Source organism: Plasticicumulans lactativorans, from assembly GCF_004341245.1.
GTDB classification, from domain to species: Bacteria; Pseudomonadota; Gammaproteobacteria; order Competibacterales; family Competibacteraceae; genus Plasticicumulans_A; species Plasticicumulans_A lactativorans.
The window spans coordinates 170950-228315 of sequence record NZ_SLWY01000006.1 but is presented as its reverse complement, the minus strand read 5'-3'; the positions used below and the strand labels follow the sequence as shown (position 1 = coordinate 228315).

The 57366-nt window shown below is 71.3% G+C and carries 48 protein-coding genes, 2 tRNA genes and 1 pseudogene (1 of these 51 only partly in view); 36 read left to right on the top strand and 15 right to left on the bottom strand.

The annotated features are described in order from the left end of the window. Positions 1–12: 12 nt before the first annotated feature. Entirely contained in the window at positions 13–555 is a 543-nt protein-coding gene (locus EV699_RS06790) for a Smr/MutS family protein (RefSeq protein ID WP_132540466.1), read from the bottom strand. Between the two features lie 106 nt (positions 556–661). Here EV699_RS06790 and surE point away from each other — a divergent pair, with 106 nt between their 5' ends. The 4 genes from surE to rpoS all read left to right on the top strand — a co-directional run bounded on the left by surE (position 662) and on the right by rpoS (position 3995). Continuing rightward, the gene (gene surE / locus EV699_RS06785; protein ID WP_132540463.1) at positions 662–1408 is read left to right on the top strand and encodes a 5'/3'-nucleotidase SurE; all 747 of its coding nucleotides are present in this window, start codon (positions 662–664) and stop codon (positions 1406–1408) included. 26 nt (positions 1409–1434) lie between these two features. Next, positions 1435–2073, top strand: coding sequence for a protein-L-isoaspartate(D-aspartate) O-methyltransferase (locus EV699_RS06780; RefSeq protein WP_132540547.1), 639 nt, complete (start codon positions 1435–1437; stop codon positions 2071–2073). Continuing rightward, positions 2070–2837, top strand: coding sequence for a peptidoglycan DD-metalloendopeptidase family protein (locus tag EV699_RS06775; protein ID WP_132540460.1), 768 nt, complete (start codon positions 2070–2072; stop codon positions 2835–2837). Before EV699_RS06780 ends, EV699_RS06775 begins: the two co-directional genes overlap by 4 nt. 117 nt (positions 2838–2954) lie before the next feature. After that, positions 2955–3995, top strand: coding sequence for an RNA polymerase sigma factor RpoS (gene rpoS / locus EV699_RS06770; protein ID WP_132540457.1), 1041 nt, complete (start codon positions 2955–2957; stop codon positions 3993–3995). 18 nt (positions 3996–4013) lie between these two features. Here rpoS and EV699_RS06765 read toward each other — a convergent pair whose 3' ends face one another. Next, positions 4014–4388, bottom strand: a complete 375-nt coding sequence (locus tag EV699_RS06765; protein WP_132540454.1) for an Mth938-like domain-containing protein — start codon at positions 4386–4388, stop codon at positions 4014–4016. A gap of 146 nt (positions 4389–4534) precedes the next feature. Between EV699_RS06765 and alaC the strand changes: the two genes are divergently transcribed. From alaC to EV699_RS06710, 11 genes are all read left to right on the top strand, one after another. Then, complete coding sequence (gene alaC / locus EV699_RS06760) at positions 4535–5722, top strand: alanine transaminase (protein ID WP_243662583.1); 1188 nt, start codon at positions 4535–4537, stop codon at positions 5720–5722. Positions 5723–5742: 20 nt separating this feature from the next. Continuing rightward, positions 5743–7056, top strand: coding sequence for a homoserine dehydrogenase (locus EV699_RS06755; protein ID WP_132540448.1), 1314 nt, complete (start codon positions 5743–5745; stop codon positions 7054–7056). A 68-nt stretch (positions 7057–7124) separates the two neighbouring features. Then, positions 7125–8138 (top strand): hypothetical protein, encoded by a 1014-nt coding sequence (locus EV699_RS06750; protein ID WP_132540445.1) that lies wholly within the window; start codon positions 7125–7127, stop codon positions 8136–8138. Between the two features lie 6 nt (positions 8139–8144). Further along, a complete protein-coding gene (recJ, locus tag EV699_RS06745) occupies positions 8145–9866 on the top strand; it encodes a single-stranded-DNA-specific exonuclease RecJ (RefSeq protein ID WP_243662582.1) in 1722 nt (573 codons plus the stop codon). Between the two features lie 82 nt (positions 9867–9948). Then, the gene (gene pepN, locus EV699_RS06740; protein WP_424450024.1) at positions 9949–12609 is read left to right on the top strand and encodes an aminopeptidase N; all 2661 of its coding nucleotides are present in this window, start codon (positions 9949–9951) and stop codon (positions 12607–12609) included. 215 nt (positions 12610–12824) lie between these two features. Further along, on the top strand, positions 12825–13256 hold the full coding sequence (locus EV699_RS06735; protein WP_132540442.1) for a phasin family protein: 432 nt from the start codon (positions 12825–12827) through the stop codon (positions 13254–13256). A gap of 190 nt (positions 13257–13446) precedes the next feature. Beyond that, a complete protein-coding gene (locus EV699_RS06730) occupies positions 13447–15252 on the top strand; it encodes a PHA/PHB synthase family protein (protein WP_132540439.1) in 1806 nt (601 codons plus the stop codon). Between the two features lie 191 nt (positions 15253–15443). Continuing rightward, entirely contained in the window at positions 15444–16193 is a 750-nt protein-coding gene (locus EV699_RS06725) for a HesA/MoeB/ThiF family protein (RefSeq protein ID WP_132540436.1), read from the top strand. Positions 16194–16221: 28 nt separating this feature from the next. Further along, on the top strand, positions 16222–17052 hold the full coding sequence (locus EV699_RS06720; RefSeq protein WP_132540433.1) for a carbohydrate deacetylase: 831 nt from the start codon (positions 16222–16224) through the stop codon (positions 17050–17052). Between the two features lie 7 nt (positions 17053–17059). Further along, positions 17060–18061: a glycosyltransferase family 2 protein gene (locus tag EV699_RS06715; protein ID WP_132540430.1), complete on the top strand. Its 1002-nt coding sequence runs from the start codon at positions 17060–17062 to the stop codon at positions 18059–18061. A gap of 7 nt (positions 18062–18068) precedes the next feature. Further along, complete coding sequence (locus tag EV699_RS06710; protein ID WP_132540427.1) at positions 18069–19034, top strand: DUF6635 family protein; 966 nt, start codon at positions 18069–18071, stop codon at positions 19032–19034. Positions 19035–19102: 68 nt separating this feature from the next. Here EV699_RS06710 and folE2 read toward each other — a convergent pair whose 3' ends face one another. The 5 genes from folE2 to EV699_RS06685 form a co-directional block, all read right to left on the bottom strand. Continuing rightward, positions 19103–19930, bottom strand: coding sequence for a GTP cyclohydrolase FolE2 (gene folE2, locus EV699_RS06705; protein WP_132540424.1), 828 nt, complete (start codon positions 19928–19930; stop codon positions 19103–19105). A 255-nt stretch (positions 19931–20185) separates the two neighbouring features. Next, positions 20186–22042 carry a 1-deoxy-D-xylulose-5-phosphate synthase gene (gene dxs, locus EV699_RS06700; RefSeq protein WP_132540422.1) on the bottom strand — a complete coding sequence of 619 codons (1857 nt, stop codon included), beginning with the start codon at positions 22040–22042 and terminating at the stop codon, positions 20186–20188. A 74-nt stretch (positions 22043–22116) separates the two neighbouring features. Beyond that, a complete protein-coding gene (gene ispA / locus EV699_RS06695; RefSeq protein WP_132540419.1) occupies positions 22117–23004 on the bottom strand; it encodes a (2E,6E)-farnesyl diphosphate synthase in 888 nt (295 codons plus the stop codon). A 5-nt stretch (positions 23005–23009) separates the two neighbouring features. Beyond that, positions 23010–23255 (bottom strand): exodeoxyribonuclease VII small subunit, encoded by a 246-nt coding sequence (locus EV699_RS06690; RefSeq protein ID WP_132540416.1) that lies wholly within the window; start codon positions 23253–23255, stop codon positions 23010–23012. 55 nt (positions 23256–23310) lie between these two features. Next, entirely contained in the window at positions 23311–24492 is a 1182-nt protein-coding gene (locus tag EV699_RS06685) for a phospholipase D-like domain-containing protein (protein WP_132540413.1), read from the bottom strand. A gap of 94 nt (positions 24493–24586) precedes the next feature. On the opposite strand from EV699_RS06685, the gene parE reads away from it, so the two are divergent. Further along, positions 24587–26473, top strand: a complete 1887-nt coding sequence (gene parE, locus EV699_RS06680) for a DNA topoisomerase IV subunit B (protein ID WP_132540410.1) — start codon at positions 24587–24589, stop codon at positions 26471–26473. Between the two features lie 70 nt (positions 26474–26543). Continuing rightward, positions 26544–28808 (top strand): DNA topoisomerase IV subunit A, encoded by a 2265-nt coding sequence (gene parC, locus EV699_RS06675; RefSeq protein ID WP_132540407.1) that lies wholly within the window; start codon positions 26544–26546, stop codon positions 28806–28808. Positions 28809–29020: 212 nt separating this feature from the next. Here parC and EV699_RS06670 read toward each other — a convergent pair. Beyond that, positions 29021–29096, bottom strand: a tRNA-Glu gene (locus EV699_RS06670). A 78-nt stretch (positions 29097–29174) separates the two neighbouring features. On the opposite strand from EV699_RS06670, the gene pcnB reads away from it, so the two are divergent. The 10 genes and pseudogenes from pcnB to EV699_RS06625 all read left to right on the top strand — a co-directional run. Beyond that, a complete protein-coding gene (pcnB, locus tag EV699_RS06665) occupies positions 29175–30512 on the top strand; it encodes a polynucleotide adenylyltransferase PcnB (RefSeq protein ID WP_132540404.1) in 1338 nt (445 codons plus the stop codon). A 6-nt stretch (positions 30513–30518) separates the two neighbouring features. Then, positions 30519–31016 (top strand): 2-amino-4-hydroxy-6-hydroxymethyldihydropteridine diphosphokinase, encoded by a 498-nt coding sequence (gene folK, locus EV699_RS06660; RefSeq protein ID WP_132540401.1) that lies wholly within the window; start codon positions 30519–30521, stop codon positions 31014–31016. 5 nt (positions 31017–31021) lie between these two features. After that, complete coding sequence (locus EV699_RS19885) at positions 31022–31192, top strand: hypothetical protein (RefSeq protein WP_165904059.1); 171 nt, start codon at positions 31022–31024, stop codon at positions 31190–31192. Between the two features lie 13 nt (positions 31193–31205). After that, a complete protein-coding gene (gene panB / locus EV699_RS06655; RefSeq protein WP_207922997.1) occupies positions 31206–32024 on the top strand; it encodes a 3-methyl-2-oxobutanoate hydroxymethyltransferase in 819 nt (272 codons plus the stop codon). A 46-nt stretch (positions 32025–32070) separates the two neighbouring features. After that, positions 32071–32925, top strand: a complete 855-nt coding sequence (panC, locus tag EV699_RS06650) for a pantoate--beta-alanine ligase (RefSeq protein ID WP_132540398.1) — start codon at positions 32071–32073, stop codon at positions 32923–32925. A 94-nt stretch (positions 32926–33019) separates the two neighbouring features. Next, positions 33020–34111: an iron-sulfur cluster carrier protein ApbC gene (gene apbC, locus EV699_RS06645; RefSeq protein ID WP_132540395.1), complete on the top strand. Its 1092-nt coding sequence runs from the start codon at positions 33020–33022 to the stop codon at positions 34109–34111. Positions 34112–34120: 9 nt separating this feature from the next. Beyond that, entirely contained in the window at positions 34121–34687 is a 567-nt protein-coding gene (gene dcd, locus EV699_RS06640; protein ID WP_132540392.1) for a dCTP deaminase, read from the top strand. 138 nt (positions 34688–34825) lie between these two features. Next, positions 34826–34913 (top strand) — tRNA-Ser (locus EV699_RS06635). A 104-nt stretch (positions 34914–35017) separates the two neighbouring features. Then, a complete protein-coding gene (locus EV699_RS06630; RefSeq protein WP_132540389.1) occupies positions 35018–35413 on the top strand; it encodes a hypothetical protein in 396 nt (131 codons plus the stop codon). Positions 35414–35531: 118 nt separating this feature from the next. Further along, positions 35532–35965: pseudogene (locus EV699_RS06625) on the top strand (transposase); the annotation flags it as partial. 110 nt (positions 35966–36075) lie between these two features. Here the strand turns inward: EV699_RS06625 and mobA are convergent. The 3 genes from mobA to EV699_RS06610 all read right to left on the bottom strand — a co-directional run bounded on the left by mobA (position 36076) and on the right by EV699_RS06610 (position 39201). Then, entirely contained in the window at positions 36076–36702 is a 627-nt protein-coding gene (gene mobA, locus EV699_RS06620; protein WP_132540386.1) for a molybdenum cofactor guanylyltransferase MobA, read from the bottom strand. 88 nt (positions 36703–36790) lie between these two features. Beyond that, the gene (locus tag EV699_RS06615) at positions 36791–37744 is read right to left on the bottom strand and encodes an alpha-E domain-containing protein (RefSeq protein ID WP_132540383.1); all 954 of its coding nucleotides are present in this window, start codon (positions 37742–37744) and stop codon (positions 36791–36793) included. 2 nt (positions 37745–37746) lie between these two features. Continuing rightward, complete coding sequence (locus tag EV699_RS06610; RefSeq protein WP_132540380.1) at positions 37747–39201, bottom strand: circularly permuted type 2 ATP-grasp protein; 1455 nt, start codon at positions 39199–39201, stop codon at positions 37747–37749. A gap of 616 nt (positions 39202–39817) precedes the next feature. Here EV699_RS06610 and EV699_RS06605 point away from each other — a divergent pair. From EV699_RS06605 to EV699_RS06590, 4 genes are all read left to right on the top strand, one after another. After that, entirely contained in the window at positions 39818–43219 is a 3402-nt protein-coding gene (locus EV699_RS06605) for a transglutaminase family protein (protein WP_132540377.1), read from the top strand. 145 nt (positions 43220–43364) lie between these two features. Beyond that, positions 43365–45887: a circularly permuted type 2 ATP-grasp protein gene (locus tag EV699_RS06600; protein WP_132540374.1), complete on the top strand. Its 2523-nt coding sequence runs from the start codon at positions 43365–43367 to the stop codon at positions 45885–45887. After that, a complete protein-coding gene (locus tag EV699_RS06595) occupies positions 45884–46762 on the top strand; it encodes a transglutaminase family protein (RefSeq protein WP_132540371.1) in 879 nt (292 codons plus the stop codon). The genes EV699_RS06600 and EV699_RS06595 overlap by 4 nt, the downstream gene beginning before the upstream one ends. A 91-nt stretch (positions 46763–46853) precedes the next feature. Continuing rightward, on the top strand, positions 46854–47795 hold the full coding sequence (locus tag EV699_RS06590) for an HDOD domain-containing protein (protein ID WP_132540368.1): 942 nt from the start codon (positions 46854–46856) through the stop codon (positions 47793–47795). Positions 47796–48040: 245 nt separating this feature from the next. Here the strand turns inward: EV699_RS06590 and EV699_RS06585 are convergent, their stop codons facing one another. The 4 genes from EV699_RS06585 to EV699_RS06570 all read right to left on the bottom strand — a co-directional run bounded on the left by EV699_RS06585 (position 48041) and on the right by EV699_RS06570 (position 50786). After that, positions 48041–48463 carry a YqaA family protein gene (locus EV699_RS06585; protein ID WP_132540365.1) on the bottom strand — a complete coding sequence of 141 codons (423 nt, stop codon included), beginning with the start codon at positions 48461–48463 and terminating at the stop codon, positions 48041–48043. Positions 48464–48470: 7 nt separating this feature from the next. After that, positions 48471–49160 (bottom strand): M48 family metallopeptidase, encoded by a 690-nt coding sequence (locus tag EV699_RS06580; RefSeq protein ID WP_132540362.1) that lies wholly within the window; start codon positions 49158–49160, stop codon positions 48471–48473. A 2-nt stretch (positions 49161–49162) separates the two neighbouring features. Continuing rightward, the gene (locus tag EV699_RS06575) at positions 49163–49717 is read right to left on the bottom strand and encodes a thioesterase family protein (protein WP_132540359.1); all 555 of its coding nucleotides are present in this window, start codon (positions 49715–49717) and stop codon (positions 49163–49165) included. An 85-nt stretch (positions 49718–49802) separates the two neighbouring features. Next, entirely contained in the window at positions 49803–50786 is a 984-nt protein-coding gene (locus EV699_RS06570; RefSeq protein WP_132540356.1) for a helix-turn-helix transcriptional regulator, read from the bottom strand. A gap of 154 nt (positions 50787–50940) precedes the next feature. On the opposite strand from EV699_RS06570, the gene EV699_RS20425 reads away from it, so the two are divergent. The 5 genes from EV699_RS20425 to casA all read left to right on the top strand — a co-directional run. Next, on the top strand, positions 50941–51063 hold the full coding sequence (locus EV699_RS20425; RefSeq protein WP_279389403.1) for a hypothetical protein: 123 nt from the start codon (positions 50941–50943) through the stop codon (positions 51061–51063). Further along, complete coding sequence (locus tag EV699_RS06565; RefSeq protein WP_243662581.1) at positions 51060–52112, top strand: Gfo/Idh/MocA family protein; 1053 nt, start codon at positions 51060–51062, stop codon at positions 52110–52112. The genes EV699_RS20425 and EV699_RS06565 overlap by 4 nt, the downstream gene beginning before the upstream one ends. Then, complete coding sequence (locus tag EV699_RS06560) at positions 52109–53287, top strand: MFS transporter (protein WP_165904058.1); 1179 nt, start codon at positions 52109–52111, stop codon at positions 53285–53287. The genes EV699_RS06565 and EV699_RS06560 overlap by 4 nt, the downstream gene beginning before the upstream one ends. Positions 53288–53444: 157 nt before the next feature. After that, the gene (gene cas3 / locus EV699_RS06555) at positions 53445–56045 is read left to right on the top strand and encodes a CRISPR-associated helicase/endonuclease Cas3 (RefSeq protein WP_132540353.1); all 2601 of its coding nucleotides are present in this window, start codon (positions 53445–53447) and stop codon (positions 56043–56045) included. Next, positions 56042–57366 carry the 5' portion of a type I-E CRISPR-associated protein Cse1/CasA gene (gene casA / locus EV699_RS06550; RefSeq protein WP_132540350.1) on the top strand. It continues 196 nt past the right edge of the window, so 1325 of the gene's 1521 nt are visible here — the first part of the coding sequence; its start codon is at positions 56042–56044; the stop codon falls past the right edge of the window. The genes cas3 and casA overlap by 4 nt, the downstream gene beginning before the upstream one ends.

Here is a 57366-nt window from a genome sequence, read left to right as displayed (position 1 = left end):
TTTGTCGGTCCGTCACAGGCTGCGCAGCAGGACGTAGATCGCGCCGGTGCCGCCGTCGTGGGGGCGGGCGCTGCAGAAGGCGAGGATGTCGTCGCGCTTGCGCAGGTAGACGTTCAGCTTGTGCTTCAGCACCGGGCCGCGGTGCTGCGAGCGGTTGCCCTTGCCGTGGATGATGCGCACGCAGTGCGCGCGCTCGCGCCGCACGCGGCCGATGAACAGGTGGATCGCGGTGCGGGCCTCGTGCCACGACAGCCCGTGCAGGTCGAGCTGCGCGCCCACGCTGAACTGGCCGCGGCGCAGCTTGCGCAGGACCGTCCACTGCACGCCTTCGCGCAGGTAGTGGATGTGCTCGCCGGTTTCGACCTCGGCGGGCTCGAAGTAGTCCGATACCATGTCGTGCAGCACGCGCCGTTCGTCCTCGAGCCGCGAGCGGGGCACCGCCGGCGGCGGCGGAGGCCGCCATTCGACGCGATCGCCGGCGACCGGCGTGACCTCGCCCACCGCCTCACGGAACAGGCGGCGTTCGTCGTCGTCGGGTGCTGGGGCGTCGGGCATGGTGGCACACATATCGCGGGTGGAGAGCGGCGAAGCTCGCGGCTTTGACATTGCCCGGTCGATGTGGTTTTGATACGACCCGCAGGCGCCGGAGCAACAACCCCGAATGAGAATACTGGTGAGCAACGACGATGGATACCAGGCACCCGGCATCCGCGCGCTGGCGGCGGCGCTGCGCGAGGTCGCTGAGGTCGTCGTCGTCGCACCCGACCGCGACCGCAGCGGCGCGAGCAACTCGCTGACCCTGAAGCGCCCGCTGTCGGTGGTGGCGCACGGGGACGGCGTCAGCAGCGTCGACGGCACGCCGACCGACTGCGTGCACGTGGCGATCACCGGGCTGCTCGACGACGAACCCGACATGGTGGTGTCAGGCATCAACGCCGGCGCCAACATGGGCGATGACGTGCTCTACTCGGGCACCGTCGCCGCGGCGATGGAGGGGCGCTTCCTCGGTCTGCCGGCGCTTGCGGTGTCGCTGTGTTCCTACAGCCCCGAGCACTGCGACACGGCCGCGCGGGTGGCCGTGACCCTGGTCGAGCGCCTGCGGCGCCAGCCCCTGCCGGCCGACACCATCCTGAACGTCAACGTCCCCGCGCTGCCGTGGGAGCGCCTCGCCGGTTTCCAGGCGACCCGGCTCGGCCACCGGCATCGCGCCGAGGCGGTGATCCGCAGCGAGGACCCGCGCGGGCGGCCGATCTACTGGATCGGCGCCGCCGGCCCCGAGGACGATGCCGGCCCGGGAACCGACTTCCATGCCGTGCGCAGCGGCTACGTCTCCGTGACCCCCATCCAGGTCGACCTGACGCGCTATACCGCGCTCGACCAGGTCGCACACTGGCTGGAGACGCTGTGAAGCGCTCGGTGATCGACGGCATCGGCATGACCTCGGCGCGCACGCGTGCGCGGCTCGTCGCGCGCCTGCGCGACATGGGCATCGACGACGAGGCGGTGCTCACGGTGATGCTGAACACGCCGCGACACCTGTTCATCGAGGAGGCGCTGGCCAGCCGCGCCTACGAGGACAACGCGCTGCCGATCGGCTTCGGCCAGACCATCTCGCAGCCGTACATGGTCGCGCGGATGACCGCGGCGCTGCTGGCCGGGCGTAGCGAAAAGCCCGCGCGCGTGCTCGAAGTCGGTACCGGCTCGGGCTACCAGTGCGCGGTGCTCGCCCCGCTGGCCGGGCGCGTGTACAGCATCGAGCGCATCGAGCGCCTGGCGGAACGCGCGCGCGAGCGGCTCGCGGCGCTCGGGCTGCGCAACGTGCGGCTCAAGCACGGCAACGGCAGCCTCGGCTGGCGCGAGCACGCGCCCTTCGAGGGCATCGTGATCACCGCCGCGAGCCTCGCGGTGCCGCCGGCCCTGGCCGAGCAGGTCGCGGTCGGCGGCCGGCTGGTGGCGCCGATCGGCCCGGCGGGCCGGCAGGAATTGATGGTGATGGAGCGCAAGGCCATCGGCTTCGAGAGCCGCAGTCTCGGCGGGGTTGCCTTCGTGCCGCTGCTGGAGGGTTTGGCGTGAAGATCGGCGGGTACGGTGGCGCGGTGACGACGCGCCTGTGCGTGGGCCTGGTGATGCTCTGGATGGGCGCCTGTGCGAGTTCGCCCGACCTCGGCGAGCGGCCACGGGAACACGTGGTGGCGCGTGGCGAAAGCCTGCAGGTGATCGCCTGGCGCTACGGCGTGGACCTCGAGGACCTGGTGCGCTGGAACCGCATCGGCAACCCCAACCTGATCCGCCCGGGGCAGCGCCTGGTGCTGGTCGACCCCGCGACCACCGCGGCGTCGACGCCGCCCGAAACGACCCGGCGCGTGTCGCCATCGCGCGTGGCCCAGGACAGCGCGCCCGTGCATGCACCGGCACGTGACCCGGAGCGGCGCACGGCGTCGGCGGCCGACGTCGCCGCGGTCGAACGCAGCGGCTCGTGGCGCTGGCCGGTGCGGGGGCAGGTGATCAAGCGCTTCGAGCCCGACACGCCCGGCCGCAAGGGCATCCAGATCGGCGGCGAACTGGGACAGCCGGTGGTGGCGGCGAAGTCCGGGGAGGTGGTCTACGGGGGCAGTGGACTTCCCGGATACGGCCGACTTATCATCGTGAAGCACTCCGAAGCCTTGCTCAGCGCCTACGGCTATCTGGGAAAAATCCTTGTCAATGAAGGTGATAAGGTTGGTCAGGGACAGACGATCGGTGAACTCGGCAGCAGCGCCGAAAACCGCCCAGCGCTCCATTTCGAGATTCGCCAGAATGGCAGACCGATCGATCCGCTGCGCTTCCTTTCCGGGTGAGCGCGGACCGCGCAACTGCCACGAGATGCGTTTCCTCCCTGCCTCGAACGCATAAGAACCGACGGGCCTGCGCACAAGGCCCGCGAACCACCAGAGAACAACGTCGAGGAGCCGGACATGTCGCGACGCACCAACGAAGAGATCGCGGACTTCACAGAAGACCCCGAGGACTTCGCCCGCGGTGAGGACGAGGCACTGCTCGAGGAGGACGCCGACAGCGACGACCCCGTCGCGGCCGCCTTCGGTGGCGACGGCGACGAAGGGCTGGAGGGCGATGACCGTCCCTTCACCAAGACGCCGCTCTACGGCCGCGACTTCAGCCAGGACGAGATGGACGCGACGCGCCTGTACCTCGGCGAGATCGGCTACTCGCCGCTGCTCACGGCCGCCGAGGAGGTGTTCTACGCGCGCCGCGCGCTGGCCGGGGACGAATCGGCGCGGCACCGGATGATCGAGAGCAACCTGCGGCTCGTCGTGAAGATCTCGCGCCGCTACATGAACCGCGGGCTGACGCTGCTCGACCTGATCGAGGAGGGCAATCTCGGCCTGATCCACGCCGTCGAGAAGTTCGACCCCGAACGCGGCTTCCGCTTCTCGACCTACGCGACGTGGTGGATCCGCCAGACCATCGAGCGCGCGATCATGAACCAGACGCGCACGATCCGCCTGCCCATCCACATCATCAAGGAAATCAACCTCTACCTGCGCCAGGCACGGCAACTGGCGCAGACGCTCGACCACGAGCCCTCGGCCGAGGAAATCGCGCAGGCGATGGACAAGCCGGTGGCGGAGGTCAAGCGCATGCTCGGCCTGAACGAGCGGGTCGCCTCGGTCGACACGCCGATCGGCAAGGACGAGGACCGCTTCCTGCTCGATGCGATCCCCGACGACAACAACCCCGACCCGTTCCAGCAACTGCAGGACGAGGATCTGCACCAGAAGCTCGATTTCTGGCTCGACCAGTTGAACGACAAGCAGCGCATCGTCGTCGAGCGCCGTTTCGGCCTCGGCGGCAAGGAGCGCGCGACGCTCGAGGAGGTCGGCAACGAGATCGGCGTGACCCGCGAACGCGTGCGCCAGATCCAGATCGATGCCCTGCGGCGGCTGCGCAAGATCCTCGAATCCGAGGGGTTCTCGGAGGATGTCCTCTATGGCTGAGGCGCCGCGGCGGCGCGCTCAGATCATCAGCAGCAGCGCGACGGCGTTGCGCCCCTCCGCGGCGACGATGTTGTAGGTACGGCAGGCCGCGTCGGTGCTCATCACCTCGACCGCGATGCCCGCCGCGGTCAGCGCCTGCGTCAGCCGCGGGTGCGGAAAGCGCTGCCGGGCGCCGGTGCCGAGCAGCACCACTTCCGGGCGCAGCTCGATCAGTGCCTCGAAATGCTCGGCGGCGAGGTCCTCGAAGCGCTGCGGCAGCGTGTCGGTGATCAGGCGCTGCGGCGAGATCACGAAGGCGCATTCGAGCCGCGTGTCGGCATTCACGGTCACGTAGCCCTCACCATAGGCGCGCACGACGTTGTGGCGGCCTTCGAAATCCAGACTCACGCGCATGGTGGTGTCCTCCGGGCGGGGTGGGCGGCCGATTATAGGGCCGCACGGCAGGTGGCGCGGCACGCGGTTTGACAGCCCCAGGTCCGACGCTTATGTTCCGGCGCTCACGTCGGTTCGTCCTCTCACCCTGCCGCGAAGTGACCGCCTTGGACGCAGAATTCCAGCGCATCAGCCGTCTGCCGCCGTACGTCTTCAACATCGTCAATGACCTCAAGGCCAAGGCGCGTGCCCGTGGCGAGGACATCATCGACTTCGGCATGGGCAATCCGGACCGCCCGACGCCGCAGCACATCGTCGACAAGCTGGTCGAGGCCGCGCAGCGCGGCGACACCCACCGTTATTCGGTCTCGCGCGGCATCCCGCGGCTGCGCAAGGCCATCGCCGGCTGGTACCAGCGCCGCTTCGACGTCAGCCTCGATCCCGAGACCGAGGCCATCGTCACGATCGGCTCGAAGGAGGGGCTGAGCCACCTCGCCCTGGCGACGATGGGGCCGGGCGACACGGTGCTGGTGCCGAACCCGGCCTATCCGATCCATCCCTACGGCTTCGTGATCGCCGGCGCCGACGTCCGCCACGTGCCGATGGTGCCGGGGGTGGACTTCTTCGAGGAACTCGAGCGCGCGATCCGCGAGTCGTGGCCCAAGCCGAAGATGCTGGTGCTGAACTTTCCCAGCAACCCGACGGCGCAGTGCGTCGATCTGGGCTTCTTCGAGCGCGTGGTGGCGATCGCCCGCGAGCACGGCATCTGGGTGGTGCACGATCTCGCCTATGCCGACATCGCCTTCGACGGCTACGTCGCGCCGTCGATCCTGCAGGTCAAGGGCGCCAAGGAGCTCGCGGTCGAGTTCTTCACGCTGTCGAAGAGCTACAACATGCCCGGCTGGCGGGTGGGGTTCATGTGCGGCAACCCGACGCTGGTGCACGCCCTCGCGCGCATGAAGTCGTACATGGACTACGGCACCTTCGCGCCGATCCAGATCGCGGCGATCACCGCGCTCGAGGGTCCGCAGGAGTGCGTGGCCGAGATCCGCGAAACCTACCGCGCCCGTCGCGACGTGCTCTGCGACGGGCTCAACAACATCGGCTGGGCGGTCGAGAAGCCGCGCGCGACCATGTTCGTCTGGGCGAAGATCCCGTCGCAGTACCAGGCGATGGGCTCGCTCGATTTCGCCCGCAAACTCATCCAGGACGCCAAGGTCGCCGTCGCGCCCGGCATCGGTTTCGGCAGCTACGGCGACGACCACGTGCGCTTCGGCCTGATCGAGAACGAACACCGTACCCGCCAGGCCATCCGCGGCATCCGTGACATGTTCCGCAAAGACGGCAAAGCCTGAACATCGCTAAGGGGATCATTTTGAATCCGGTCAAAGTCGGTCTGTTGGGTCTGGGCACGGTGGGCAGCGGCACGGCGAACGTGCTCGCCCGCAACGCCGGGGAGATCAGCCGCCGCGCCGGGCGCGGCATCATCGTCACCCACGCCGCGTCGCGCAGCCTGCGCTCCAGCATCAACGACACCTCGGGCATCAAGTTCACCACCGATCCGCAGGACGTCGTCGACGACCCCGAGATCTCGGTGGTGTGCGAACTGATGGGCGGATACGAGCCGGCGCGCGCGCTGGTGCTGCGGGCGATCGCCAACGGCAAGCACGTGGTCACCGCCAACAAGGCGCTGATCGCGCGCCACGGCAACGAGATCTTCGCGCTGGCGCGGGAGAAGGGCGTGATGGTCGCCTTCGAGGCGGCGGTCGGCGGCGGCATCCCGATCATCAAGGCGATCCGCGAGGGGCTCGCCGGCAACCGCATCGAATGGCTCGCCGGCATCATCAACGGCACCGGCAACTTCATCCTGACGGAGATGCGCGACAAGGGCCGCGACTTCGCCGACGTGCTCGCCGAGGCGCAGGCGCTCGGCTACGCCGAGGCCGACCCGACCTTCGACGTCGAAGGCATCGACGCCGCGCACAAGCTGACCATCCTTGCCTCGATCGCCTTCGGCATCCCGCTGCAGTTCGACAAGGTGTACACCGAGGGCATCTCGCGGATCACCCGCGAGGACGTCGCCTACGCCGAACAGCTCGGCTACCGCATCAAGCACCTCGGCCTCGCCCGCGCCACGCCCGCGGGCATCGAGCTGCGCGTGCACCCGACGCTGATCCCGGAGCGGCGCCTGATCGCCAACGTCGACGGCGTGATGAACGCCGTGCTGGTCAAGGGCGACGCCGTCGGCCCGACGCTGTACTACGGCGCCGGCGCCGGCGCCGAGCCCACCGGCTCGGCGGTGGTCGCCGACCTGGTCGACGTCGTGCGCACCCTCACCACCGACCCCAACAACCGCGTACCGCACCTGGCGTTCCAGCCCGACGCGCTGTCGAGCCAGCCGGTGCTGCCGGTCGACGAGATCGTCACCGCCTACTACCTGCGCCTGCGCGCCGCCGACAAGCCGGGCGTGCTCGCCGACGTTACGCGCATCTTCGCCGAGGCCGGCATCAGCATCGAGTCGATCCTGCAGAAGGAGCCGCCGGCCGGCAGCCCCGACGCGACGGTGATCATCCTCACCCAGCGCGTGCGCGAGCGGCAGATGAACGGCGCCATCGCGCGCATCGAGGCGCTCGATTCGATCACCGGCGCGGTCACCCGCATCCGCCTCGAACACCTCAACTCGAACTGAGCGCGCCGCGCCGCGCGCCGCCGCCCGGGCGGCGCGCGGCATCGGCCGCCGTGTCCACGGGCCATCCCATGCACCTGACGCTGCTCGTCCCGGGCCTGCTGCCGGAGTGGTCCGCGCGCCTGGCGCCGCCGCCGCGCGCGCCGGCGCTGCGGCGTCTGCTCGCGCGCGGGCGCTGGGAGGCCGGCACGGAGCCGCTCGACGCCGAGCTGTTCCGCCGCTTCGGCTGGCAGGGCGGGAGCGAGCCGCCGGTGGCCGCGGTCAGCGCCGCCGCCGATGGCCTCGACGCCTGCACCGGCTGGTGGCTGCGGGCCGACCCGGTGCACCTGCACGCCGACCTGCACGGCGTGACCCTGCACCCGCTCGACGCCGCGCCGCCGACGCCGGAGGAGGCCGAGGCGCTCGCGAGCGCCTTCGACCGCACCTACGCCGACGAGGGGCTGCACCTGCTGACCCCGGCCGCCGGGCGCTGGTACCTGCGCCTCGAGGCCCCCGTCGAGCTGAGCACGACGCCGCTCGACGCGGCGAGCGGCCGCGACATCCACCGCCTGCTGCCGCGCGGACGCGACGCGGCGGTGTGGAACGGGCGCATGACCGAGGTGCAGATGCTGTTCTACGGCGAGGCCGTGAACATCGCGCGCGAATCGCGCCACCTGCCGATCGTCAGCGGGCTGTGGCTGTGGGGCGGCGGAGCGTGGCCGCAGCGCGGCCTGCGCGCGCCTGCGGCCGGCGTCTACGCCGCTGCGCCGGTCGCGCGCGGGCTTGCCCGTGCCGCCGGCCTCGCGCTCAACCCGCTGCCGCGCGGCTTCGACGACTGGCAGCGGGCGGCGGCGGGGGAGCGCTCGGCGCTGGTGGTGCTCGACGCCCTGCAGCCGGCGGCCGCGGCCGGCGATGCCGGGGCCTGGGAGGCCGCGGTCGGTGCCCTCGAGCGTGACTGGTTCGCGCCGCTGACGGCGGCGCTGCGCCGGCGGACGCTGCGCGCGCTCACCCTCGCCAGCTGCGGCGCGGGCACGCTCGAACTGCGCGCGGGCGAGCTCTGGCGGTTCTGGCGGCGCGCGCCGGCGGCCTCGCGTTTCGCCGGCTGAGCCGCGGTGTCGACCACGACGGTGGTGCGCCGGGCGGTCCCGGAGGAAATCGAGCTGCCGGGGCCGCCGCTGCTCGCCCGCCTCTACGCGGCGCGGGGGGTGCGCTCGGCCGGTGAGCTCAACCGCGCGCTCGACGCGCTGCCGCCGCCCACGTCGCTGAAGGGCCTGGCGGCGGCCACCGGGCTGCTCGCCGCCGCCCTCGCCGAGGACGCGCGGGTGCTCTTCATCGCCGACTTCGACGCCGACGGCGCCACTGCCTGCGCGCTCGGGGTGCGCGCGCTGCGCGCCTTCGGCGCCCGCCACGTCGACTATCTGGTGCCCGACCGGCAGAAGCACGGCTACGGGCTCACCCCGGAGCTGGTCGAGCTGGCCGCCGAGCGCCGCCCCGACCTGCTGGTGACCGTCGACAACGGCATCGCCAGCGTCGCCGGCGTGGCCGCGGCGAAGGCGCGCGGCATGCGCGTGCTGGTCACCGACCATCACCTGCCCGGCGACGAGCTGCCGGCAGCCGATGCCATCGTCAATCCCAACCAGCCGGGCTGCGGCTTCCCGAGCCGCTGCCTGGCCGGCGTCGGCGTGATCTTCTACGTGATGCTCGCGCTGCGCGCGACGCTGCGCGCGCGCGGCTGGTACACCGCCTGCGGCATCACCGAGCCCAACCTGGCGCGGCTGCTCGACCTGGTGGCCTTCGGCACCGTGGCCGACGTGGTGGCGCTCGATCACGTCAACCGCGTGCTGGTGGAGCAGGGGCTGCGGCGCCTGCGCGCCGGTGCCTGCGTGCCGGGCCTCGCCGCCCTCGCCGAGGTCGCCGGGCGGCCGCGCGAGCGCCTGTGCACGGCCGACATCGGCTACGCGCTGGCGCCGCGGCTCAACGCCGCCGGGCGCATCGAGCACATGAGCCTCGGCATCGAATGCCTGCTCGCCGACGATGCGGGGCGCGCGCTCGAACTGGCGCGCGAACTCGACCGGCTCAACCGCGAGCGGCGCGAGATCGAGGACGCGATGAAGCTCGCGGCCTTCGCCGACCTCGACGCCCTCGACCTCGACGGCGACCTGCCCTTCGGCCTGTGCCTGTACGACGAGACCTGGCACCAGGGGGTGATCGGCATCCTCGCCGCCCGCGTGCGCGAGCGCACCCACCGCCCGACCATCGTCTTCGCCGCCGATCGCGACGGCCAGCTCAAGGGCTCGGCGCGCTCGGTGCCGGGGCTGCACATCCGCGACGCGCTCGCCGCGGTGGCGGCGCGCGCACCGGACCTGATCACGCGTTTCGGCGGCCATGCGATGGCGGCCGGACTGAGCCTGCCGGCGGCGCACTACGCGACCTTCCGCGACGCCTTCGACGCCGAGGTGCGCCGCCACCTGGCGCCGGGCGATCTGTGCGGCGTGCTGCTGTCGGACGGCGAACTCGGCGCCGGCGAGATCGCGCTGGAACTCGCCGACTGCCTGCGCGAGGCCGGGCCGTGGGGGCAGGGCTTTCCCGAGCCGCTGTTCGACGGCGTGTTCGAGGTGGCCGGCTGCCGGGTGCTGAAGGAGCGCCACCTCAAGCTGCTGGTGCGCGTGCCCGGGCAGGCGGCGGTGTTCGACGCGATCGCCTTCGGCCTCGCCGAAACGGTCGGCGAACCGCGTGCGGGCAGCCGCTGGCACCTCGCCTACCGGCTCGACGCCAACGAGTGGAACGGGTCGCGCAAGGTGCAGTTGCGGGTGGAGTACCTGGCGCCGGCGTGAAGCGCTTGCGGCGCCGACACGGGAACTCCTACGCTGCGGCCTGCTCCACCGTCACAGCCCCTGCCCGTACCGGAGTCCTCGCATGATGGCCGACCTGTCCGCCGCCACCCCCGCCGCCCCCCGCACCGTCCGCCTCGCGGACTACGCGCCGCCCGACTACCTGATCGATACCGTCGCCCTGCGCTTCGAACTCGGCGAGACCGGCACCACGGTCAGCGCCGAACTCGCGCTGCGGCGCAACCACGCCGGCGCCCGCCCGCTGGTGCTGGACGGCCAGGGCCTCGAACTGCTCGGCGTCTGGCTCGACGGCGTGCCGCTCGGCGCCGAGCGCTACCGCTGCGACGACGAGCACCTGACGCTGCCCGGCGTGCCGGAAGCCTGCGTGCTGCGCATCGACACGCGCATCCATCCGCAGAGCAACACCGCGCTGGAAGGGCTCTACCAGTCCTCGGGCAACTTCTGCACGCAGTGCGAGGCGGAGGGCTTCCGCAAGATCACCTATTACCTCGACCGCCCCGACGTGATGGCGCGCTTCACCACCACCATCGTCGCCGAGCGGGCGCGCTACCCGGTGCTGCTGTCGAACGGCAACCCGGTGGCGCGCGGCGAGTACGACGACGGCCGCCACTGGGTGACCTGGGAGGACCCGTTCCGCAAGCCGGCGTACCTGTTCGCGCTGGTCGCCGGCGACCTCGGCTGCGTGCGCGACACCTACACGACGGCCTCGGGCCGCAGCGTGGCGCTGGAGATCTACACCGAGCACGCCAACGTCGGGCAGTGCGGGCACGCGATGGCGTCGCTGCAGAAGGCGATGCGCTGGGACGAGGAGCGTTTCGGCCTGGAGTACGACCTCGACATCTACATGATCGTCGCGGTCGGCGACTTCAACATGGGGGCGATGGAGAACAAGGGGCTCAACGTCTTCAACACCAAGTACGTGCTGGCGAGCCCCGAAACCGCCACCGATGCCGACTACCTCGGCATCGAGAGCGTGATCGCCCACGAGTACTTCCACAACTGGACCGGCAACCGCGTGACCTGCCGCGACTGGTTCCAGCTGTCGCTGAAGGAAGGGCTCACCGTGTTCCGCGACCAGGAGTTCACCGCCGACCTGAACTCGGCGGCGGTGGCGCGCATCGACGACGTGCGCAACCTGCGCGCGCTGCAGTTCCCGCAGGACGCCGGCCCGCTCGCGCACCCGGTGCGCCCCGAGTCGTACATCGAGATCAACAACTTCTACACGGTGACGGTGTACGAGAAGGGCGCCGAGGTGGTGCGCATGTACCAGACGCTGCTCGGGCGCGAGGGCTTCCGCAAGGGCATGGACCTGTACTTCGCGCGCCACGACGGGCAGGCGGTGACCTGCGAGGATTTCCGCGCGGCGATGGCCGATGCCAACGGACGCGACCTCGGCCAGTTCATGCGCTGGTACCAGCAGGCCGGCACCCCGGTGGTGATGGCGCGCGGCACGCACGATGCGACGAGCCGCCGCTACACGCTGACACTCACGCAGCACTGCCCGGCCACACCCGGGCAGCCGGAGAAGGCGCCGTTCCACATCCCGGTGGCGCTGGGCCTGCTCGCGCGCGACGGGCGCGAACTGCCGCTGCGCCTGCACGGCGAGGCGGCGCCCGTCGCCACCTCGCGCGTACTCGAACTGACCGCGGCCGAGCAGCGTTTCGTGTTCGAGGACGTCGCCGAGCCGCCGGTGCCGTCGCTGCTGCGCGGCTTCTCGGCGCCGGTCAAGCTCGACGCCGCATATGCCGAGGACGAGCTGCTGTTCCTCCTCGCCCACGACCGCGATCCCTTCAACCGCTGGGAGGCCGCGCAGCAGCTCGCGGTGTGCACGGTGCTGCGGCTGCTCGACGAGCGCGCGCGCGACCTCGCCTGGGCCGCGCCGACGGCGCTGATCGAGGCCTTCGGCCGCGTGCTCGCCGACGACGGGGCCGACCCGGCGCTGGTCGACCAGATCCTGACGCTGCCATCCGAGGCCTACCTGGCCGAGCAGGTGGCGGTGATCGACCCCGAGGCGATCTTCGCCGCCCGCGAGTTCCTGCGCCGCAGCGTCGCCGCCGCGCTGGCCGGGGCGCTCGCGGCGCGCTACGCGGCGCTCGCGCCGCGCGGCCCCTACCGGCTGGACGGCGCCGCGAGCGGCCGGCGGGCCCTGCGCAACCGCTGCCTCGATTACCTGGTCGCGCTCGACCAGCCGGCCATGCACGCGCTCGCCGAGGCGCAGTTCGCGGCCGCCGACAACATGACCGAGCAGCTCGCCGCCCTGGCCTCCCTGGTCGACAGCACGAGCCCGGCCCGCAGTTCCGCGCTCGCCGCGTTCTACGCGCGCTGGCAGCACGCGCCGCTGGTCGTCGACAAGTGGTTCACGCTGCAGGCGGCTTCGCGCCACCCCGACACGCTCGCGCACGTGCGCGGGCTGCTCGAACACCCGGCGTTCTCGATCCGCAACCCCAACAAGGTGCGCGCGCTGATCGGCGCGTTCGCCAACGCCAATCCGGTGCGCTTCCATGCGGCCGACGGCAGCGGCTACGCGTTCCTCGCCGAGCAGGTGCTCACGCTCGATCCGCTCAATCCGCAGATCGCCGCGCGCCTGCTCGGCGCGATGACGCGCTGGCGGCAGTTCGAACCGCTGCGCCAGGGGCTGATGCGCGCCGAACTCGAACGCATCGTCGCCCGGCCGGGGCTGTCACCCGACGTCTACGAGATCGCCGCCAAGAGCCTCGCCGACTGACGCGGGCGGCCTGTCGGCACGGTCGCCGGGGTTCGATCGGGGGGTGCGCCAGGGCGCGGGGCGGCGCATGATGCGCGCGTCGTGCCCCGGCGCGACCGGTATTGCTGCATTGCAATAGGAAAGCGTTGACAGCGCCCCCCTGCGGAGGCATGATGCGACTCCAATGGTGCAGCGCACCAAATCTTCAAAAACCATCAACATGCGAGGAAGTGATCATGGCCCAGAATCCCTTTGCCGAATTCGCCAACTTCGACGTCAGCAAGGTGCTCGGTGATCTGAAGCTCCCCGGCGTCGACGTCGAGGCGATCGTCGCCAGCCAGCGCAAGAACATCGAAGCGCTGACCGAGGCGAACAAAGTCGCCCTCGCCGGCGTGCAGGCCGTCGCCAAGCGTCAGGCCGAGATCCTGTCGCAGGCCATCGCCGAGGCCAACTCGGTCGCCAAGGAGCTCACCTCGCTGTCGAGCAACCCGCAGGAGCTGAGCGCCAAGCAGGCCGCGCTGACCAAGGAAGCCTTCGAGAAGGCGCTGGCGAACGCCCGCGAGCTCGCCGAGCTGGTCAACAAGTCGAACGCCGAAGCCTTCGCGCTGATCAACGCCCGCGTCAACGAGAGCCTGGAAGAGCTGAAGGCGCTCGTCGCCAAGAAGTAAGCCGGCCGCGGGTGGCCGAGGCTCATCCGATCAAGGGCCGCCCGGGTTAGCCGGGCGGCCTTTTCATTTTCGCGGTGTGGCGCGGGTGAATTGACCGGCGCGAGCCCCCGTGCCTAATCTCGCCGCGCCTCATGAGGGCGCGGCGGCACGCGCCCACCGATTGAACGCGAAGGTTCGAAGGAAACCCACAATGGCCGAAGCGCAAGCCCCCGAGATCAAAATGCCCGACCCGGTCGAAGTGTCCAAAGCGGTAACGAAGATCGCTGAGCAGAGCCAGCGCCTGGTGGCTGACTTTCTCCAACGCCAGAGCGCCGGCGGGGCCCTCGCGCTGGTCGAGAATCCGAGCCTCGGCAGCGCCTTCCTGGAGATGACGCGGCGCCTGCTCGCCAACCCGGGCAAGCTCGTCGAGGCGCAGATCGACCTCTGGAAGGTCTACGTGAACCTGTGGACGCAGGGGACCTCGGCGGTGTTCTTCGGCCAGAACGCCAATTCGGCGGCGCTGTCGACGCGCTCCGACAAGCGCTTCAAGCACGACGACTGGGAACAGAACGCTCTCTTCGATTACATCAAGCAGGCCTACCTGCTGTCGGCGCAGTGGGTGCAGAGCACCGTCGCCGGCATCGAGGGCATGGACGAGAAGACCAAGAAGAAGATCGAGTTCTACACCCGCCAGTTCGTCGATGCCCTGTCGCCGACCAACTTCCCGATCACCAATCCGGAAGTGCTGCGCGCGACCATCGAGACCGGTGGCGAGAACCTGCTGAAGGGGCTGTCGAACCTGCTCGACGACCTGGAGCGCGGCAAGGGCAGCCTCAACATCCGCATGACCGACCTCGAGGCCTTCCAGCCCGGGGTCAACATCGCCGCGACCCCCGGCAAGGTCGTGTTCCAGAACGAGCTGATGCAACTGCTGCAGTACGCGCCGTCGACCGAGACGGTGTTCCAGAAGCCGCTGCTGATCGTGCCGCCGTGGATCAACAAGTTCTACATCCTCGACCTGCGCGAGAAGAACAGCTTCATCAAGTGGTGGGTGGACCAGGGCTTCACGGTGTTCGTGATCTCCTGGGTCAACCCCGACGTCACGCTGGCCGAGAAGAACTTCGAGAACTACCTGACCGAGGGCACGCTGGCCGCGCTCGACGCCATCGCGAAGGCGACCGGCGAGCAGGAGGTCAATGCCGTCGGCTACTGCCTCGGCGGCACGCTGCTCGCGAGCACGGTCGGCTACCTGGCGGCAAGGAAGGACACGCGCATCGCCTCGGCCACCTACTTCACGACGATGCTCGACTTCGATCAGCCGGGCGAGCTCGAGGTGTTCATCGACGAGGAGCAGATCTCGATGCTCGAGAAGCGCATGGAGCGCCAGGGCTTCCTCGACGGCAGCGAGATGGCCGGGACCTTCAGCATGCTGCGGGCGAACGACCTGATCTGGTCGTTCTTCATCAACAACTACCTGCTCGGCAAGGACCCGTTCCCGTTCGACCTGCTGTACTGGAACAGCGACTCCACGCGCATGCCGGCGAAGATGCACAGCTTCTACCTGCGCAACATGTACCAGAAGAACCTGCTGCGCGAGCCCGGGGGCATCACGCTGGCCGACACGCCGATCGACCTGCGCAAGGCGCAGACGCCCGCGTACTTCATTTCGGCGATCGAGGACCACATCGCGCCGTGGAAGTCGACCTACGCCGGCACCCGCCTGTTCGGCGGGCCGGTCAAGTTCGTGCTCGGCGGCTCGGGGCACATCGCCGGGGTGATCAACCCGCCGGTGGGCGGCAAGTACTGCTACTGGGAGAACGCGGAGCTGCCGGCCGGGCCCGATGCCTGGTACGCCGGTGCCCGGCAGAGCGGCGGTTCGTGGTGGCCGAACTGGCTGGAGTGGGTGCGTGCCTACGCCGGCGAGCAGGTGCCGGCCCGCGTGGTCGGCGCGGGCGAACTCGCGCCGATCGAGGATGCCCCCGGCAGCTACGTGAAGCGCAAGCTGATCGTGGCGTGAGGCGGCCGCTGCCGGCCCTGCCGGCGCGGCGATGATGTGAAGGAGGCGGACCTCGCGGTCCGCCTCGGTTTTTTCGGCGACCACCCGCGCCGCGGGCGGGTGTCGCGCGATGGCTTATCGGCGGGGGCAGCGCTATCGTGCGCGGGCGCACGGCGTGGCGGCCCCGCCCCTGTGAAGGACCGGCGCACGCGATGAACGACGACGACCTGCTGCGCTACAGCCGCCAGATCATGCTCCCGGAGATCGACATCGAGGGCCAGGAGCGCCTGTGCGCGGCGCACGTGCTGCTCGTCGGCCTCGGTGGCCTGGGCTCGCCGGCGGCGATGTACCTGGCGGCGGCCGGCGTCGGACGCCTGACACTGGTCGACTTCGACCGCGTCGACCTGTCGAACCTGCAGCGGCAGATCATCCACCGCACCGCCGACATCGGCCGGCCGAAGGTCGAGTCGGCACGTGACGCCCTGCTCGCGCTGAACCCGGGCGTGACGGTGACGACGGTGCCCCACGCCCTGCAGGACGAGGCGCTCGCCGAGGCGGTCCGCGGCGCCGACGTCGTGGTGGATGCCACCGACAACCTCGCCACGCGCTTCGCGCTCAACGCCGCCTGCGTCCGCGCGCGGCGGCCGCTGGTGATCGGGGCGGCGATTCGCCTGGAAGGGCAGGTGATGGTGGTGCGCCCCGATCGCCCCGACGGCGCCTGCTATCGCTGCCTCTACCGCGGTGACGGGGAACCCGACGAGACCTGCTCGCAGTCCGGCGTGCTCGCACCGGTGGTCGGCATCATCGGGGCGATGCAGGCGGTGGAGGTGATCAAGCTGATCACCGGCGCCGGCGACACCCTCGACGGCCGCCTGCTGCTGCTCGACGCGCGCGACATGGAATGGCAGGAGGTGCGGGTGCCGAAGCACGCGCACTGCCCGGTGTGCGGGGTTCCGGCATGAGCGCGACGGGCCGGCGCCGGACGCAGGCATGAAGCCGTCGATCCGGGTGATCGTCAACGCCGACGACTACGGCTACTTCGCCTGCGTGAGCCGCGGCATCCTCGCCTGCCACCGCGACGGGCTGGTCACCGCGACCGGGGTGATGGCGAACGGCCCGCGCTTCGACGAAACCGTCGCCTGGCTCGCGCAGGCGCCGGAGCTCGATCTCGGCGTGCATCTCAACCTGAGCCTGGGGCGGCCGCTGACGGCGGCGCTGGCCGCGGCGCCCGGGCTGCGCGACGGCGCCTTCGACGGCAAGTTCGCGGCGCTCGCGGCGCTCGCCAGCGGTCGCTGGCCGCTGGATCGGGTGGCCGCCGAGTGGCGCGCGCAGATCGAGCGCTGCCGCGCCGCCGGGCTGCGGCTGTGCTTCCTGAACTCGCACGAGCACGTGCACATGTGGCCGGCGCTGTGGCGGGTGGCGCGGGCCCTCGGCGACGAGTTCGGCATTCCCCACCTGCGCCGCGTGCGTCCCGAATGGCAGGGCATGCAGGGGTGGCTGCGCAACCTTGCGCTCGGTCTGGTGTCCATGCGGGTGCCCGATGCCGCGGAACCCCGGTTTCTCGGTCTCGCGGCCAGTGGCCGCCTCGACGAGGCGGCGGTGCGGCGGGCGCTCGGTGGGCTCGCGGCGGGCGGTGTCTACGAACTGATGTGCCATCCGGGCGACGACGACGCCACGGAACTTGACGCCCCGCATCTGCGCACCTATCACGCTTGGACGCTCGAACGCCAAACCCTGTGTGCCCCCGGTCTGCGAGCGTGGTGTGCCGAGCAGGGCATCGTGCCCTGCGGCTACCGTGACCTCGATCCGGGGCGCTGGTGACTCCTCCATGGTCTTGCTCGAAGTACTCGATACCGGCCCCGGCAAGCGTCCGGCGGCCGGGGAAGTGCCCCTGGTCAGCGTGGTGCTGCCCGCGCACAACGAAGGCGAAGGCATCCGCCGCGCCCTCGAAACCATCGCCGGGGTGCTGCGCGCCTGCGGGGTGACCTTCGAGCTGATCGTCGTCGACGACGGTTCGCGCGACGACACCTTCGCCGAAGTGCAGGAGGCCGCGCAGCGCTGGGCCTGGGTGCGGGGCCTGCGCTTCAGCCGCAATTTCGGCAAGGAGGCGGCCCTGCTCGCCGGCCTGCGCGCGGCGCGCGGCAAGGCGGTGATCACGATAGACGCCGACCTGCAGCACCCGCCGGGCGTGATTCCCGACCTGCTGCGACTGTGGCGCGACGGCGCCAGGGTGGTGCACGCGGTCAAGCGCGACCGTTCCACCGACACCGGTACGGCGCGCTGGCGGGCGCGCGTGTTCAACGGGCTCCTCAGCCGTTTCGGCCGCATCGACCTGCAGAATGCCTCCGACTTCAAGCTGCTCGACCGCACCGCGGTCGACGTGCTGATCGAGCGCCTGCCGGAGCGCGGACGTTTCTACCGCGGCCTGGCGCAGTGGATCGGCTTCGCGCAGGCGAGCGTGCCGTTCAACGTCGCGCCGCGGGCGGCGGGCACCGGCAAGTGGTCGCTGCTCGGGCTGATCAGCCTGGCGACCACGGCGATCCTGTCCTTCACCAGCGCGCCGCTGCGCATCGTCACGCTGCTCGGTCTGGTGACGCTGGTCTTCGCCGCGATCGTCGGCACCGATGCGCTGATCTCGTGGGTCCTCGGCAACAACGCCGCCGGCTTCCTGACGCTCGAGTTCACGATGCTGATCCTCGGCAGTTTCATCATGATCAGCCTCGGCATCGTCGGCGAGTACATCGCCAAGATCTACGAGGAGCTGAAGGGACGTCCCACCTACCTCGTGGAGCAGAGCGTCGGCTTCGACGACGAGCCCCCCGCCGTCTGAACGCACCGTGAACCCCGGCCACGCCGCGCTGGCCGCCGCCGTCACCCGCGCGACGCAGCGCTACATCGCCGAGCGGCGCGCACGCATCCCGGCCTTCGCCGCCGCGCAGTTCGGCTGGGCCGGCGCGGCGCGGCTGCACCGCCACGCCCTCGGCCGCGACCTGCTGCGGGTGCCGGTCAACGTGCTGTGGGCTGCCCCCTACCTGCTGACGCGCGGTGCCGCGGCGCTGTCGCGGCGCGCGGGGGCGCAGCAGGTGGCGGAGCGGCTGGAGCGCCTGCCAGCGGGGCTGCGCACCGACGTCGAACGCGAGCTCGAATGGCGGCTGTACGCCGGGTGGCTGGAGCTGCCGTTCCGCCAGGGCGAGCGCCAGTGCGAGCGCGACGCGCTGTTCGAGGCCATCCTCGCCGAGCCGGAGGTCGCGGCGCTGTTCGGCGCGGCGTTCGCCGGGATCGCCACCGCCGCGCAGCGCGAAGGCTTTCGTGGCCGGCTGGAGGCCTACCTGCGCCAGTACACGCACTCCCGCACCGCGGCGGCGGAGCTGTCGACGGCGCTGATCAACCTCGCGGTCGGCGCCGCCGCGTTCCAGGGCTTCACGCCCGGCGCGCTGGCGATGGGCAGTGCCGTCGCCGGCAGCCTGGCGAAGCAGATCGCCGTGGCCCAGTTCGCCCTCGGCCCGACGCTGGGCGCGCTCTACTACGGCGTGTTCCCGACCTCGGCGTCGGTGGGGCTGCTGGCGGCGACGACCGGCGGGCTGATCGCCGTGCTCGGCGTCGTCGCGGCCTTCTCGGGGGTGCTCACCGACCCGGTGCAGCAGGCGCTGGGATTGCACGAGCGCCGCCTGCACAAACTGGTGGATGCGCTCGAGCGCACGCTCGACGGCGGCGAGGCCGGTCTGGCGATCCGTGACGCCTACGTCGCGCGGGTGTTCGACCTGCTCGATCTGCTGCAGACCGCGGGGCGCCTGCTCGGCTGAGCGGGCCCGAAATGCAGACGGCGGGCTTGTGCTGCCCGCCGTCTGCCGGGGTGCGCCGCCGGGGGCGCTCAGGCCGGGTGCGTGGTCTTGTCGTGCTCGATCAGCGCGTAGGCCGAGTGGTTGTGGATGGACTCGAAGTTCTCCGACTCCACCGCGTAAGCCTCGATACGCTCGTCGGCATTCAGGTGTGCGGCGATGTCCCGCACCATGTCCTCGACGAACTTCGGATTCTCGTACGCCCGTTCGGTGACGTACTTCTCGTCGGGGCGCTTCAGCAGGCCGTAGAGCTGGCACGAGGCCTCGTTCTCGACCAGGTCGATCAACTCCTCGATCCAGACGAAGCCGCGCACGCGGGCGTTCACGGTGACGTGCGAGCGCTGGTTGTGGGCGCCGTAGCGCGAGATCTCCTTCGAACACGGGCACAGCGACGTCACCGGTACCACGACCTTGACGTTCATGCTGGTCTTGCCCTCGCTGATCATGCCGATGAACGACACCTCGTAGTCGAGCAGGCTGCGCACGCCGCTGACGGGGGCGGCCTTGTTCACGAAGTACGGGAAGCTCATCTCGATGTGGCCGGTGCCGGCTTCGAGCCGCTCGGTCATCTCGGCGAGCATGATCTTGAAGGACTCGACGGTGATCTCGTCTTCGTGGCTGTTGAGAATCGCCACGAAGCGCGACATGTGCGTGCCCTTGAAGTTGTGCGGCAGGTCCACGTACATGTTGAAGTTCGCGATCGTGTGCTGCTCGCGCCCGGTGCGGTCCTTGACCTTCACGGGGTGGCGGATGTCCTTGATGCCCACCTTGTTGATCGGGATGCGACGGGTGTCGGCACTGCTCTGCACGTCGGGGATGGCCGTCACGGTGTCTACCACGATGGGGTTGGGTTTGGTCATTGGGTCATTCCTCACTGGGCGCGCGGGGCGCCGCATGGCTGGCGGGGCGAGCGCCATGCCGCCGTACCTGTCGCCCCGGCATTGAGAGTCGCAGCGGCGAACCCAGCGCTTCGGAGGAGGAAACCTGTACGAAAGTTTCGGCCTGCGCCGACAAGCACGCCCAGCATCGGTGTATTTCCGACTGCTTCAGTTGGATAATACTGCGATGCAACAATGTAGACAATTCGATGTGGCTATCGCGCCTATTGCCACGGCCTATGGCGCTTCCAGCGCCGCGAGCACGCCGGCGACGTCCAGGCCGCACTCGGCGAGCAGTTCGCCGCGCTCGCCGTGGTCGAGGAAGCGGTCGGGCAGGCCGAGGTTGAGCACGCGGGGCGTGCGGCCGTGTGCCGCCAGGCACTCGTTGACGGCGCTGCCGGCGCCCCCGGCGATCGCGTTGTCCTCGAGCGTCACCAGCCGCTCGTGCGTGTCGGCGAGCGCGAGGACGGTGTCGACGTCGAGCGGCTTGACGAAGCGCATGTTGACCACGGTCGCGTCGATCCGCTCGCCGACCGCTTCGGCCACCGGCACCAGGGCGCCGAAGGCGAGCAGGGCGGTGCCGCGCCCCTGGCGACGCCGTTCGGCGCGGCCGATCGGCAGTGCCTGCATCGTCTCGACCGGGGCGACGCCAGGACCCTTGCCGCGCGGATAGCGCACCACGCTCGGCTGATCGAGCTGGAAGCCGGTGTAGAGCATCTGCCGGCATTCGTTCTCGTCGGCCGGCGCCATCACCACCAGGTTCGGGAGGCAGCGCAGGTACGACAGGTCGAAGCTGCCGGCGTGGGTCGGGCCGTCGGGGCCGACCAGGCCGGCGCGGTCGACGGCGAAGAGCACCGGCAGGTTCTGGATCGCCACGTCGTGGATGAGCTGGTCGTAGGCGCGCTGCAGGAAGGTCGAGTAGATCGCGACCACCGGCTTGAGGCCGTCGCAGGCCATGCCGGCGGCGAGCGTCAGCGCGTGCTGCTCGGCGATGCCGACGTCGAAGTAGCGCTCCGGGAAGCGTTCGGAGAACTCCACCAGCCCCGAACCCTCGCGCATCGCCGGCGTGATGCCCATCAGCCGCGGGTCCGCCGCCGCCATGTCGCAGAGCCAGTCGCCGAACACCTGCGTGTAGGTGGGGCCGCCGCCGGCCTTGGCGGCCGCGATGCCGCGCGTGGGGTCGAAGGTGCCGACGCCGTGATAGGTGACGGGCTCCGTCTCGGCGAGCTTGTAGCCCTTGCCCTTGCGGGTGATCACGTGCAGCAGCCGCGGCCCCTTGAGGTCGCGCAGGTTGCGCAGCGTCTGCACCAGCGTCGGCAGGTCGTGGCCGTCGATCGGGCCGAAGTAGTTGAAGCCCAGCTCCTCGAACAGCGTGCCCGGCGTCACCAGTCCCTTGGCGTGCTCCTCGGCGCGCTTGGCCATCTCCCACATGCCGTGCGGCATGTGCGAGAGGATGCGCTTGCCGCCTTCGCGCACCGTCGAGTACAGCGGCCCGGTGAGCAGCCGGGTCAGGTACGAGGACAGCGCGCCGACGTTCGGCGAGATCGACATCTCGTTGTCGTTCAGCACCACGAGCATGTCGGTCTTCAGGTGCCCGGCGTGGTTCAGGGCCTCGAAGGCCATGCCGGCGGTCATCGCGCCGTCGCCGATCACCGCGACGGTCTTGCGCGGGCTGCCGGTGGCCGCCGCGGCGATCGCCATGCCCTGCGCGGCGCTGATCGAGGTGCTCGAGTGGCCGACGCCGAAGGTGTCGTAGGGGCTCTCGCAGCGCTTCGGGAACCCGGCGAGCCCGCACTTGCGGCGCAGGCTCCCCATGCGCGCGCGCCGGCCGGTGAGGATCTTGTGCGGGTAGCTCTGGTGCCCGACGTCCCAGACCAGGCGGTCCTCGGGGGTGTTGAACACGTAGTGCAGGGCGACGGTGAGCTCGACGGTGCCGAGGTTGGCCGAGAAGTGTCCGCCGGTCTTCGCCACCGACTGGATCAGGAAGTCGCGCAGCTCGTCCGCCAGTGACACCAGGCTGGATTCCGGCAGCCGGCGCAGGTCGGCAGGACTGTCGACGCTCTCCAGCAGGGGGTAGACGCTCACGGGGGTCATGGGCGGGTCGCGTGGTCGTGAAGGAGCGCGATTATCGGGGTGCCCGCCGGCCCCTGCAATCCGATCCCCGGCACTCAGCGCGCGCGATCGACGATCCAGGTGGCGATGGTGCGCAGCGTGTCGGCGCGCGCACCCAGCGGTTCGAGGCTGGCGAGCGCCGCCTCGTAGAGCGCCCGGGCGTGCTCGCGGGCGCCGTCGAGGCCGAGCAGCGACGGGTAGGTCGGCTTGTTCAGCGCGAGGTCGGCGCCCTGGGTCTTGCCGATCGTCGCGGTGTCGCCGACCACGTCGAGGATGTCGTCGCGGATCTGGAAGGCGAGGCCGATGCACTTGGCGTAGTGGTCGAGGCGGTCGAGATCGGCGTCGGCCACCTGCGGCTGGCACAGCGCGCCGAGCAGCACCGAGGCGCGGATCAGCGCACCGGTCTTGTGGATGTGCATGTTCTCCAGCTCGGCGAGTGACAGCTCGCGCCCCACCGCGCCCATGTCGATCGCCTGCCCGCCGGCCATGCCGCGCGAGCCGGAGGCGCGCGCGAGCAGCTCCACCATGCGCAGGCGCCGCGCCGCATCCACCTGTGCCGCGGTATCGGTGGCGAGCACCTGGAAGGCGAGCGTCTGCAGGGCGTCGCCGGCGAGGATCGCGGTGGCCTCGTCGAAGGCGCGGTGGCAGGTCGGCTGGCCGCGGCGCAGGTCGTCGTCGTCCATCGCCGGCAGGTCGTCGTGCACCAGCGAATAGGCATGGATGAACTCGACGGCACAGGCGGGGGCGTCGAGTGCCTCGGCCGGCACGCCCACCGCCTCGCCGGCGGCGTAGACGAGCACCGGTCGCACGCGCTTGCCGCCGCCGAGGGTGGCGTAGCGCATCGCCTCGTGGAGGCGGCAGGGCAGCGTGCCGGCGGCCGGCAGGCGGGCTTCCAGCGCCTGTTCGGCGCGGGCCTGGAAGGCCTGGATGCGTTCGCTCGACATCGCGCTCAGTCCTGTGCCGGCGCGCCGAAGGGCACCAGGGCCTCCTCGCCGGCGCGGTTCTGCAGGAGCTCGACGCGCTGCTCGGCGCTGGCGAGCGCCACCTGGCAGACGCGCGAGAGCTCCATGCCGCGCTCGAACTGCTTGAGGGCGTCCTCCAGGCCGAGGTCGCCGCGCTCGAGGGTCTCGACCAGCGTCTCGAGTTCGGTCAGGGCCGTCTCGAGATCGGGAACGGCCGCCTTCTTGCTCGCCATGGTGTCGCCGCCTGCCGGAAAAGGAGCGGTACGGTAGCGCCGGGCGCAGGGGTGGTCAATTTGCCGGCGGCAGCGGCCGCGGACGCGCGCGCCAGGGTACGCGCAGCGCGAGCACGCGATAGGCGAGCCATTCGAGCAGGCGCTGCCACGGGCCCGGCGGCCGCGGTCGCGGCTGCAGCGGGCGCGCCTGCGCGAGGTCGTCGAGGAACTGCCGGGCCAGGGTGTCGGTGACGCCGGCGTCGTACACGGCGAGCCCGATCTCCAGGTTGTGGGCACTGGTGAAGGCGTCCATGTTGAACGAGCCGACCGCGGCGAACGCCTCGTCGACCAGCAGCGTCTTGGCGTGCAGCGGCGCAGGGTAGGCGTACAGGCGCACGCCCGCGGCGGCGAGCTTGCGCACCACGAAGCCGCGCGCGAGGTCGACCAGGCGCACGTCGGAGCGCGCCGGCGCGAGCAGGCGCACGTCGACGCCGGCACGCGCGCGGCGCGCCAGGGCCCGCAGCAGGCGCCGCGATGGCACCGGGTAGGGCGTGGTGAGCCAGCAGCGCTGGCGGGCGAGGGTGATCGCCTGGCGCAGCCGCGTCTGCAGGTGCAGGCGCTGGCGGCGGGCATTGGCGCACAGCACCTCCACCCGCACCGTGCCGGCCGCCGCCGCCGCCAGGGGCGCGGGTGGCGGTGCGGCGCCGAGTTCGGCGAGGGTTTCGGCGAGGGCCTGCGCCAGCTGCGTGACCGCCGGTCCGCGCAGGCGCACCTGGGTGTCGCGGAACGGGGTGTCGCCGAGGCGGGCGCCGGCATAGCGGCGGCCGACGTTGCGGCCGCCGAGCCAGGCGATGTCCGCGTCGATCAGCGCGAGCTTGCGGTGGTCGCGGAACAGCCACGGGCCGTGCGCGCGCCACGGCCACACCGGGTTGAAGCGGTAGCAGCGCCCGCCGGCGGCGCGCAGCGCGGCGAGATGCGCCTCGGCGAGCGTGGCGGAGCCGACGGCGTCGTACACCAGCAGCACGTCGCAGCCGCGCGCGGCGGCGGCGGCGAGGCGGGCGAGGGTCGCCCGCCCGACCGCGTCGGGCTCGAGCAGATAGACTTCCAGCCACACGCGCCGCGTGGCGGCGTCGATGTCGGCCCACAGGCGCTCGAAGTAGGCGTCGCCGTCGAACACGATCTCGACCGCGTTGCCGTCGCACGGCGCGGGCGCGGCAGGACGGGCACGACGGTGCAGCGCCTCCAGCAGGCGGGACATCTCCGGCTTCTCCGGCGCAGGGGTTACACTCGCGCCGCCGCGGCGTCTGCCGCGGGGCGATCCCTCTCACACGCACACCTCGGACAGGAACACGATGACCACGGCTTACGACGCGTCCGCGATCGAGGTCCTGAGCGGGCTGGACCCGGTGCGCAAGCGCCCGGGCATGTATACCGACACCTCGCGACCGAATCACCTGGCGCAGGAGGTGATCGACAACGCCGTCGACGAGGCGATCGCCGGGCACGCGACCCGCATCGAGGTCAGCGTCTACGCCGACGGCTCGCTCGCGGTCGCCGACGACGGCCGCGGCATGCCGGTGGACCTGCACCCGGAGGAGGGCATTCCCGGCGTCGAGCTGATCCTCACGCGGCTGCACGCGGGCGGCAAGTTCTCGAACCAGGCCTACCGTTTCTCGGGCGGCCTGCACGGGGTCGGCGTGTCGGTGGTCAACGCGCTGTCGCGGCAGCTCGAGGTGTGGGTGCGCCGCGGCGGGCACGAGTACCACATGGCCTTCGCCGGCGGCGACAAGCGTTCCGACCTCGCCGTCGTCGGCACGCGGCCGAAGCGCGAGACCGGTACCACGGTGCGCTTCTGGCCCGACCCGCAGTACTTCGACACGCCGAAGTTCTCGGTGCCGCGGCTGCGCCACGTGCTGCGCGCCAAGGCGGTGCTGTGCCCGGGGCTGCGGGTGAGCTTCTTCGACGAGGCGGCGAACGAGCGCGTCGAGTGGTGCTACCAGGACGGCCTCACCGACTACCTCGGCGAGGCGCTCGGCGAGGCGCCGCTGACGCCCGATCCGCCCTTCGTCGGGCGCCTCGAAGGCGAGCACGAGGCGGTCGAATGGGCCGTCACCTGGCTCACCGAGGGCGGCGAGGGCGTGGCCGAGAGCTACGTCAACCTGATCCCCACCGCGCAGGGCGGCACCCACGTCAACGGCCTGCGCACCGGCCTGACCGAGGCCGTGCGCGAGTTCTGCGAGTTCCGCAACCTGCTGCCGCGCGGCGTGCGCCTGGCGCCGGAGGACGTCTGGGAGGGCTGTGCCTACGTGCTCTCGGCGAAGCTGCAGGAGCCGCAGTTCTCCGGGCAGACCAAGGAGCGCCTGTCGTCGCGCGAATGCGCGGTGTTCGTCGGCGGCGTGGTCAAGGACGCCTTCAGCCTGTGGCTCAACCAGCACGTCGAGCAGGCCGAGAGGATCGCCGCCTTCGCGCTGTCCAACGCCGGCCGGCGCCTGCGCGCGGCGAAGAAGGTGGTGCGCAAGAAGGTCACCGCCGGCCCGGCGCTGCCCGGCAAGCTCGCCGACTGCGCGGCGCAGGACCTCGCGCGCACCGAGCTGTTCCTGGTCGAGGGCGACTCGGCCGGCGGCTCCGCCAAGCAGGCGCGCGACCGCGAGTTCCAGGCGGTGATGCCGCTGCGCGGCAAGATCCTCAACACCTGGGAGGTCGACTCGGGCGAGGTGATGGCCTCGCAGGAAGTGCACGACATCGCCGTCGCCATCGGCGTCGACCCCGGCTGCACCGAGCTCGCCGGCCTGCGCTACGGCAAGGTGTGCATCCTCGCCGACGCCGACTCCGACGGTCTGCACATCGCCACGCTGCTGTGCGCGCTGTTCACACGGCATTTCCGCCCGCTGGTCGAGGCCGGGCACGTGTTCGTCGCGATGCCGCCGCTGTACCGCATCGACGTCGGCAAGGACGTCTACTACGCGCTCGACGAGGCCGAGAAGACCGGCGTGCTGGATCGCATCGCCGCCGAGAAGAAGAAGGGCAAGGTCGCCGTCACCCGCTTCAAGGGCCTCGGCGAGATGAACCCGATACAGCTGCGCGAGACCACGATGGCGCCCGATACCCGCCGGCTGGTGCAGCTGACCGTCGAGCCCGACGACGACACCCCGGCGATGCTCGACATGCTGCTCGCCAAGAAGCGCGCCGGCGACCGCAAGAACTGGCTGGAGGACAAGGGCAACCTCGCCGAGGTGTGAGCGGCCCGCGCCGCCCGCCGTGCCCGTCCCGACCGCCGCCGCCCCCCTTCGCCGCTGATTCCGAGCCCCGATGCCCGAACCGACCCCGATCGCCGCCGAACACACCGAGCGCCTGCCGCTCAGGACCTTCACCGAGAAGGCCTACCTCGACTACTCGATGTACGTGATCCTCGACCGCGCGCTGCCGCACCTCGGCGACGGCCTCAAGCCGGTGCAGCGGCGGATCGTCTACGCGATGAGCGAGCTCGGCCTGTCCGCCGCCGCCAAGCACAAGAAGAGCGCGCGCACCGTCGGCGACGTGCTCGGCAAGTACCACCCGCACGGCGACAGCGCCTGCTACGAGGCCATGGTGCTGATGGCGCAGCCGTTCAGCTACCGCTACCCGCTGGTGGACGGGCAGGGCAACTGGGGCTCGATCGACGACCCCAAGAGCTTCGCCGCGATGCGCTACACCGAGGCGCGCCTCGCGCCCTACGCGCAGACCCTGCTCGCCGAGCTCGGCCAGGGCACGGTGGACTGGGCGCCGAACTTCGACGGCACGCTGGAGGAGCCGCTGCTGCTGCCCGCGCGCCTGCCCAACGTGCTGCTGAACGGCACCACCGGCATCGCCGTGGGCATGGCCACCGACATCCCGCCGCACAACCTGCGCGAGGTCGCGCACGCCTGCGTGGCGCTGCTCGATGCGCCCGACGCCCCGCTGGAAGCCCTCTGCGCCCACGTGCAGGGCCCGGACTACCCCACCGGCGGCGAGATCGTCACCCCGCGCGAGGACCTCGTCCGGCTCTACGCCAGTGGCAACGGCTCGATCCGCGTGCGGGCACGCTACGAGTACGAGCGCGGCGGCGACGAGATCGTCATCACCGAGCTGCCGTACCAGGCCTCGGGCGCCAAGGTGCTGGAGCAGATCGCCGCGCAGATGCAGGCCAAGAAGCTGCCGATGGTCGAGGATCTGCGCGACGAATCCGACCACGAGAACCCGATCCGCCTGGTGCTGGTGCTGCGCTCGAACCGCGTCGACGTCGAGCCGCTGATGGACCACCTGTTCGCCACCACCGACCTCGAACGCAGCCTGCGCGCCAACCTCAACGTGATCGGGCTCGACGGCCGCCCGCGGGTGAAGAACCTGCGCGAGATGCTCGTCGAGTGGCTGGCGTTCCGCCGCGCCACCGTGCGCCGGCGCCTGCGCTTCCGGCTGGAGAAGGTCGAGGCGCGGCTGCACATCCTCGAAGGCCTGCTGATCGCCTACCTGAACCTCGACGAGGTGATCCGCATCGTGCGCTTCGAGGACGAGCCCAGGGCCGCCCTGATCGCGCGCTTCCAGCTCTCCGAGATCCAAGCCGAGGCCATCCTCGAAACCAAGCTGCGCCACCTCGCGCGGCTCGAAGAGATGAAGATCCGCGGCGAACAGGACGAACTCGCGCGCGAACGCGACGAGCTCAACGCGCTGCTCGGCGATGCCGCCCGCCTGACCGCGCTGATCCGCGCCGAGATCCTCGCCGACGCCGACCGGTACGGCGATGCGCGGCGCTCGCGGCTGGTCGAGCGCCGCGCGGCGCAGGCGCTGGACGAGGCCGCGCTGACGCCGAGCGAGCCCGTCACCGTGGTGCTGTCGCAGAAGGGCTGGGTGCGCGCCGGCAAGGGCCACGAGGTCGACGGCGCCGGGCTCACGTACAAGGCCGGCGACGGCTTCCTGATGCAGGCGACGGGGCGCAGCAACCAGCAGGCGGTGTTCCTCGACGACACCGGCCGCGCCTATGCGCTGCCGGTCCACGGCCTCGCCTCGGCGCGCGGCTACGGCGAACCGCTCACCGGGCGGCTCGATCCGCCGAGCGGCGCGAGCTTCGTCGCGGTGCTGCTCGGCACCCCCGAGGAGCGCTACGTGCTGGCGTCGGATGCCGGCTACGGCTTCGTCTGCAGCTACGAGGACCTGCTCGGCCGCAACCGCTCGGGCAAGGCGGTGGTGAGCCTGCCGGACGCGGCGCGCCTGCTGGTGCCGGTGCGGATCGGCGATCCGGCACGCGAGCGGCTGGCCGTCGTCACCCGCGGCGGGCGCATGCTGGTGTTTCCGGTCGCGGACCTGCCGCAGCTCGCCAAGGGCAAGGGCAACAAGCTGATCGGCATCGCCAGCGAGGCCGCCGCGGCGCGCGAGGACCACGTGGTCGCGCTCGCCTGCCTGCCGCCGGGCGGCAGCCTGCAGCTCGGCTGCGGCAAGCGCACGCTGACGCTCAAGCCCGCGGACCTCGACGCCTACGAGGGCGAGCGCGGGCGCCGCGGCAATCCGCTGCCGCGCGGCCTGCAGCGCGTCGACGCCGCCACCGTGCTGCCGGCGGGCTGACGATTCAGACGACGCGGGCCGGCGCCATCCCGCCGCCGGCCCGCGCGCGATCGCCGCGCGCAGGCGAAGTCGATGCGAGCTTGCCGGCCGCGACACGCCAATGCGGATACGCGCGCGCACCGGCGCGGCACGGCATGACAGCAGGACGATGGGGAGGTGATGCCGGAGTGCGGCGAGGAGAGGCGGTGCCTGATCCGGATGCCGGGATCGGATGGCGCTCCCTAGGGGGTTCGAACCCCTGTTCCCGCCGTGAGAGGGCGGTGTCCTAGGCCACTAGACGAAGGGAGCAAGCTGGTATCCGGTGAATGCGGCGCGTAGTATACGGACTCTTTCGCATTGCACAAGAGCCCGTCCGGAACCTCGCCATTGGAATCGAACCTCGCCCCCGGCACACCTGCCGTCATCCCCCGCTCCGATCATGGCATCTCGCGTTCCCGCATCAGCCCCAATGCGCTGAAGGTGATGTACCGCCTGCGCGCGGCCGGCTATCGCGCGTGCCTGGTGGGCGGGGGCGTGCGGGACCTGCTGCTCGGGCGTGAACCCAAGGACTTCGACGTCGGCACCGATGCGCACCCCGAGGAGGTCTACCGGCTGTTCCGCAACTGCCGGCTGATCGGCCGGCGCTTCCGGCTCGCGCACGTGCAGTTCGGCGACGAGATCATCGAGGTCGCGACCTTTCGCGCGCACAGCTCGGCCGATGAGGACGACGACAAGGGCGTGGTCACCGACGACGACGGCCGCATCCTCAGCGACAACGTCTACGGCACCATCGAGGACGATGCCTGGCGGCGCGATTTCACGATCAACGCGCTGTACTACGACATCGAGGATTTCTCCGTCCTCGACTACGTCGGCGGCATGGCGGACCTCGAGGCCGGCGTGATCCGCCTGATCGGCGACCCGGAACAGCGCTACCGCGAAGACCCGGTGCGGATGCTGCGGGCGGCGCGCTTCGCCGCGAAGCTCGGCATGCGCATGGAGGCCGAGACCGAGGCGGCCATCCACGTCCTCGGGCACCTGCTGCGCGACATCCCGCCGGCGCGCCTGTTCGACGAGGTGCTCAAGCTCTTCATGGGCGGCTACGCGGTGCAGACCTTCGAGCTGCTGCGCCTGCACGGCCTGTTCCGCCACCTGTTCCCGGCCACCGACCGCTGCCTGAAGCGCGAGGCGAGCGGTTTCCCGCGCCTGCTGGTGGTGCGCGCGCTGGAGAACACCGACGAGCGCGTGCAGGCCGACAAGCCGGTCACGCCGGCCTTCCTGTATGCCGCGCTGCTGTGGGAGCCGGTGCGTGCGCGCTTCGAATGTCACGTCGCCGACGGCGTCGGCGAGTTCGAGGCGATACAGCAGGCCGCCGACGAGGTGGTCGAGGCGCAGCTGCGCCACACCGCGCTGCCGCGCCGCTACGCGCTGCCGATGCGCGAGATCTGGTCGCTGCAGCCGCGCCTGCACGACATCACCGGCAAGCGGCCGCTGCGCCTGGCGGGGCACCCGCGCTTCCGCGCGGCGTTCGACTTCCTGCAGTTGCGCGCCGAGGTGGGCGAGCCGGTGCGCGAACTCGCCGCCTGGTGGGCGCGCTTCATCGGCCTCGACGAGGCCGCGCGCGAAGCGCTGGCGCACCCTGCGGCCGAGTCCGCGAACAAGCGGCCGCGGCGGCGGCGGCGCAGCCGCCAGGATGCCGTGCCGACCGGACCCGCAGAAGCCTGATCCGTCGTGAGCCGTGTTCGGGCCTACATCGGCCTCGGGGCCAACCTCGGCGATCCGCGTGCGGCGCTCGATGCCGCCTGCGCCGCGCTCGTCGCGCTGCCGGACAGCACGTTCGCCGGCCGCTCGCCGCTGTACCTGACGGCCCCGCTGGGCGGGCCGCCGGGGCAGCCGGACTACCTCAATGCCGTCGCCGCCCTCGATACCGCGCTCGCGCCCGGCGCGCTGCTCGCGCAGCTGCAGGCGATCGAGGCCGGACACGGGCGCACGCGCGAGGTGCGCTGGGGGCCGCGGACGCTCGACCTCGACCTGCTGCTGTACGGCGACGCCGTGGTCGACGAACCGACCCTGTGCGTTCCGCATCCGCGCCTGCATCAGCGCGCCTTCGTCCTGTATCCTTTGGCCGACCTTGCGCCCGATCTGTGCGTCCCGGGTCTCGGGACGCTGCAACGACTTCTCGCCGGGTGCCCGCGTGCGGGCATCCGGCGCCTCGATCCCCTGGAGTAGTCAGCATGTCGGAACGCCAACGTTCAGCGAACCAAGTCGACGACTGGGCCCGCGATTACCTCGGCCGGCGCCCCTTCGGCGCGCTGGCGCACGCGACACCGGCGGCGTCGCGAAACGCAGACACCGTGGCGCTCTCGGCGCCCGGGCGTGTGCCCGACGCCCGCGCGGCGGCCTGAGGAAACCCGACCCATGTATACGGAAGCGATCCGCAGCAAGCCGGTGACGGTTGCGACCCTGCGCCGCATGAAGGCCAACGGCGAGAAGATCGTCGTGCTCACGGCCTACGACGCGAGCTTCGCCGGCCTGATGGAAGCGGCGGGGGTGGACGTGATCCTCGTCGGCGACTCGCTCGGCATGGTGGTGCAGGGCCGCGACAGCACCGTCCCGGTCAGCGTGGACGACATGGTCTACCACTGCTCGATGGTCGCCCGCGGCAGCCACCTGCCGCTGCTGATCGCCGACCTGCCGTTCATGAGCTACGCGACGCTCGACCAGGGCCTGCGCAACGCCGCGCGGCTGATGCAGGAGGGCGGCGCGCGCATGGTCAAGCTGGAGGGCGGCAGCGAGGTGCTCGGCTTCGTGCGCGCCCTCTGCCACAACGGCGTGCCGGTCTGCGCGCACCTCGGCCTGCTGCCGCAGTCGGTGCACAAGGTCGGCGGCTACCGGGTGCAGGGGCGCGACGAGGTGTCGGCCCGGCGCATGCTCGACGATGCGCTCGCGCTGCAGGACGCCGGCGCCGATCTGCTGGTACTCGAATGCATCCCGGCCGAGCTCGGCACCCGCATCAGCGAAGCGCTCGAGATCCCGACCATCGGCATCGGGGCGGGCGTCGACTGCGACGGCCAGGTGCTGGTGGTCTACGACATACTCGACATCACCCTCGGGCACCGGCCGAAGTTCTCGCGCAACTTCATCGCCGGCCAGGAGGGCGGCGTGCGCGGCGCGCTCGAGGCCTACGTGCGCGCCGTGCGGCAGGGCGAGTTCCCGGCCCCCGAGCACTCCTTCTGAGGCGCCACGGGCGCCATTCCTGTCACGTTCGAGGAAGCCCCGTTACATGCAACTGATCCACGGCATCGCCGAACTGCGCGCGACGCTTGCCGCCTGGCGTCGCGCCGGCGAACGCATCGCACTCGTTCCCACGATGGGCAACCTGCACGCCGGCCACATCCGGCTGGTCGAGCGCGCGCGCGAACTGGCGCCGCGCACGATCGCGAGCGTGTTCGTCAACCCGATGCAGTTCGGGCCCAGCGAGGACTTCGCTGCCTACCCGCGCACGCTCGACGCCGATCGCACCCGGCTCGCCGCCGCGCAGCTCGACGTGCTGTTCGCGCCGGCGGTGACCGAGGTCTATCCGCGCGGGCTCGACGGCATGACCCAGGTGGCGGTACCCCACATCACCGACACCCTCTGCGGCCAGTCGCGGCCGGGGCATTTCACCGGCGTCACCACGGTCGTCGCCAAGCTCTTCAACATGGTGCAGCCCGACATCGCGCTGTTCGGCGAGAAGGACTGGCAGCAGCTGCAGGTGATCCGGCGCATGGCCGACGACCTCGACATGCCGATCGACATCGTCGGCGTGCCGACGGTGCGCGAGGCGGACGGGCTGGCGATGAGCTCGCGCAACGGCTACCTGTCGGCGGCGGAGCGTGCGCTGGCGCCGACGCTGTACGCCGTCCTCTCGGCCGCCGCCGAGCGCCTGCGCGCGGGCGAGCGCAATTTCGCGGCGGTCGAGACCGCTGCCGCCGAAACGCTCGACGAGGCCGGGCTGCGGCCCGACTACGTGCAGGTGCGTCGCGCCGACGATCTCGCCGCGCCGGGCGCGTCCGACCGCCACCTGCGCATCCTCGCCGCCGCCTGGCTCGGCCGTGCGCGCCTGATCGACAACTGCCCGGTCGAGCTGCCCGGCTGAAGCCGCACCGGCCCGCGCCCGCCCGGCGGGCCGGTGCGCCCCGAAGCGGATGCGCGCGCCGCGCCATCCCCCGCGTTCCACGGAGTCCGCCCCCATGCCCGATCCCTCGCGCTCCGACATCGATGCCGTGCTGCAGGGCACGGTCGACCCTTACCTGGAGAAGGACCTGCTCGCCGCCAGGTGCGTGCGGAACGTGCGCATCGAGGGGGGCGTCGTCGACGTCGACATCGCCCTCGGCTACCCCGCCGGCGAGCACGCCGACGCCCTCGCGCAGGACCTGCGCACGCGCCTCGCCGCCGTCGCGGGGGTGCAGCGTGCCGAGGTCGCGGTCAGCGCGCAGGTGATCGCGCACGAGGTGCAGAAGGGCCTGCGCCCGCTCGAAGGCGTGAAGAACGTCATCGCCATCGCCTCCGGCAAGGGCGGCGTCGGCAAGTCGACCACGGCGGTCAACCTGGCGCTGGCGCTGGCCGCCGACGGCGGCCGGGTGGGGGTGCTCGACGCCGACATCTACGGCCCCAGCCAGCCGCGCATGCTCGGCGCGCACCAGCGGCCGGAGTCGCTCGACGGCAAGCGCATCGAGCCGGTCGTCAGCCTCGGCCTGCAGAGCATGAGCATCGGCTACCTGGTCGACGAGGACACGCCGATGATCTGGCGCGGCCCGATGGTCACGCAGGCGCTGGAGCAACTGCTGCGCGACACGCGCTGGCAGGATCTCGACTACCTGATCATCGACCTGCCGCCGGGCACCGGCGACGTCCAGCTCACGCTGAGCCAGAAGATCCCGGTCAGCGGCGCGATCATCGTCACCACGCCGCAGGACATCGCCCTGCTCGACGCGCGCAAGGCGCTGAAGATGTTCGAGAAGGTCGAGGTCCCGGTGCTCGGCGTGGTGGAGAACATGAGCATCCACATCTGCTCGCAGTGCGGCCACGCCGAGCACATCTTCGGCGAGGGCGGCGGTACGCGCATGGCCGCCGAGTACGGCATACCGTTCCTCGGCAGCCTGCCGCTCGACATCCGCATCCGCGCCGAGACCGACGCCGGCCGTCCGACCGTCGCCGCCGACCCCGACGGCCGCATCGGCCGCCTGTACCGCGAGATCGCCCGCCGCGCCTCGGCCCGCCTCGCCCTGCAGGCCAAGAACTACAGCGGCCGTTTCCCCAACATCGTCATCAAGAAGAGCTGAGCGTCGCCGATGAGCATCAAGTCCGATACCTGGATCCGGCGCATGGCCGCCGCAAGGGCGATGATCGAGCCCTTCGAGCCGGGGCAGGTGCGGGCGGCCGACGGCCAGCGCATCATCTCCTACGGCACCTCGAGCTACGGCTACGACGTGCGCTGCGCCGACGAATTCAAGGTCTTCACCAACATCAACTCGACCATCGTCGACCCCAAGGCCTTCGACGAACGCAGCTTCGTCGAGATCCGCGGCGAGCGCTGCATCATCCCGCCCAACTCCTTCGCGCTCGCCCGCACCGTCGAGTACTTCCGCATCCCGCGCGAGGTGCTGGTGGTCTGTCTCGGCAAGAGCACCTACGCGCGCTGCGGGATCATCGTCAACGTGACGCCGCTCGAACCCGAGTGGGAAGGGCACGTCACGCTGGAGTTCTCGAACACCACGCCGCTGCCGGCGGTGATCTACGCCAACGAGGGCGTCGCGCAGATGCTCTTCTTCGGCGGCGACGAGGTCTGCGAGACCTCTTACGCCGACCGCGGCGGCAAGTACCAGGGCCAGACCGGCGTGACGCTGCCGCGGACCTGACGCGCAGCGGCGGCATGGCCCCGACACCTTGGTCACACGGTGGTCGTTACGCTATGCTCCGCCGCTGCGGCACGGTGGCGGATGCAAGGTCCGGCACCGGCGAGGAGCCACCGGCGCAAGCGCGGCAGGACGATTTCAGGAAGGGTGGCAGAGCGGTTTAATGCACTGGTCTTGAAAACCAGCGATGGGCGACCATCCGTGGGTTCGAATCCCACCCCTTCCGCCACTTCGAGATAATGCCGAGAACACCAGATTCCCGCCGATAAAAACGGCAACTTATGAGTTGCCTGAAATGGCATTTCTTTCGAGAGGATTAGACATTCCTACATCATGTCCATCTCATTCATCAAAATTTCAAAAGGGGCCACCTACTCACGCAAAACATTAGCCGAGTTATGGGGTTACATTAGTTATCACGCCATCGCTCGTGGGGTCGTTACGCCCCGCGGGAGCAACAAGATCGTTCTCTTCGTCACAGAAGAAAAGCAGTCCTCTGCCGAGCAGTATGCGGACCGCCTCTCAGGAAGCATCCTCGAATGGGAAGGCCCGACCGACCACTTTGCCGAAGACCGCATGCTAAATGCAGAGATCAATGGCGAAGAAATTCATCTCTTTCACCGTGAGCGCCATCACTCCGATTTCACCTACTGCGGTCGCCTAAAGGTGTCGCACCATGTTCTCCGTACCGATGGACCGAGTCAGTTCAAATTCCAGCTAATTTATTAATCCGGCAGCCAAAATAGTAATTAATTGTAGGCGATAAAGAGATTTCTAGTTAAGTCAATAGCATAAGCTAGACCAGGTAGAATTGGCGGCATCTCGGAACACGAATTCACTGCCACCCATGAAGCAGATCTCCTTTGCGACGCTGGCCGAAACCGGGAAAAAGCGCAAAACCAAGCGCGAACGGTTTCTGGAAGAGATGGAAACGGTGGTGCCGTGGGTGACGCTGATTGAGCCGCATTACCCGAAAGCGGGTAAGGGGCGCCGGCCGCGGGGTCTGGAGACGATGCTGCGCATCTACTTCATGCAGCAGTGGTTTGCCCTCTCCGACCCCGGCATGGAAGACGCCCTCTACGATGTGCCGTGCATGCGGGCCTTTGCCGGGCTGGACCTGCTTGACGGAGCGATGCCGGACGAGACGACAATCCTGAAGTTCCGTCGCCTGCTGGAGCGGCACCAACCAACTGACGGCGGCGATCATGAACGCCATCCGAACAGAATGGCTTGCTGCTCAAGGGCGGCACCATAGTCGACGCCACCCTCATCCATGCCCCGCCCTAGTATTCTCAGTTCCCATGCGTGTGCTGATCGAGTAATCACTGACACCGGCGCCGCGCCGGTGTTGGTTTATGCTGCATTAAGCAGCCCTGCTTCCGGTTGCGCTCTCAGCGGTCTACTGTCAGGTGATTACTACCTCCACACACGCCGTCCATCTCCGCCTCGAACGCGGCCTTCTCTTCCGGTGAGTTGAGGTTGACGAAGTGCTCGGGGCGGTCGCTGAAGTCGACCGGGGCGAGGCGGCGGGAGCGGAACCAGCGGTCGATCTTGCGTTCGCCGGCGGCGAGCTGTTCGGCGAGGTCGGCGTGGAGTTCGCGGCGCAGCAGCGCGAACACCGGCTGGGTGCGGACGCCGTCGTGCGCCACGGCGATCTCGGCGTCGTCGCGCAGCAGGGCGGCGTGCAGGCGCGCGGCGAGGTCGGGTGCCAGGCGCGGGCAGTCGCAGGGCACGGTCAGCAGCAGCGGCGTGGTGATGGCGCCGAGGGCGGCGCACATGCCGGCGAGCGGGCCGTCGAAGTCGCCGCTGGCGTCGGCGATCACCGGATGGCCCCAGGTGCGGTAGCGCTCGGCGTTGCGGTTGGCGTTGATGACGATGGCGCCGACCTGCGGCGCCAGCGCGGCGAGCGTGTAGCTGATCAGCGGCCGGCCGGCGACGTCGACCAGCCCCTTGTCGAGGCCGCCCATGCGCAGGCCGCGGCCTCCGGCGAGCACAACGGCGGTGATGTCGGGGAACATCCGGGACTCCTGCGCGACGCCGGCGGTGCGGCCGGCGCCCAAGCATGGCTCGCGCCGCGGCGGCCCGCCAGCGGCGCGAGCCGTCCCGTCAGGCCGCGGCGGGGACGGCGTCCTTCTCGTGGTAGGTGAAGTAGGTCGCGCTGATCGCGTCGTGGATCGCGCCGAGGCCGATCTGCAGGTCGTCGATGAACTCGTGCAGGCCGGCGTTCGCCAGCGCCTCGACGTCGGCTTCCAGCACCTGGCGCTCGGCCGCGTCCACGCTGGCCATCGCCGCCTCGGCGCGCGGCAGGCCGTGCAGGCCTTCCTTGAGGCGGGCGAGGCAGAAGCGCACGGTGCGCGGGAACAGCGGGTCCTGCAGCAGGTAGGCGAGCACATCCTGGCCGCGCACCCGCGCGCGCACCTGCTGGCGGTACATCTGGTAGGCCGACAGCGACTTCAGCACGCTCATCCACTGGATGCCCTGGAACGGCGCCAGCTCGCTCTCGCGCGTCAGCAGGCTCGCCGAGCGCACGTCGAGGATGCGCGTGGTCATGTCGGCGCGCTCGAGGTAGCGCCCGAGCAGCACGAAGTCGCGCGCCGGGGTGTGCGACAGGCAGCCTTCCAGGAAGCCGTTGAAGCGCTGGCAGCCCTGGATGACCTCGCGCAGGAAGTGCTCGCGCCCGCGCGGGCTGACGCCGTTGGCGAGGTTGTCGCGCACGTACAGGAAGATGTGGTTGAGCGCCTCCCAGGCCTCGCGCGGCATCACGTCGCGCGTGGTGCGCAGGTTCTCGCGGGCGCTGGTGAACGAGGACAGGATCGAGCCCGGGTTCTGCAGGTCGCCGGTGAGGAAGCTCACCACGGCGACCTCGCCGGCGCGGCCGAAGTGCTCGAAGAAGTGCTCGTGGCTGCCGGTGATGTAGATCAGCGGCTCCCAGCCGAACTGCGCCGAGCGCGGCAGGTCGAGCAGCAGGTTGGTGTTGACGTTGATCAGGCGTGCGGTGTCCTCGGCGCGCTCGACGTAGCGGGACATCCAGTAGAGGTTCTGGGCGACGCGCGAAAGCATGGTCAGGCCTCCTCCAGGTCGACGATCCAGGTGTCCTTGCTGCCGCCGCCCTGCGAGGAGTTCACCACCAGCGAGCCCTTGACCAGCGCGACGCGGGTGAGGCCGCCGGTGGTGACGTAGGTCTGCGGGCCGGAGAGGATGAACGGGCGCAGGTCGACGTGGCGCGGTTCGGCGTGCCCGTCGCACAGCGTGGGGCTGGTGGAGATGGTCAAGGTCGGTTGCGCCATGTAGTTGCGCGGGTTCGCGCGGATCAGTTCGGCGAAGGCGGCGCGCTTCTCGGCGGTGGAATGCGGGCCGACCAGCATGCCGTAGCCGCCGGACTCGTTCGCCGGCTTGACCACGAGCTTGTCGAGGTTGGCGAGCACGTGGTCGCGGTCCTTGTCGCGCATGCACAGGTAGCTCGGCACGTTGGGCAGGATCGGGTCCTGGTCCAGGTAGTACTTGATGATCTCGGGGACGTAGGCGTAGACGACCTTGTCGTCGGCCACGCCGGCGCCGGGGGCGTTGGCGAGCGCGACCTTGCCGGCGCGCCAGGCGCGCATCAGGCCGCGCGCGCCCAGCGTCGATTCCGGGTTGAACGCCTCGGGGTCGAGGAACAGGTCGTCGATGCGCCGGTAGATCACGTCGACGCGCTTCAGCCCGTAGATCGTGCGCATGTAGCAGCAGTCGTCGTCACCGACGACGAGGTCGGAGCCCTCGACGAGTTCCACCCCCATCTGCTGGGCGAGGTAGGCGTGCTCGAAGTACGCCGAGTTGTAGATGCCCGGCGTCATCACCACGATCTGCGGGTCGTCGCCGGGGCGCGGCGACATCGCCGCCAGCATGTCGTAGAGCTGCGACGGGTAGTCGTCGACCGGCAGGATGCGCGTGGATTCGAACAACTCGGGCAGCACGCGCTTGGTCACGACGCGGTTCTCGAGCATGTAGCTGACGCCGGAGGGCACCCGCAGGTTGTCCTCCAGCACGTACATGGTGCCGTCCTTGTCGCGCACCAGGTCCGAGCCGCAGATGTGCGCCCAGACGCGGTGCGGCGGGGTGATGCCGACGCACTGCGGGCGGAAGTTCACCGACTGCGCGAGGACGTCGGCCGGCAGGATGCCGTCCTTGATCACTTTCTGCTCGTGGTAGAGGTCGTCGATGAACAGGTTCAGCGCCGCCACGCGCTGCTTCAGCCCGGCCTCGATGCGCGTCCATTCGGTGAGCGGGATGATGCGCGGCATGATGTCGAACGGCCAGGCGCGGTCGATCATCCCGCCTTCGGAGTACACGGTGAAGGTGATGCCCATGACCCGGATGGCGATCTCGGCCGCTTCCTTGCGTTCGGCCAGCTCGGCGTCGGACAGCGATGCGAGGTACTCGCAAAGCGCTCGCGCCGTCGGGCGCGGCACGCTGCCGCTGGCGATCAGTTCGTCGTAAAACCCCTCGGTGGGGTAGTTGTGCCAGTCGAGTGAGCTCATGAAGCGTTCCTTGTTGGGCGTGTCGCAGTCATGGCCGAACCGCGCAACCGCGGCCCGGCCGCTGCCGCGGGACGTTCGATGACGGGAAGCAAGCGGCGTACCATGCCGTTGCGCCGGCATGGCCGGGCGGCCGCCGCGCGCCCCGGGTGTGCCAGCTTCTCACAGGGCGCAAGACCATAGCGCGCGCCGTCCGCTCCGTTGCCTGCACGGCGCTTCGCCGCCGCGGCGCCGCCGTCGCTGCCACCGCTCCAGAAGAGGGCGCCATGCTCGACGCCGATGCACGGAAACGGTGCGGCGCTTCGGTTCGATAGGTCCTCGATCTGCCCACCCTGCCACGGGACGCGCTCAGGCGACGGGTGGGCGTGTGGCGCGGGATGGCGCCGGCGCGCGGCGCGCGGCGCCTCCGCGGCCCCGGCTGCGTGTCGGCCGGGCGGGGGCGGGCGGCATATCTGCTTGATCGCCTTCCATGACGCGCCGCCGCACGCGGGCCGCCCGTCGCTGCCGGATGGTGGCGTGGTCCCCGCTTCGGGTCCGGGCGGAAATCTGGCAATACAGGTGGAACGCCGCTTGCTTTGCATGCCACGATGTTTCATCCATCTGTGCCCAGGGATCCGCCATGACCATCCGCGTTGCGCTCAACCATAAGACCTCCTATCGCTTCGACCGCGCCGTGGGACTGTCGCCGCACATCGTGCGCCTGCGGCCGGCGCCCCACGCGCGCACGCCCATCCCGGCCTACTCGCTGAAGATTTCGCCGCAGCCGCATTTCATCAACTGGCAGCAGGACCCCTTCGGCAACTTCCAGGCGCGGCTCGTGTTCCCCGAGAAGCTGAGCGAACTGTCGGTGGAAGTCGACCTGGTCGCCGAGATGACGGTGATCAACCCCTTCGACTTCTTCGTCGAGGAATACGCCGACGCGCTGCCCTTCGAGTACCCGCCGGACCTGCGCAAGGAACTCGCGCCCTACCTCGAGATCCGCGAGCGCGGGCCGCTGCTGCTCGACTGGCTGCGCGACGTGCCGCGTGAAGCGGCCAACACGGTCAACTTCATCGTCGACCTGAACCGCCGGCTGCAGCAGGACATCGCCTACCTGATCCGCATGGAGCCCGGCGTGCAGGCCGGCGAGGAGACGCTCGCCAAGGGTAGTGGGTCCTGCCGCGATTCGGCGTGGCTGATGGTGCAGATCCTCCGCCACCTCGGGCTCGCCGCGCGCTTCGTGTCGGGTTACCTGATCCAGTTGACCGCCGACGTCAAGTCGCTCGACGGCCCCTCGGGCCCCGAGGCCGACTTCACCGACCTGCACGCCTGGACCGAGGTCTTCGTGCCCGGCGCCGGCTGGATCGGGCTCGATCCGACCTCCGGCCTGCTCGCCGGCGAGGGCCACATCCCGCTCGCGGCGACACCCGACCCCTCGGGTGCCGCGCCGGTCACCGGCGCCACCGACAAGTGCGAGGTGGAGTTCGAGTTCTCGATGAGCGTCACGCGCATCCACGAGGACCCGCGCGTCACCAAGCCCTACACCGAAGAGGAGTGGGCCGCGATCGAGGCCCTGGGGCGGCACGTCGACGTGCGCCTGGACACCGGTGACGTGCGCCTGACGCTCGGCGGCGAGCCGACCTTCGTCTCGATCGACGACATGGACGGCGCCGAGTGGAATACCGCCGCGCTCGGCCCGACCAAGCGCGTGCTCGCCGGCACGCTGCTGAAGCGCCTGCGCGACCGCTTCGCGCCCGGTGGCCTGCTGCACTATTCGCAGGGCAAGTGGTACCCGGGCGAGCCGCTGCCGCGCTGGGCGCTCGCCTGCTACTGGCGCGCCGACGGCGTGCCGGCCTGGCGCGACGCCGCGCTGATCGCCGACGACCGCACCAGCCCCGGTTTCGGCCCCGCGCACGCGCGCCGTTTCGCCGAGGTGCTGGCGACGCGCCTGCACGTCTCGCCGAAGCGCCTGGTCCCCGGCTACGAGGACGCCTACTACTACCTCTGGTACGAACGCACGCTGCCGGTCAACGTCGACCCGCTCGACTTCGACCTGGACGACGCCGACGAGCGCCGCCGGCTCGCCAAGCTGCTCGAACGCGGCCTCGGCGAGACCACCGGCTACGTGCTGCCGCTGCGCTGGAACCACCACCAGAACGCCTGGGAGAGCGGCGCCTGGCCGCTGCGGCGCGAGCACCTGTACCTGATCCCCGGCGACTCGCCGATGGGCTACCGCCTGCCGCTCGCCGCGCTGCCCTGGGCCGAGCGTCGCGACATCCCGGTCGAGCAGTCGATGTTCGAGTTCCGCGAGGCGCTCGGCGACATCCACGGCGAGGTCATGCGCCGCTACAGCGAGTACCTGCACCAGCGTCCCGCCGACGCCTACGTCGAGCACGGCGAGGGCCTGCATCCGGCGTACGCCCGCGGACCGCTCGGCAGCGATGCGGCGGGCGAGGGCTACTACCTGCGCGACGGCGGCAGCCCGGTGCGCAGCGCCTTCGCCCCCGAGCGCCAGGATCAGCGCGAGGACTACGAGGCGACCGTCCACACGGCGCTGTGCGTGGAGCCGCGCGACGGCCAGCTCTACATCTTCATGCCGCCGGTGGCGCAGCTCGAGCACTACCTCGATCTGGTGGCGTGCATCGAGCACACCGCCGCCGACCTCAACATGCCGGTGTTCGTCGAGGGCTATCCGCCGCCGAACGATCCGCGGCTGAAGAAGTTCCTGATCACCCCCGACCCCGGCGTGATCGAGGTCAACGTGATGCCGGCGGCGAACTGGGACGAGCTCGTGCGCAACACCGAGATCCTCTACGAGGAGGCGCGGCTGACCCGCCTGGGCACCGAGAAGTTCATGCTCGACGGGCGCCACACCGGTACCGGCGGCGGCAACCACGTCACCCTCGGCGGCGCCACCCCGGCGGATTCGCCCTTCCTGCGCCGCCCCGACCTGCTGAAGAGCCTGCTCACCTACTGGCAGCACCATCCGAGCCTGTCGTACCTGTTCTCGGGCATGTTCCTCGGCCCGACCAGCCAGGCGCCGCGCGTCGACGAGGCCCGCAACGACAGCCTCTACGAGCTCGAGATCGCCTTCCAGCAGATGCCGCAGGGCGAGGTGCCGGCGCCGTGGCTGGTCGATCGCCTGCTGCGCAACCTGTTGATCGACGTCACGGGCAACACGCACCGCGCCGAGTTCTGCATCGACAAGCTGTATTCGCCGGACTCGGCCACCGGCCGCCTCGGCCTGGTCGAGCTGCGCGCCTTCGAGATGCCGCCGCACGCGCGCATGAGCCTGATGCAGATGCTCTTGATCCGCGCCATCGTCGCGCGCTGCTGGGAGCAGCCCTACGGCGGCCCGCTGTGCCGCTGGGGCACCACGCTGCACGACCGCTGGCTGCTTCCGCACCACCTCTGGGCGGACATGAAGGACGTGCTGAGCGATCTCGATCGTGCCGGCTTCGCCTTCGATCCGGCGTGGATCGCGCCGTTCATGGAGTTCCGCTTCCCGGTCTACGGGCGCATCGCGCAGCAGGACATCGAGCTCGAACTGCGCCAGGCGATCGAGCCGTGGCACGTGCTCGGCGAGGAGGTCGCGCTCGGCGGCACCGCGCGCTACGTCGATTCGTCGGTCGAGCGCATGCAGGTCAAGGTCGAGGGGCTGAACGGCGACCGCTACGTGGTCGCCTGCAACGGACGGCGGGTGCCGCTGCGCCCCACCGGCACGCAGGGGCAGTTCGTCGCCGGCGTGCGCTACCGCGCCTGGCAGCCGCCGTCGGCGCTGCACCCGACGATCCCGGTGCACGCGCCGCTGGTGTTCGACATCGTCGACACCTGGAACGACCGCTCGATCGGCGGTTGCACCTACCACGTCTCGCACCCGGCCGGGCGCAACTTCGTCGCCTTCCCGATCAACGCCAACGAGGCCGAGGCGCGTCGCCTCGCGCGCTTCTGGTCCTACGGGCACACCCCGGGCGCGATGCACGCGCCGCCCGAGGAGCCGAGCCGCGAGTTCCCGCACACCCTCGACCTGCGGCGGCGTTGAGGGCCGGCCGCCGTGATGCGGCCGGCGTGCGCGCACCACGGCGGAGCGGTCGCGATACTCCCTTGGAGGCGTCCGCTGGCCGCGCCGGTGCCGTCTGGCCTACCATCGGCGGTACCGAACCGATGCGGTTGAGAGATTGACGGGCATGTCAGAGGCACAGGCGAAAGCATTCCCGGTGGGTGAGCTGCTCGCCGATTACCCTTTGCCGACGGATGGTTACGACGAACTCCTGACCCCGGGGGGGGAGTTGCGGCCGGCCTGGTCGGAACTCCTCCCGGCGCTCGCGGCGATGGGCGCCGAGGAGCTCACGCAGCGCTATGATGAGGCGCAGCGCCTGCTGCGCGAGAACGGCGTCACCTTCAACGCGCACGAGGACAGCCACGGCAGCCAGCGCGCCTGGACCGTGGATCCGATCCCGCTGCCGATCGACGGCGACGAGTGGGCGGAGATCGAAGCCGGCCTGATCCAGCGCTCGCGCCTGTTCGAACGCCTGCTCGCCGACCTCTACGGCCCGCGCACGGTGCTGCGCCGCGGCATCCTGCCGCCCGAACTGGTGCACGCGCACGCGGGCTTCCTTCACGCGGCCTGGCAGTCGCTGCCGGCCGGGCGGCGCTGGCTGGTGTTCCACGGCGTGACGCTGGCGCGCGGCGCCGACGGCCGCTGGCTCGCGCTGGCCGACCACGCGCAGGCGCCCTCGGGTGCCGGCTACGCGCTGGAAAACCGCATCACGCTCGCGCGCTCGATGCCCACGCTGTACCGCGACGCGCCGCTGCGGCGGCTCGCGAGCTTCCTCGAAACCGAGCGCGTGACGCTGGCGAAGCTGCCGGCGCGCCCGCCCGACAAGCCCAACGTGGTGCTGCTGACGCCGGGACCGGGCAGTCAGGCGTACTTCGAGCACGCCTACCTCGCCAACTACCTGTCGCTGTCGCTGGTGCAGGGCGGCGACCTGGTGGTGCGCGACGGCCGCGTGTGGCTGAAGACGCTCGGCGGGCTGAAGGCGGTCGACGTGATCCTGCGCCGCGTCACCGATGCCTGGTGCGATCCGCTCGAACTGCGCGGCGATTCGGTGCTGGGCGTGCCCGGGCTGCTCGCCGCGGTGCGCAACGGCGGTGTCGCGCTCGCCAACGCGCTCGGGGTCGCTGCGGTCGAAAACCCGGGCCTGATGCCCTTCCTGCCCGCGCTGTGCCGCGACCTGCTCGGCGAGGAGCTGCTCCTGCCGTCGGTGGCGAGCTGGTGGTGCGGACACGCGCTCGAGCGCGAGTACGTGCTGGCCAACCTCGGCGGGCTGCTGGTGCACCAGCTCGGCCTCGAACCGCGCCTGATCGACGGCTCGCGCCTCGGCGAGGAGGGGCGCGCCGCGCTCGCCGCGCGCATCCTCGCGCGCCCGACGCTGTACGTCGCCCAGCAGCGCATCCGCCCGGCCACCGCGCCGGTGTGGGACCACGGGCGCCTGGTGGCGCAGCCGATCACGCTGCGTGCCTTCACGGTCGCCGAGGACGACGGCTACCGCGCGATGCCCGGGGCGCTCGCCTGGGTCAGCCAGGACGGCCGCAACACCGGCCGCGGCGGTATCGCCAAGGACGTCTGGGTGCTGGCGCCGGCGCCGCAGCCGCACGTCAGCCTGCTGCGCCAGGCACACGGTCCGGTGGTGGTGACGCGCGACGGCGACGACCTGCCGAGCCGCGTCGCCGACAACCTGTTCTGGCTCGGCCGCTACGGCGAGCGCTACGACGCGCGTGCGCGGCTGCTGCGCGAGGCGCTGACCCGCCTGCTCGAACAGGGGCCCGAGGCGGAGGACAACGGCTGCCTGCCGGACCTGCTGGTCGCCCTCGACCTCGAACTCGGCGAGGTCGAGGGCGGTCCGCGCGGGCGCTTCCTGGCGCTGCGCCGGGTGTTCCTCGCCGAGTTCGACGAGCGCGACACCGACGGCCTGCGCGACATCTTCGACGGCATGCTGCGCAACGGTCGCGCGGTGCGCGACCACCTGGGCGACGACTCCTGGCGCGTGCTCAACCGCCTGCGCCAGAGCCTCGCCGAGCTGCCGTCGCCGCCGAGCACGATGGCCGGGCGCAAGGCGCTGGAGGAGCACCTGACGCTGCTCGCGGCGTTCTTCGGCCTGTGCAACGAGACCATGCCGCACCATTACGGCTGGCGTTTCCTCGACATCGGCCGCTTCGTCGAGCGCGTGCTCAACACGGTCGCGCTGCTCGAACTCGCCTTCGTCAAGGCGCACCGCCCCGGCGTGGCGCTGTGGGAGGTGGTGCTCGCCACCACCGACAACCTCACCGCCTACCGCCGCCGCTACCGCTCGGCGCTGCACCCGGCGGCGATCCTCGACCTGCTGCTGCTCGACGAGGACAACCCGCGCTCGGTCGGCTACCAGCTGCGCCGGCTCGCGCGGCAGATCCAGCGCCTGCCCAAGCCGCCCGGCAGCCGCTACCGCAGCGCCGAGGAGCGCCTGATCCTGCAGGCGCAGACCACGCTCGCGCTCGCCAACATCGAGGCGCTCGCCGATTCCGCGCGCGATGCCTGCGAGGGCCGCGCCAGCGAGGAACTGGCGCACCTGCTGGCGGAACTCCACGCTCCGCTGTTCGAACTGTCCGAAGCCGTGATGCACGGCCACTTCAGCCACGCCGAAACGCCGCGCCAACTCATCGAGATGCTATGAACTACACGGTCACGCACCGCACCGCGTACCGCTACCGCGGCCGCGTGGCGCTGTGCCACAACGAAGCGATGCTGATGCCGCGCGAGACCGCCTGGCAGTTCGTGCCCGAATGCCGCATCGAGATCGAGCCGCGCCCGGCGCTCAGCGCCGAACGCACCGACTTCTTCGGCAACCGCGTGCTGTACTTCGCGATCCAGGACATCCACCAGACGCTCACCGTGACGGTGACCTCGCAGGTCACCGTGGCGCCGCGGCCGCTGACGCCGGACCTGCCCTCGCCGCCGTGGGAAGAGGTGGTGCAGCTGATCCGCGAGATGCCCGAACTGAACGCGATGGAGGCGCGCCAGTTCACGCTGGAATCGACCTTCATCCGCCCCGGCGACGAACTCGCCAACTACGCGCTGCCGTCGTTCACGCCGGGGCGGCCGCTGCTCGAGGCCGCCTTCGACCTCACCCGGCGCATCTTCGCCGAGTTCACCTACGACCCGCATTTCTCGACCATCGCCACCCCGCTGACCCAGGTGCTGGAGGAGCGCCGCGGCGTCTGCCAGGACTTCGCCCACCTCGCCATCGCCTGCCTGCGCTCGCTCGGCCTGGCGGCGCGCTACGTCAGCGGCTACCTGGAGACCCTGCCGCCACCCGGCGCCGAGCGCCTGATCGGCGCCGACGCCTCGCACGCCTGGCTGGCGGTGTTCATCCCCGGCCTCGGCTGGGTGGACCTCGACCCGACCAACGACTGCATGCCGGGCGAGCGCCACGTCACGCTGGCCTGGGGGCGCGACTACGCCGACGTCGCACCGCTCAAGGGGGTGATGATGGGCGGCGGTGCCCACAAGCTCGACGTGTCGGTCGACGTCGCACCGCAGCCCCGCTGAGCGCGGCTGCGCCGCCCGCACGGCGCGCTGATATGCTGCGGCCCTCGCCGGTGCCGTTTGCGGGCGCCGGTTTCTCCTGGATGAATGACCGATGGACAAAGCCCTCGAAGCACGCCTGCGCGCGACCCAGCTGTCGAGCCTGCCGGGCGTGGCCCTGCGCATCGTCGCCCTGGCCGGCGAATCCGACCCCGAACCGAACGACGTCCTCGCCGCGGTCGCCCTCGACCCGGCGCTGACCGCGCGGGTGCTGCGCGCCGCCAACTCGGCGCTGTACAACGCGCGCGGGCGCGTGCGCAGCCTGAACCAGGCGCTGATGCTGATGGGGGTGAAGGGTGTGCTCAACCTCGCCCTCGGCTTCACCTTCCGCCACCTGCTCGCCGGCGGCGCCGGGCACGCGCGCTACTGGCGGCGTTCGGTGCTGGCCGCGATCGCCGCGCGCGAAACCGCGCAGCGCGTCGCGCTGTCGGCGGTCGACGAGAGCTTCATCGCCGCGCTGCTGCAGGACATCGGCATCCCGGCGCTCGCCGCCGCGGCGCCCGAGGCCTACGCCCGCGAGGTCGGCGAACCCGAGTGCCATGCCGAGCGCTGCGCCGCCGAACGCCGGGCCTTCGGCTGCGACCACGCCGAGGTCGGCGCCTGGCTGCTGACGCAGTGGGGCTTTCCCGACAGCCTGATCGACGTCGTGCGCCTCAGCCACGACCCGGGCGACGGGCCGTCGGGGCGACGGATCGGCGTGCGCTGCGTCGCCGTTTCCGGCCCGATCGCCGACATCTGCCTGGAGCCCGACGTCGAGGCCGCCACCGAACGCGCCTGGGCGCTCTTCGACCGCTGGCTCGGCTACGACGCCGAGGTGCTCGGCGCGGTGCTCGACGCGCTGCGCGGCCAGCTCGCCGAGGTGGCGATACTGTTCGAACTCGACGCCTTCGATGCCGCCCGCCTCGACGGCATCGCCACCCAGGCACGGCGGCTGCTCGCCGTGCGCACCGCCGTCGAGGTCGCCCGCCCCGACGACGACGCCGACGTGCCCGGCTAGGATCGACAGGCGGGCGATGGCCGACGGCTTCATCGGACACCTCTCAGGCGACCTGACGGCGGCGTCGAGCGGGCGGTGAGGGCAGGACGTCCCGCCGGGACCATGGCGCCGCTCCCGTCAGCTCGCTGCGTTACGTGTGATCCAGCGCGAGAACGACGCCATGAAGTTCAGCAGGAGCTTTCGCGTGCCGTCGCTGACCGGTTCGCCCTGCTCATCGAACAGCTTGTCGGCGTGCTGGGGGGCGTTTAGCCGCCGCCGAGCGCGGCGAGCAGCAGCGCGTAGCGCCCGCCCTTGCCGAGGGCGATGCAGGCGAGGCTCGCCAGCCAGCCGAGGCGCAGCCAGCCGGCGGCGACGCACAGCGGATCGCCGATCAGCGGCACCCACGACAGCAGCAGCACCGCCGCGCCCCAGCGGCGCACCTGGGCGAGCGCGCGGGCGTGGCCGTGCCCGTCGAGCGTGCGCTGCGGGTAGCGCACCGCGAGCCCGTAGCCGATCAGCCACGAGCTGAACCCGCCCAGCGTGTTGCCGAGCGTTGCCACCGCCAGCAGCAGCCAGGGCGACTCGCGCCCGGCCAGCACCAGCGCGCCGAACAGCAGCTCGGAGCCGCCCGGCAGCAGCGTCGCCGCCAGGAAGCTGCCGGCGAACAGCCCCCACAGTTCACCGTTCACCGGCGCGTCAGACGTCGAGCCACGGCGGCAGCCGCGCCGCGATCGCGCGCAGCTGCGCGCGCCGCGTGGACCAGTCGGGGTCGTGGCGGGCCACCAGCGCCCAGAACGCCGGCGAGTGGTCGAGGTGCACGGTGTGGCAGAGCTCGTGCACCAGCACGTGGCGCAGCAGCGCCGGCTCCAGGAACAGCAGCTTGACGTTCAGGCTGATGGCGCCGCGGGCGCTGCAGCTGCCCCAGCGCGCGCGCTGCGCGCGGATGCTCAGGCGCGTGTAGCGCAGCCCGGTGGCGGTGGCGACGGCGTCGAGGCACTCACCGAGGCGCAGCCGCGCGTGCGCCATCAGGAAGCGGCGCAGCAGCACGCGCGCCTCGGCATCGCTCGCCCCGGCGATCACCAGCGCGTCGGCCTGGCGGCGCAGGCGCGGCTGCGGGCCGTCGCGGCGCAGCAGCTCCCAGCCCTCGCCGGTCGCCGGGAGTTCGAGCCGTGCGGGCAGCGTGCGGTCGAGCGCCACGAGCCGGGCCCACTGCGCGTCGATCCAGGCGCGGTGACGGGCGACGATGGCGGGGATGTGCGCGTGCGCGAAGCCGCGCGGCACGACGATCTCGAGCCCGGCGGTGGCGCTGACGCGCAGGCTGACGCGCCGGGCGCGCGCGCTCTCGCGTACCTGCAGCGGTGGCAGCGGGGCGGGGGCGGCCGTCATCGTCAGCCGCCCGCCCGCACCGGCAGCGTGATGCGCCGCCCGGCCTGTTCCGGGCACGGCTGCCGGGCGTCCGCCGCCTGCAGCGCCGCGAGCCGGTCGGCGATCGCCGCCGGGAACGGACGGCCGCGGCGGGCGCCCAGGTCGACGTGCAGCAGCATCAGTTCGTTGGTGGCCGCCGCCACGCCGTCGGCGCAGCGGGTGAGGGTGTGGAACAGGTGCAGGCGCTTGGCGTCGGCGCCGAGCACCCGGCTCGCGATCGTGTAGGCCGCGCCGACGGTCAGTTCCTGCAGGTAGTTGACGTGCATCTCCAGCACGAACACCGAGCACGCGCTCGCCGCGCGGTAGGCCGCGTCCATCCCCACGGCGTCGAGCAGCGCGTCGGTGGCCCGGTCGAAGGCCATCACGTAGCAGGCGACGTTCATGTGGCCGTTGTAGTCGATCCACTCCGGCGCCACCGTGCCGGCGAGCGGCGCGAGCGCCGGCGCCAGCCCCTGGTAGGCGGGGTCGATCTCGTGCGCCAGGCACGGTGGCGACGAACACTCGGGGGCGGTGGGCATGGGCAAGGCTCCGCGGGGCGCCGCGAGGCGCGGCGGCGTCACGATACGGCAGCGCGGACCCGCCGGGCGAGAGGGGCGGGCGGCGTCAGCGCTCTTCGTCGCGGCCGGCGCGCCACGCCCGCGGCGTCATGCCGAAGTGCAGCCGGAAGTTGCGGATGAAGTAGCTCTGCGTCGAGAAGCCGCAGGCCCAGGCGACCTCCTTGCCGCTCAGGCTGGTTTCGCGCAGCAGCCGTGCCCCGCGCTCCATGCGCTGGCGGTTGATGTACGCGGCGAGGTGCTCGTCGGTGCTGCGGCTGAACACGTGCGACAGGTAATCGGCGGTGCAGCCCGACTGCTCCGCCAGGCGCCGCACGCTCAGGTGGTGGTCGCCGAGCTGGTTCTGCACCAGCACGCGCGCGCGCGTCACCAGCGCCGGCTCGGGGCGGGCGTCGGGGTCGACGTCGTCCAGCGCCTGCAGCACGCCGGCGACCGCGGCCGACACCAGTGCGCGGGTCTGCACGGCGAGCCAGGACGCGCCCGGCGACGCGGCATCGCTGCCGCTCCCGGCGTTGCGGGCGAGCCGCGCGGCGTCGGTCAGCCAGTCCTGGACGTAGCGCGCCTGCGGGTGGTGGCGCACCTCGAGGTGCAGGATGCCCGGCGTGCCCGGCGCCTCCTCGTGGGCGAGATGGCAGCCCATCGACGCCCCCTCGGCGAACACCACCACGTTGCAGAAGGCCGCGCCGTCGGGGCCGCTGCCGACGTTCTCGGCGTGCAGCAGGCGCGGCGGCACCACCAGCGCCTCGCCGGGGCCGAGGTGCAGGGTGCCGTGCGGGAAGCGGAAGCGCGTCCAGCCCGAGACCTGCAGGAACAGCTCGGGCACCAGATGGAAGTGCCCGTCGCCGCGCATCTCCCACTCGCCCGCGATGGTCGGCAGCCGCACCGGCAGCGTGCCGGCGCTCAGCCGCGCGACCCCGTCGGCCAGCAGCTGCCGCAGCCGCCGGGCCTGTTCGGGGGTCTGCCCGCACGGGCTGCCGGGCCCGGGGGGCGGTACGAGGGTGGAGATGGGGCCTGCATCCGGTTTTTTTCGCATTTATCGGAGATTTATAGCAACGATCCCGGTTGAGGCGGATTGCCGCCGCTGGCTAAGATTTTCGCACTCGGAGCCATTGATTACAGAGCCTTACAAGAAGCATCCGAGCCGAAACACACCATTATAACGAGCATGGCACCAGTGGAGCATGAGTGTGATCGAGTCGAAGATTTCTGTCATCAGTTGGCACGCGTTCCAGCACGAAAACCCGACCGTCCATGCGTTCCGCTCCGCCGGCCCGGCCGCGGCGCGCACCGTGCCGGGAGGCCGGCGGTGAGCCGCCGCCCGCCTGCCGGCCTCGCCGCGGTGCGCGCCGCGCGGGTGCCCGACAGCCGTCGGCTGCGGGTGGGGGTGATCGGCCTCGGCAGTGGCTGCACGCACATCGACGGCTGGCGCCAGCACCCGAACGTCGACGTGGTGGCGCTCGCCGACGCCGACGCCGACCGCCTCGACGTCGCCGGCGAGCGCTTCGACGTCGCCACCTGCTACACCTGCGCCGAGACCATGCTCGACATCGAGCGTTTCGACGTGATCAGCCTCTGCACGCCCAACCGCTTCCACAAGGCGCTGGCGATCGCCGCGCTCGAGGCCGGCTGCCACGTGCTGTGCGAGAAGCCGATGGCGCTCGGCGCCACCGAGGCCCGCGAGATGCTCGCCGCCGCCCGGCGCAACGGCCGCCGGCTGATGGTCAATTTCCCCTGCCGCTTCAGCGCCCAGTCGCGCGCGCTCAAGGCGCAGGTGGACGCCGGGCTGTTCGGCGACTTCTACTTCGGCCGCAGCGTGTGGCACCGGCGGCGCGGCCTGCCCGACGGCAGCCGCGCGCTGGCCGATCTCGGCGTGCACCGGCTCGACCTCGCGCTGTGGCTGATGGGCCACCCCCGGCCCACCTGGGTGCTCGGCAGCACCCACGAGCCGACCGCCGGCGGCGGGTGGGCCGGCGACGTCGGGGACCTCGCCACCGCGCTGATCCGCTTCGACAACGGCGCCACGCTGGTGCTGGAAGCCTCCCGGGCCACCCACATCGGCGAGGCCGAGCTCATGGAGACGCGCCTCTTCGGCACCCGCGCCGGCCTGCTGCAGAAGAACCTCGACGGGGGCCCGCGCTGCGAGGCGCAGATCTTCCTCGAGCAGGCAGGCACGCCGTGCGACCTGCACCTGCGCCCGGCGGCCCCCGAAGCGCCCTCGGCGATGTATGAATTCGCCGAGGCTATCCTGAACGAACGTCCGCATCCTGCACCCGGCGAGGAGGGCCTGGTCGTGATGGAGATCCTCGATGCGATCTGCCAGAGCGCGCGCAGCGGCGAGCCCGTGAGGTTCGCCGCGTGAGCGCCTCGGTGCCGACCCTCGATGCCGCGGGTGGCGAACTGCACCGTGCGCGCTGGGCCACGCGCGCGCAGTTCGCCGCCCTCGGCGTGCTCGCCGGCGCCTGGGGCGCGCACATCCCCTCGGTCAAGCAGCGCTACGGCCTCGACGAGGCCGGCCTGTCGATCGTGCTGCTGGCCGCGGCACTCGGTGCGATCACCTCGCTGCTGTTCGCCGGGCGCGTGGTGGCGCGCTTCGGCGCGCGCCGCGCGGCGTTCGGTGCCGGCGTGACGATGAGCGGCATGCTCGCGCTGATGCTGCTGCTGCCGGGCCTCGGCGTGGTGCTGCCGGCGGCGCTGGTGTTCGGCGCCGGCATGAGCCTGTTCGACGTCGCCATCAACACCGAAGGCTCGGAGCTCGAACACCGCTCCGGGCGCGCCATCATGAGCAACCTGCACGGCATGTTCAGCGTCGGCGGCATGGCCGGCGCGGCGCTGGTCGCCGCGCTGCTGCGCGCCGGCATGGCGCCGGCGCTGCAGCTCGTGCTGATCGCCGCGGGGCTGATGCTGCTGGTCGGTGTCGCCGCGCGCGGCATGCTCGACGCCCACGGCGGCGATGGGGACGGCGACGGCGACAAGGCGCACTTCGCCTGGCCGCGCGGGCGGCTGCTGGTCATCGGGCTGCTGATCCTGTCGGGGATGATCGCCGAAGGCGTGATGTACGACTGGTGCGTGCTCTACCTGAAGCAGGAGGTCGGCATGCCGCAGGCGCAGGCGGCGCTCGGCTACGCCGTGTTCGCCGCGGCGATGGCGCTGTCGCGCTTCACCGGCGACGCGCTGCGCGAGCGCTTCGCCGAGCCCGCGCTGCTGTGCGCCGGCGCCACGCTGACCGCGGTCTCGATGGCGGTGGTGCTGCTGGTCGGCACGCCGTGGGTCGCGCTCGCGGGCTTCGCACTGGTCGGCGCCGGCCTCGCGCCGACGGCGCCGATCCTCTACAACGCCGCCACCCGCGTCCCCGGCGTCAGCCGCGCCGCGGCGATCGCCTCGGTGACCTCGATCGGCTACGGCGGCTTCATGATCGGCCCGCCGCTGATCGGCGGCCTCGCGCACGCCACCTCGCTGACGGTCGCGCTGACGGTGGTCGTCGCCGGCGCCACGCTGCTCGCGCTCGGCTCGCGCCTGGTACCGGCGAAGGCCTGAGCGCGGCCGTGGCGACGCTGCGACGGCAGCACCGCCACGGCCGTGCTAAATCTTGGCGACCCCCTCGCCAAAGGTGCAGGTTTTGATCCTCGGCACCGTTACAAGGGACTTCATCGACCGATGAACGCCGCGCCCCGCGCGGCCAGGGAGGAGCGAGATGTACGCGAGCTACTGGGGCAAGGCCCGGCGACCGGAGGACGCGCCCACCGACGCCGCCGGCTGGCATCCATTCGCGCTGCACAGCCTCGACGTGGTGGCGGTCGCCGATGCCTGGCTCGCGGCGAGCGCGACGCTGCGGCGGGCCTTCGGCAGCGACGATCCGCGCCATGCCGCATGGCTGCGCTTCTTCATCGCCCTGCACGACCTCGGCAAGCTCGACGTGCGCTTCCAGAGCAAGGCGCCGGAGGTGCTGAAGGCGCTCGGCCGCTATCCGGCGCGCGAGGTGAGCCACATCGACGGCAGACACTACGCGCACGGCCCCGAAGGCTATGCGCAGGGCCTCGGCGAGCTGCCGCGCTGGCTCGGTTCCCGCGAACCTGATGAATTCATCGACGTCGTCGACGGCTGGCAGCCCTGGCTCGCCGCCGTGACCGGCCATCACGGCGCGATCCCGTACGAACGCCAGCCGATGGCGCACAGGCTGGTTCTGCTGCCGATCCGCGAACTCGATCGCGCCGCCCGCGCCGCGTGGGTCCGCTGCTGCGCCGACGCCTTCCTGCAGCCGGCCGGCTGCGCGCTCGACACCGTGCCACCGCCAGCCCCGCCGCTGCTCGCGGGCTTCTGCGCGATCTGCGACTGGCTCGGCTCGAACACCGATTACTTCGGCTACCGCACCGACGCACCACCGGTCGCTGCCTATCTGGACGAGCGCGCCGACGCCGCCGCGCGTGCGCTTCGCGACAGCGGCCTGTGCCGGCCCGCCCTGCGGGTCGGCGGCATGGCCGCGGTGTTTCCCGCGCGCGTGCCGCGGCAGGTGCAGCGGCTCGTCGACGAACTGCCGGTGGCGCCGGGGTTGACGCTGGTCGAGGCGCCGACCGGTTCAGGCAAGACCGAGGCGGCGCTCGCCTACGCGGCGCACCTGCTGGCCGCCGGCTGCGCCGAGGCGATCGTGTTCGCGCTGCCGACGCAGGCGACGGCGAACGCGATGCTGGCGCGGCTGGAGGCGGTCGCGCCGAAGCTCTTCCCCGGCACCGACGCGAACGTGGTGCTCGCCCACGGCAAGGCCCGCTACAACCCCGACTTCATCGAACTGCGCCGCGCCGCCCACGCACGCACGGCGCAGCGGGACGAGGAGGCGCTGGTGCAGTGCGCCGGCTGGCTCGCGCAGAGCCGCAAGCGCGCGCTGCTCGGGCAGATCGGCGTCTGCACGGTCGACCAGGTGCTGCTCGCCGTGCTGCCGGTGAAGCACGCCTTCGTGCGAACCCTCGGCATCGGCCGCAGCGTGCTGATCGTCGACGAGGTCCACGCCTACGACCGCTACATGTACGGCCTGCTCGAAGCCGTGCTCGCCGCGCAGCACGCCGCGGGCGGCAGCGCCGTGCTGCTGTCGGCGACGCTGCCGCGCGTGCAGCGCGCGCGGCTGGTCGGTGCCTGGCGGGCCGGGCTGACCCTGCCGGAGGCGGCCGACGGCCGCTACCCGCTGCTGACGCACGTCCCGGCGGCGGGGGCGCTGCGGCTGCTGCCGGACAGCGATGCCGCAACCGCCCCCGAACCGGCTGGCTATGGCCCGTCGCCGCGCACCGTGGCCGTGCGCTGCATCGAGGCCCCGGCGGCCGCGCCGACCGACGCCGTGCTCGACGAACTGCTCGCGAAGGCGCGGGCAGGGGGGCGCGTCGCGGTGATCTGCAACCTGGTCGATGCCGCGCAGCAACTGGCGCGGGCGCTGCGTGCGCGGGCGCCCGACGTCGCGGTGGACCTGTTCCACGCGCGCTACCGCTTCCGCGATCGCCAGGCGCGCGAGCGTCGCATCCTCGCCGTGTACGGCCCGCAGGCAGCGTGCGGGAGCGGCCGCATCCTGGTGGCGACCCAGGTCGTCGAGCAGAGCCTCGACCTCTGCTTCGACTGGCTGGTCACGCAGCTCTGCCCGATCGACCTGCTGTTCCAGCGCCTCGGCCGCCTGCACCGTCACCCGCGCTCCTACGCCCCCGGCTGCACGACCACCGCCTGCACGGTGCTGCTGCCGACCGAGGCCGATTTCGGCGTGCACCGCCGCATCTACGGCGATGCCCGCGTGCTGTGGCGCACGGCGCAGCGCCTGCGCGGCTGCGACGGCGCGATCCACTTCCCGCTGGCATACCGCGGCTGGATCGAGGACGTCTACGACGAGGACGATCACGACGAGCCGGCGGCGATCACCGCGCTGGCGGATGCGTTCCGGGACGCGCAATGCAGGCTGGCGCAGAAGGCGAAGCGCCTGACGCGCGAGCGCATGAACCCGCTGGCCGACCGTGACCAGCAGGTGCGCGCGCTGACGCGGGCCGAGGCGGATGCCTTGCCGGTACTGCCGCTGGCCGCCGCCGGCCGCCTGCTCGACGGGCGGGCCATCGCCGACATCGGCGAGTGGGAGCGCGACGAGGCGATCGATCAGGCGCTCGTGCAGGTCCCGCGCAGTTGGGCGGACTGGCTGCCGGCGGCGGATGCGGAGGGCCGCATCGAGCTGTCGATGCAGCCGGATGGCGCCGACGCCTGGCTGACGGACGGCCCGAAGGGACGGCTGCGGTATTCGGTGGAGTACGGGATGGAGAAGGAGGCGCAATGAACGTGCTGACGGATGCCTGGCTGCCCGTCCTCGACGGCGGGCGGTTCCGGCGGATCGGCCTGCAGGAGCTGCTGTGCAGCGACGGCGATGTCCGTCTGGCGCTGCCGCGCGACGACATGGAGCTGGCCGCGCTCACGCTCGCCCTGGCACTGACGCAGACGCTGTTCATGCCGGCCGACGTCGCGACGTGGCGGCGGCGTCTGCGCGAGCCGCTGGGCGCGGACGAATACGCCGCCGGCATCGCACCGTATCGGGACTGGTTCGAACTCGATCACCCGACGCAGCCGTTCATGCAGACGCGCGGCGTGAAGGCGGCGGACGTGACGCCGATGCAGAAGCTGTTCATCGGCCTGCCCGACGGCGTCAGCCACACCTTCTTCAACCCGGAAGGCGAGATCGGCGCGGTCTGCGGCGGCTGTGCGGCGATCGCGCTGTTCAACCAGGCGAGTGCCTGTCCGAGCTTCGGCGGTGGCTTCAAGGGCGCGCTGCGCGGGGCGGCGCCGGTGACGACGCTGGTCGACGTGCCGGACGCCCGCCCCGGCAGCCTGCGCCGGCGCATCTGGCGCAACGTGCTGCCGGCGCCCGAGGTGGCGCGCCTGCTGCCGGACGCGCCGGCCGGCACCAGCGACCGGCCGGTGTGGGTCGACCCGGTGGCGGCCGGCAGCACCGGCCAGGTCGCCGCCATCGGCCTGCGGCGCGGGCTGTTCTGGCAGCCGGCCCACGTCGAACTGCGCCCGGCGCCGAGCGGCACCTGCGACCACTGCGGCGCGTCCGGCGTCGCCCGCTACGGCGGCTTCCTCAAGGAGAAGTTCGTCTACACGCTCGAAGGCCTGTGGCCGCATCTGCACAGCCCGCGCCAGTGGGATACCAAAAAGGGAAAGCGCGAGGAGCGCTTCCTGTCGTTCACCACCACGGCACCGGCGTGGACGCAGCTCTCGCAGTACGTGTTCCGGCGCGGCGACGACCGTGAGGGCTACGCACCGGCCGCGGTCGTCGCGGCGTGGGCGGGGGCGGGCAGCAGCGACGCCGCGCTGTACCTGCTGGTCGGCGGCTACCGCAACAACCAGGCGAACGTCGTCGAGCGCCGCCACGAACTGTTCAGCTTTGCGCCCGGCTGGGAGGGCGCGCGGGAGCAGATCGAAGCCTGCGTCAGCGATGCGCTCGCGGTGCGCTCGGCGTTGCGCGGCAGCCTGTACTGGGCGGCCAGGGGCCAGAAGGATCGCTTCAAGGGCCTCGGCGTCGACGTGCACGAACTCGGCGATGCGCGCTTCCTCGCCCGCAGCGGCGGGGTGCTGCTGGCCGAGCTGCGCGAGATCGACTG

Bases quoted from the DNA above. Each gene is read 5' to 3' on its own strand.
- EV699_RS06790 (WP_132540466.1), bottom strand. From the start codon at position 555: ATGCCCGACGCCCCAGCACCCGACGACGACGAACGCCGCCTGTTCCGT.
- surE (WP_132540463.1), top strand. From the start codon at position 662: ATGAGAATACTGGTGAGCAACGACGATGGATACCAGGCACCCGGCATC.
- EV699_RS06780 (WP_132540547.1), top strand. From the start codon at position 1,435: ATGACCTCGGCGCGCACGCGTGCGCGGCTCGTCGCGCGCCTGCGCGAC.
- rpoS (WP_132540457.1), top strand. From the start codon at position 2,955: ATGTCGCGACGCACCAACGAAGAGATCGCGGACTTCACAGAAGACCCC.
- EV699_RS06765 (WP_132540454.1), bottom strand. From the start codon at position 4,388: ATGCGCGTGAGTCTGGATTTCGAAGGCCGCCACAACGTCGTGCGCGCC.
- EV699_RS06750 (WP_132540445.1), top strand. From the start codon at position 7,125: ATGCACCTGACGCTGCTCGTCCCGGGCCTGCTGCCGGAGTGGTCCGCG.
- pepN (WP_424450024.1), top strand. From the start codon at position 9,949: ATGATGGCCGACCTGTCCGCCGCCACCCCCGCCGCCCCCCGCACCGTC.
- EV699_RS06735 (WP_132540442.1), top strand. From the start codon at position 12,825: ATGGCCCAGAATCCCTTTGCCGAATTCGCCAACTTCGACGTCAGCAAG.
- EV699_RS06730 (WP_132540439.1), top strand. From the start codon at position 13,447: ATGGCCGAAGCGCAAGCCCCCGAGATCAAAATGCCCGACCCGGTCGAA.
- EV699_RS06725 (WP_132540436.1), top strand. From the start codon at position 15,444: ATGAACGACGACGACCTGCTGCGCTACAGCCGCCAGATCATGCTCCCG.
- EV699_RS06720 (WP_132540433.1), top strand. From the start codon at position 16,222: ATGAAGCCGTCGATCCGGGTGATCGTCAACGCCGACGACTACGGCTAC.
- EV699_RS06715 (WP_132540430.1), top strand. From the start codon at position 17,060: ATGGTCTTGCTCGAAGTACTCGATACCGGCCCCGGCAAGCGTCCGGCG.
- folE2 (WP_132540424.1), bottom strand. From the start codon at position 19,930: ATGACCAAACCCAACCCCATCGTGGTAGACACCGTGACGGCCATCCCC.
- dxs (WP_132540422.1), bottom strand. From the start codon at position 22,042: ATGACCCCCGTGAGCGTCTACCCCCTGCTGGAGAGCGTCGACAGTCCT.
- ispA (WP_132540419.1), bottom strand. From the start codon at position 23,004: ATGTCGAGCGAACGCATCCAGGCCTTCCAGGCCCGCGCCGAACAGGCG.
- EV699_RS06690 (WP_132540416.1), bottom strand. From the start codon at position 23,255: ATGGCGAGCAAGAAGGCGGCCGTTCCCGATCTCGAGACGGCCCTGACC.
- EV699_RS06685 (WP_132540413.1), bottom strand. From the start codon at position 24,492: ATGTCCCGCCTGCTGGAGGCGCTGCACCGTCGTGCCCGTCCTGCCGCG.
- parE (WP_132540410.1), top strand. From the start codon at position 24,587: ATGACCACGGCTTACGACGCGTCCGCGATCGAGGTCCTGAGCGGGCTG.
- parC (WP_132540407.1), top strand. From the start codon at position 26,544: ATGCCCGAACCGACCCCGATCGCCGCCGAACACACCGAGCGCCTGCCG.
- EV699_RS19885 (WP_165904059.1), top strand. From the start codon at position 31,022: ATGTCGGAACGCCAACGTTCAGCGAACCAAGTCGACGACTGGGCCCGC.
- panB (WP_207922997.1), top strand. From the start codon at position 31,206: ATGTATACGGAAGCGATCCGCAGCAAGCCGGTGACGGTTGCGACCCTG.
- panC (WP_132540398.1), top strand. From the start codon at position 32,071: ATGCAACTGATCCACGGCATCGCCGAACTGCGCGCGACGCTTGCCGCC.
- apbC (WP_132540395.1), top strand. From the start codon at position 33,020: ATGCCCGATCCCTCGCGCTCCGACATCGATGCCGTGCTGCAGGGCACG.
- dcd (WP_132540392.1), top strand. From the start codon at position 34,121: ATGAGCATCAAGTCCGATACCTGGATCCGGCGCATGGCCGCCGCAAGG.
- EV699_RS06630 (WP_132540389.1), top strand. From the start codon at position 35,018: ATGTCCATCTCATTCATCAAAATTTCAAAAGGGGCCACCTACTCACGC.
- mobA (WP_132540386.1), bottom strand. From the start codon at position 36,702: ATGTTCCCCGACATCACCGCCGTTGTGCTCGCCGGAGGCCGCGGCCTG.
- EV699_RS06615 (WP_132540383.1), bottom strand. From the start codon at position 37,744: ATGCTTTCGCGCGTCGCCCAGAACCTCTACTGGATGTCCCGCTACGTC.
- EV699_RS06610 (WP_132540380.1), bottom strand. From the start codon at position 39,201: ATGAGCTCACTCGACTGGCACAACTACCCCACCGAGGGGTTTTACGAC.
- EV699_RS06605 (WP_132540377.1), top strand. From the start codon at position 39,818: ATGACCATCCGCGTTGCGCTCAACCATAAGACCTCCTATCGCTTCGAC.
- EV699_RS06600 (WP_132540374.1), top strand. From the start codon at position 43,365: ATGTCAGAGGCACAGGCGAAAGCATTCCCGGTGGGTGAGCTGCTCGCC.
- EV699_RS06595 (WP_132540371.1), top strand. From the start codon at position 45,884: ATGAACTACACGGTCACGCACCGCACCGCGTACCGCTACCGCGGCCGC.
- EV699_RS06590 (WP_132540368.1), top strand. From the start codon at position 46,854: ATGGACAAAGCCCTCGAAGCACGCCTGCGCGCGACCCAGCTGTCGAGC.
- EV699_RS06580 (WP_132540362.1), bottom strand. From the start codon at position 49,160: ATGACGGCCGCCCCCGCCCCGCTGCCACCGCTGCAGGTACGCGAGAGC.
- EV699_RS06575 (WP_132540359.1), bottom strand. From the start codon at position 49,717: ATGCCCACCGCCCCCGAGTGTTCGTCGCCACCGTGCCTGGCGCACGAG.
- EV699_RS06570 (WP_132540356.1), bottom strand. From the start codon at position 50,786: ATGCGAAAAAAACCGGATGCAGGCCCCATCTCCACCCTCGTACCGCCC.
- cas3 (WP_132540353.1), top strand. From the start codon at position 53,445: ATGTACGCGAGCTACTGGGGCAAGGCCCGGCGACCGGAGGACGCGCCC.